Genomic DNA, 57,671 nt, shown 5'->3' on the forward strand with positions numbered 1-57,671 from the left:
TACCGCGCTTCCCATTCTATTCTTTTGTCTTTTAGAGTCATCGCATAACCTCCTGAATTCATTTCTAAGAAGATTATCGCATGGATGACTTTCTGATTCTATGTGTGTTTTATTTGACGCTTACTTTCATATTCAATTTTTTCACCCCAAAATCGTATCCTTTTCTTCCTATTTTCCGTTATAAGAAGTGAAAGGAGCGATTAAAAAGGAGTGTAAGTCATGAATCAAAAGTTTAATAAAGCGTGGGAAAGCTATGCTTCTTCAACATGGAAAGCTTGTTTGCGTTTTACCAATAATCATCATGATGCAGAGGATCTTATGCAAACAACCTGGCTAAAAGCTTACATGAGTTGGAAAAAGAAGCCTAAATCGCTGACGAAGGCATACTTTACTACCATTGCCAAAAATACATGGATTGACGAGATTCGTAAAAGAAAACCGTCAACTGTTCCGTATGAGGACAACTGTCAGCAATTCTGGGATTCTACTGAGTTAATGACTTCTTTAAACTTCACACATGTGTTAAGTACACTTGTCACCAGGTTAACCATAAACCAACAAATACTATTTCTTTTATCAGATGTATGCAGATATAGCCTGAAAGAAATAGCATTTTTGACAAATATGAGTGTAGGCGCTGTGAAGGCAACACTTTTTCGGGCAAGGCAAAAGATAATAAATGATGTTCGAGAAAATATGGAAGGAGTTCACCCTGTAGATGAGGAAGAAGCGCTTCGCGTACAGCTATATAGCCAAGCTTTGCAAGAAGGAGACATACAGCTGCTTACCAGCCTTCTTACCGACAATGCGTGTATTCCTACCTTATACGTTCAACAGCAGCAAGCCTATTCAACGTTAGATTGCAAAATGGTGGCTTAATTTTTCTTTTGAATCTAAAGTCATTATTGAAATTCAAATCTAAAGGGAGGTTTATTAGATGAGTGTTCCTATCCCTTATGTTATGGAACAAACCAATCATGGCGAAAGAAGCTATGATATTTATTCACGACTATTAAAAGACCGTATAGTTTTTATTGGATCTGAAATAAATGACACAATTGCAAATAGTGTGACAGCACAGCTTTTATTCTTATCATCACAGGATTCCGATAAAGATATTTCCATGTACATTAACAGCCCTGGAGGTTCTATTTCAGCTGGATTTGCGATTTTGGACACGATGAATCATATTAAGCCAGATGTGCAAACAATCTGTACTGGTTTAGCGGCTTCATTTGGTGCTGTACTGCTACTAGCTGGAACAAAAGGAAAACGGGTGGCTCTTCCTCATGCTGAAATTATGCTCCACCAACCGTTAGGCGGCATGAAAGGTCAAGCAACAGATATGGACATTTACGCCAAGAGAATTCTCAAGCAACGACAAGAATTAAATCAATTAATAGCGGATCGTTGTGGGCAATCGTATGAAAAAGTGGCATCTGATACCGAACGTGATTTCTTTATGTCAGCAAGGGAAGCGAAGGATTACGGGATTATTGACTCTATCTTAGTGGAGGGATCGGACTAATGAAAGTACTGTTGCTAGGTGGGACATTATTTTTAGGAAAACATATCGCAGAACAAGCTTTGAATAAGGGAATGGATATTACATTATTTAATCGCGGAAAAACAAATCCAGAATTCCTAAAAGAGGTAAAAGATGTCAAACATATTGTTGGTGATCGCAGTACAGTTGATATCGAAAAGCTTAAGGATAATTGGGATGTGGTGATAGATATTTCAGGTAGAGATCCAGATGATGTACAACGTTCTGTGGATCAATTAAAAGATCGTTGCAATACCTATGTGTTCATCTCAAGTATCAGTGCATATAAAGGACTGGATAAAGGTCCTGTGTTCGAATTAAATGCACTCAAAGAACTAGATAAAGGCGACTACGGAAGCAATAAAGCTACTTGTGAAGTCATAGTAAACAATGATTTTTATAATAACTCACTCATCATACGACCAGGTCTCATTGTTGGACCAGATGACCCAACAGACCGCTTTACCTATTGGCCATGGAGAATGAATCAGGGAGGAAGGATTCTCGTTCCAAAAATAAGCAAAAGTAAAAAAGTTCAGTTTATTGATGTGCGTGATTTAGCCTCGTGGATTATTGAGATAGTTGACAAAGGTGTGAAGGGTACATTTAATGCGGTTGGACCGAAAGAGACTCTGGGATTCAGAGACTTTCTTCTATCTTGTAATAAACTAGTGTCACCTGAAAACACAGAGCTTTACTGGGTAGAGGAACCCATTTTACAAGAAAATCAGATCCAACCCTGGTTAGAACTGCCATTTTGGCTCCCTGATTCCTTAAATATGAATGGGATGATGTGTGCGAACAGTGACAAAGCCATAGAAGCAGGATTAAGCTTTCGTCCAATGAAGGAAATTATAATGGATACACTTGAATGGAGCTTACATGAACGGAATGGGAGATGGGAAGCGGGGTTGGGAAGAGAGAAGGAATTTCGGGTGCTGGAAGTAGTGGGAAATGGTAAATAGCGCTTTTTGAGACATTGATCAAACGCTCTTCGAATTAGATGCTATGCTACATAAAGGAGATGATTCTTGTATCGACGGTATCATCTCCTTTTTAAGAGGTTATAGATCTAATGGAAAACCCTACTGCGGACAGATAATTGTACCGCGAGTCATTCACGCTTTTTAAATGTTATAAAAATTTTCGTCTTAATAACTCGGCTCTGCTCAATTCCTTTACTACTATGTCTTGATTTAACAAAACTAATTCCTTTAGTTTTAATAGACTCTAATGAGTCACTTGTCCATGATCCACTTGCATTGACAAGGTTCAAAAGTACCTGATTATAGTTCGTAAGCTAATCTTGTTCCGAAGGTAATGATAAAATAAGTGTTGATAAGGAACGATCTTCACGTTCTACCTCAATAATATTGAATCGTCTCCCATTCATCATATATACCTTAGAGCAATCACATAATTTCTTTTTGAAACACCGTCGCTAAGCTTTGTAAATTTTCTCTCTCCTAGTCCTTCTGGCAACACATCAGTATACGCCCGAATCGCTTTCACTTCCGGGTATTATTCCAAAATTTTTAGCACATTAATAAAGTCTTTTAATTCTCCTTGCGCTTGAATTTCGTGCAACATTTGATGTTCCAATCCTCGTGCTAGCTGCTGACCACCACTTTCTGCTGTAGAACGAATGAATTTATCGTCACCATAGTATCTTTTTGTATTTTCGTCCTCGTCCAAACGTTGTTTGGCAGACCCATTTTTGATCCGTTTGACCTTTGGAACTGAAGTATATTCATGTCTTAATTGATTCATCTGCACCAAATCAAAGTCTTCTGTGGATCCATCTACTTGTTCATTAATGTAAAACCTTCTTCATCATCGTTTTTGTTCAGAGAACGATATGTATATTTCTTTGCTTCTTTCAACTTCTCTTTATCTTGTATTTCTGGATGTGAAATCGAAATATTTTCATAAGGAATATGCTTATTTTTCACATTAACAATTTGTAAAACAGTCCATATATGGCCCTTTTGTTGAACAAACATCAATATTGACTCTTCCATTAACCTGTCCCTTTAACACAATAGAAGCTGCCATACCAACAAATCTTCCTTTTATTAAAGCACCCATTAACACAATAAGATTTAGTAAATATTTAATATTAATTAGGTGTTTTAAGCATCTTATTTAATGAGTCTTTCTTTCGAAAATAAGTTCATAATACGTAGGAGCCCCGTATGATCCCACTCCTGGAGCAAAAATTTGAACAAACCTCCATCCCTCTTTTGCATAATCCTTTATAACCTCTTGGTAATCTTCTTTTGCTTCTTTTCCCCATACCTTCAATTCGATACGTTCAAATTTATACTCGTACAAATTTCTCAACTCCAATTTTAAAAATCAATATATTCTCTCCTGTTTGCTTTTCTATTACCTCAATGTACTTCTCAAAAAACTTCTTAAAGAACTTTAATAATACTACGTTATCGTCTAGCAAAAAGTTTCCATTCTTGTTCAACTTTTCTGCCTCTTTAGTTTAAGTGCATTTCTTCACAAATTTCTATATAAGCTTTATTTTGTTTTACTAGTCCAGTTTACACTGAATTGCTTAATTAAGTAAGTCCTTTTAAAACAACATACCCCTTAGATAAAGAAATCCTAAGGGGTAAAACAGCGCAACTTTTTTATAAACGGTACGACTTTATTTTAAACTTACAGTAGATTGGTGTAACACCAAGCTACTACTGTTACCATAACTTTTGCTTAATAGCCACAATATTTGTCCAGTTACTTAAACTTTTAACAAGTTACTGTTATTTTTGTAACCCAACAGTTATTGTAGCTTTAGAATAAAGTTTGATCATAATAGGACTATAAAGCCTGATTCAATAAAAAGATCGAAGACTGCTTTTGAAAAAAGATTGAGCAAATCAGGCTCTGAAAATGATTCTTGCCGGAAGATTTTTATAAAAAAGTTTGAGCATTTTCTGCTATGTTATTTCATTATAGTCTCCGTTTCTGGAAGATCGTTACAATGAGCTTGAGTAAATCACCATTGAGACCTCAAACTACATTCTTCCACAAACGCCTCCATTTCTAATAATACTTTTCTAAAGATAATTCATTGAAAAGCCATTTTCATATCATTCAGCTTTAGCGATTGGTTTCCGATCTTGCAAACATGATTGATCCTACGATTGAAAATATCAAAAATAAACTTGCCATTACAGATAAATTCAGTAGCGGATGATGCACAACAATAGCATCGTATTCTGGTTCTCCCCAATAAAAAACAGCTCTGGCGAAATCAATACAATATGTCATCGGCATGATTTTCGCTAAAAAGCCAAGAATCCCCTCAGAATAAGTGATTGGGATAATAGCTCCTGAAAGAAGCAGCTGGGGCATAACAAGTAACATGGAACCAGCATCTGCTGTTTTGGCATCCCGCACAAATCCAATGAAAAAAATACCTAATGAAGCTCCAACCATGCCTATAATCGGTGTTATCAGTAAAAGCCACACCATATTCATACCACCGAGAGGGACTTTCATAACGATCGCTACGATAAGGATCCCTGCCAAACCAATTATGCTCATCACACCAGACCCCACCATTTTACCTAATATGATGGAATAACGAGAAATAGGTGAAACATACAGCTCTTGCGTCATGTTCTTATCACGCTCTTCAATTAATGAACTCATACCGCTAATCGTCTCCATAAACAAACTGTTGACCATCATACCAATCATGATAAATTGTAAATAATGAAATCCGACGCCTCCTCCTAAATTTTGAGACAAGCTCCCTCCCAATATCCCGAGAAAAAGGATTGGGAAAACGAGGCTCACAACGAATGGGACAGGGCTACGAAACGATCTAGAAAACTCCCTGAAAGCAATCGCTGTGATAGCATTAAGTTCTTTAGCGGCTACTGACATTGAAATCCTCCTTGTCCTTATGTTTCATCAGGTCCATATATGCTTCTTCCAACGTCGGTTGCATCACATTCAGCTTTTTTAGTGGGGTGTCTATTTTATATATTATATCCTGAGCAGTCGGTGCTTGATAGAAGACTTTAAAGCCATCTGCTGTCTCCAAAAAATCAACACCCAGAGCCAATAATTCAGACTTTAATTCATCTCGGTTACCCGCATCTATATTCATGCTTTTTTTAACCATAAGGCTACTTTTTATCTCATCTGGCGTACCAGACATCGCGATTTTCCCTCGATGAATCATACACACCTTATCTGCTGACTCAGCCTCAGCTAAATAATGAGTCGTTAAAAATATGGTTACATTCTTTTCTTTACGAACTTTTTGTATATGTTCCCAAAAGGAATGGCGACTGGCAGCGTCCAGCCCTTGTGTCGGTTCGTCCAAAAACAATATGTTGGGCTGATGCATCAGACTACGAATAATCTCAACTTTGCGCTTCATCCCACCGGAAAAAGTTTTCAGTTTCTTAAAAAGGGAGTCATCCATATCCATCATCTCAGCTAATTCTTGAAGATGTAGTTTATATTCGTTAGACATGAGTCGATAAAATGGACGATACCCATAAATGCCGTATAAACTTACATGGAGCCGAATGTTTTCTTCTAAAGTCAATTCTGGATCAACGCTCGGGTTTTGAAACAAAATGCCAATGTTACGTCGAACCTGTTTTGCTTCCTTATCTACATCAAAACCTGCTATTGTTACTTCCCCATTGGTTTTAGACAAGATTGTCGTCAGAATAGAAATAGTCGTTGTTTTCCCAGCACCATTTGGACCGAGAAAGGAGAAAAATTCTCCCTCATTTACCTCAAAACTGATATGGTCTACCGCATTCTCCGTAGATCCATAATACTTTTTCACTAATCTATCTACTTTTATTACAACTCCCATTCTATTTCCTCCAATCCCAAGCCTATTGTGCGTAATTTACAGAAGCGGCATATAAATAATAACTTAATCCAATTTGTTGCTCTTCCAGCATATTTTTGTGAAATTCATCGTTAATAAAAAACCAAGTGGATTCAACAAAACCTTTCGGATCTAACTCCATGACATGATCATTGATATAGCGGATATGATCAGAGATCAGTTGCTTCACTCTTTCATCATCAACAGCCCATCCTTGTTTTAACGCAAAAGCCATTTTATCCATAAACGCTTGTGACTCCCTTGCTGACTCATCTAATTCCTCACTGTTTACATCATCTGTAAGAATTTCATATTGATAGTTTTCTTTCAAATACTCATTTTGCTCTTTTAATTGATCCTGCCATTGTTCTTTGTTTAGTCCTTGGAACATACTTTGCTCATCCATTACTTCTCCACGTTCTTCAAAATGAATGGTTTCATTGATCGTAGTTAATATAAGACTGATTCGCTCTTCTTTCTTTTCCAGCAGTTCTTTCTGTTCAATTAAAACATGGTAACGATTCTTTCTTTCATACAATATTTTTTGAATAGCTTTCAATGAAAAATCTAATTCCCTATAAAACAAAATATGTTGTAATTTTTCTAATTCATTTTTCCCATACAACCGATATCCAGATTCAGTAATTTTGCTAGGCTCTAACAAACCAATCTTGTGATAATGATAGAGCGTTTTGACCGTTATTCCTGTCAAATCAGCCACTTGTTTCACTGTAAGCATGTTGAACTCACCTCCCAATATATAAACAATAGACCCTTACCTAAGGTAAGAGTCAACAATTATTTTGATATTAATTCAATGACTGTTTATTATAATTAAGCAATTCAATACTAAAGCAATAAAAATGAATTAGGTTCCAATTACCTAAAGCTAACCCTTCTGTTTAATTTATCGTGTTATTTATTCAATAAGTCTTGTTCAACAATCGCTCCTTTAACGGAAGAAAACCATTTAGCCTTTATATTTAGAAATAAAGAGGCAACGATCTCCCAGGTTCGATTACGGAAAAATCCTGCATATTAACACAATTGTATCAAACTTTTTTATAAATCATCGATCTTTATTTCAAATTATCAATCTTTATTATAAATCCACAGAAGGATTTTCCTTTTTTTGTTGAAGTATACATATAAGAAAATATTAGGGAGTGTTTAATCATGAAGTATTTACGTATTTCCTAATTACTATCTTTGAGTTTTTTAATTTTCTTACTAGTCGACCCTTTAGAGTCAGATGCTGCAAGTAGATCAGATTGTTCAGACTCTTATGTAAGGTGTCAATCTGTAACAATCCATCAAGGAGATATCTCACACAGTTCTAATAGTATATATGTTCCAAGTGGCGGTAGAATCATGCTAGATGTTATGACATACGATGATAGTTTATTTCAAGTAGGTGCATACCTGTACGACGATAATTTAAATCTTATTGATTCTATTGGCGCAGCAGGTAGAGGAGGGAGTGATTTTAAAACAGTTAATGCTCCTAGCAGTGGATACTATCATGTAGTTTTAAGAAGTGGAGATTCATCACAAGGTAGATCTCATGCTAGAGCATATTTGTCATATGCATATAGATAAAAAAAGGCATTACTAGCTCATTTAATTTGCTAGTAATGCCCTTTTTATTTTAATGATTCAGCAGTTTCCATCAAGTTTTCTTTTGTATATTTCTCATTGATTTTTATGCTCATAATATATTCAATGTCTTGATGTTTATATACTAATTCTAGAATCGAGTGTATTTTATTTGGTTTAACAGTGTCTATAAAAACTTCTTTTCCATTACTTAGTTTGTTGTTGTTTTCCACATCTCTAAGATTTTCTGTATTAACAGTATACTGAAATATATCTTTTCTGTCTTCACCTAGATAATGTATGGACAAATTACTTTCTTTTTCTATTTTGGCGAATCTTTTTGTGACTTCAAATGGTATTTTTTGTGGTATCGAAATTATCGAAATGTCTTTATCTATTTTCTTCTCAAATTCATTTATAACTTTGTCTACATTTTTAGTATAACCTTTTACCTGATATACTTCATCAACGCTCATTGGCTCTTTTGAATCGAAATCATATTTTTGTGCCACACTAATGCTTGCAGAAGTAGTGAATAATATAAATGTGACGATCATTAAAAAGAAAGTTTTTTTCATAATACGCCTCCTTTTGCTTATCTTTTGAAAGAAGACAAACTTTAAACTAAAATTTTTTGCCTTAAATTTAAGTTTGGTGAAAGTAAAGTCAAATTTGTACCTCAGCATAGAAAATATGGAGTTTCTTTATGGCGAAATTTGCTTATCAGATGAAATGTTCTAATTTTTTCACACTGACTATGGCGATGGTGGTGGATTTTTTTAACCCTCTTTCCACATTATTTTCCGATTCCCCTGTATATATACACAAAAAATTTAAGTTATGGCCAAACACTCACCGGCCATAACTTTCTTTTTTGCTTTCCTCTTTTTTTTAGGCATCGAAACCTCCAAAAAAAGACCATTACAGTGTGCGGTTTTCTGCGGGCATCGAACCCTTGCAAATCCGACGTTTGACCGTTAATGTAGTGGAAATGTAGCTTTAAAATAAAGTTTGATCAAAAATACCTCACAAACCCCGTATTGGACCGTAAACAGAGGAATCCATTTTGAAAAAAGATTGATCAAAAAGGATTCCTATTCAATATATTTAAATCAGTTTTTTATAAAAAAGTTTGATCATTTTCTTCTTCTTCTGCTAATCAAGTAAATCTGGTATTCAGGAATAGATCTTCTATGAGCTGATTTCTTTCCAAGCTTCTGCTACCTTAAGCATGTTGTAACCGAATTGTTCCTGACCACTTTTGATTAAAAATAACCCTGTAGAAATCGACTGAATGTAACCCCATTCCCATATCCCTTGCGTATCCACGCCAGTTAATTGTCCAAGCAAAGAACAACGTTTTTTGCCAACTTCTAAAGGTTCCTCTACTAAATCATCAAGCCATTCACGCATGAGGATTCCTAAGTCATAGGATGGTTCTCCTACCAAACCATTAGGGTCGATCAATTTAAATGACGGTTGAGGTTTAGTTGGATCTTGCAGAGCATTTCCATGATGAGCATCGCCATGAACCAAAACAGCTTTGGTGAAGTCTATATTTGCTAATCGAGATTCCAAAAAGGTGAGCGATTGATTGATAAGTGCCTTTGAACAGGGCTTTCCAAGCTCGCTCCAGAGTTCTGGGATGAAATTTTGAAACCATTTAATAAGATCAGGCATCGATTGTAAATGATGGGGTTGTTGTAAGGGCTTCCATGAATGTCTAAGCATCGAACAAATAATTTCGATTTCTTCTTTGGTGGAGTACCCCTGTTGATGCAAAGGTGAGCCCAAACGTTCCAATAAGATAGCTCTTTGACTCATATCTCTTTGATTAATCGCACAATATGACAAATAACTGAACACGCACGAACTATTATTGGACAAGGAATTGAACAGATATTGGACAAAACAAAAAGACTGAATCCGCATTGGATCCAGCCTTGATTCGTATTGATTCTACGATTGAATTAATGTTGAAAACACATGGTTTTCCTGCTCTTTTTCTTCTCTCTTCCTTCAGCTCCGGATACCAACTATTTAGCAGTAGGTACCGACTTTTTAGCAGAGGGAAGAAGAATGAAACAGGGAGATACAATTATAACACAAGAAATAACTCCCTACTCAACAGTAACCGACTTCGCCAAATTCCTCGGCTTATCAACATCACACCCACGATGAAGTGCAGCGTAATATGCTACCAACTGCAACGGTACTACACTAACAAGTGGTGTCAATAATTCATGGACTGCCGGGATAACAAAAGCATCCGTATCTCGCTCCATACCTTTCATGCTAATAATCAAATCATTTGCGCCTCTTGCGACAACTTCCTGCACGTTACTGCGAATGGCATAATTCACTTCCGCCTGTGTCGCAAGGGCAATCACTGGTGTTCCCTCTTCAATTAAAGCAATCGTTCCGTGCTTTAATTCACCGCCAGCAAAACCTTCTGCCTGAATATAGGAGATCTCCTTTAATTTCAATGCCCCTTCCAGGCATACATGATAATCCGTACCTCGGCCGATGAAAAATGCATTGCGGGAAATTGGTAAATAGTCTCTCACCAATTCTTCGATAGCACTTTTCTGATCTGTCAAAACCTCCATCGCATTCGCAACCATCGCCAATTCTTGCATTGGATCAAAGTTAAGCTCCAGCCCTTTGGCTTTCGCTGAATCCACAGCCAGAATTGCCAACACTGCGATCTGTGCTGTATAAGCTTTCGTTGATGCTACTGCAATTTCCGGTCCTGCATATAAATGCAGCGTGTAATTCGCTTCACGGGAAAGGGTGGATCCTGGCACGTTGGTAATTGTCAGTGCCGGATATCCCATTTCCTTTATTTTCACTAAAACAGCACGGCTATCTGCTGTTTCCCCACTTTGAGAAATAAATATAAATAACGGTCTTTCGGACAATAATGGCATATTATAAGAAAATTCACTGGCAATATGCACTTCTGTTGGGATATTTGCCATTTTTTCCAGAAAATCTTTACCAACGACCCCTGCATGATAGCTAGTGCCAGCTGCAATAATATAAATCCGGTCGGTGTCTTGCAGAACTTTTCGTATATCAGCATCCAATTTCAACGCATTGTTTTCTGTCTGATATTCTTCCATAATCTTGCGTATGACAAAAGGCTGCTCGTCAATTTCCTTTAACATGAAATGAGGGTATATCCCTTTCTCAGTATCTGCGGCATCGATCTGGGCAGTGAATGGTTTACGATCCACGACAACACCATTCAGCTTTTGAACCTCGACAAAATGGCGGTTTACCTTCACGATTTCCTCATCATAAATTTCCAGATACTGATCCGTTACTTTTAATGTTGCCATGGCATCACTTGCGACAACATTAAAGCCATCACCCAAACCAACTAACAGCGGACTTTTATTTTTTGCCACATATAAATGATCCCGGTCTTCCCGATCAATCAAAGCAATAGCATAGGAACCCTTCAGTAAACGCATTGTTTGCCTGAAAGCCTCAGCTGTATCCTGTGTTTTTTCCACAAGATTTTCCATAAGCTGCACGATTACTTCTGTATCTGTTTCGCTTTTCAGCTCTACATCATGGAGGTATTCCTCGCGTAGTTCCTGGTAATTTTCAATAACGCCATTATGAACCAAAGTGAACCTGCCAAACGCACTTTGATGCGGGTGTGCATTCTCTTCACTCGGCACACCATGCGTCGCCCAGCGGGTATGACCGATCCCCATTGTTGCACGAATGGAATGGTCAACATCTTCTCTAAGTGCTGCAATACGTCCTTTTATCTTGGAAAGGTGGATACCTTGATCATTCAGCATGGCAATTCCTGCTGAATCATAACCACGGTATTCCAGCTTTTCCAGTCCATTCAATAAGACTTCCTTTGTATCATTTTGTCCGATAAACCCTACAATTCCACACATAACGCTGTGGCCTCCTTTTTCCAATAAGGGGCAGTCAACGTCATTGATTATATTTTGGCAAGTGAAAAACCTGCCCGGGGCGTTGAACTGCCCCTTTCCCGTGATTTGTCTGCATTCTGCTGCATTCCTTTGTCCAACAAGTTGCCTCATTGATTTAAGAATGTGCGTCACGATTGGAATGTACAATCGGAAGGTATCCGCCGAAAATTTCGATCACCTTCACCTCGTCAACTATTTTCATTTATCGGTCAAAAATAGTTCTGGCGCTTTTATTGCTGCTCTTGCGATGCTCCTTTCTATTTTTGAATGAAAAGGCACAATACATTTTAACCGAAAAAAGCCATGTTCGTCAATTATTTTTCGTGTGCCATTAGTTATTTTATGTGAAATTGCTGTAAAAGTTCATAGTTGTTGCTTAGTGAAATAAACACCAAATCACCAAAACTGCTTATTCGTCTGATAAAGCTTCACCACGCCAAATGGCGCCAGCAGCCATATAATAAAACCGACCAGGAATGTACTTATCCAAAAAACATTCCCATTAAACGTTAGTGTTCCTCCAGCAAAAAATAAAGTGAACCCGCTGAGGATCAGAAACAGCAATGTCGTGAGTAATATATACATCGTCATACCCGTAAAAATATACATCATTCTGCGATTACGCTTAATTACACCATCCCGAACAGGAAAACACAGAATATCAGCCACCGTGTTCTCATTGTAAATCACATTCCAGCGTGCACTTTGATAAGCTGGTAACCATCCCGATTTTACCAGACCCATAGGTAAGGTGTCGTGTTTATCTTTACCATAATCCAGATGATACTGAATTTCCTTTATATCATCTGTCTCTTTAAAATAAAATATTCTTGTCACAACATCTAGCTTCACAAATTGATAGCCTTTCAAAGCCATTTTTTGCAGCCAGTCTTCCGTTTCCCTAATATCAAAACTCCAGAAAGGCCTGAACACTTTTTTCAAAACAACTCTCTCCCTTCCTGTTATATTCTACGTCCAAATACGAAAATCTATGACAAAATAGAAATAAGCGCACGGGATTCTTACCCATACGCCATGCAAACTTTCACTTTATTCCTGATGTTTTCCCATAAATCAAGCATCCAGCTGTACACTTTTATCTCATTCTCCTTCTTGGAAAATCCGTGCCCTTCATCATCCATCACATGATATTTCACTTCACGGCCCTTTTCCTTTAGCTTCTCACGATCTGATCAGATTCCTTTTTCACTACTCTCGGGCTATTAAACAGAGGCGGAGAGTTTTAATGGTATATCAAAGAACAAAAATAGACTGCTCATATATCATAACGGATTTTAATGATACATGAAAGAGCAAAAAATGCCAGTTCATATAACATAAAGAGTTTTAATGATATATGAAAGAGCAAAAGATGCCAGTTCATATATCATAAAGAGTTTTAATGATACATGAAAAAGTAAAAATCGACTGATCATGTATCATAAAGAGTTTTAATGATACATGAAAAAGTAAAAATCGACTGATCATGTATCATAAAGAGTTTTAATGATACATGAAAAAGTAAAAATTGACTGATCATGTATCATAAAGAGTTTTAATGGTATATCAAAGAACAAAAAGTGCTTGATCATGTAGCACAAAGAGCTTTAATGGTACTTACATAAAACGAACGACTTGCTTTCGAACGGGCTTAGGATGTATTAATTCCATTAAATGCGTATAGGAACTATTGCACAAGCCGGCAAGTTTTATGATTTCTTTTCTGCCAAACAAAAAACACAGCAGACGCTGTGTTTTTTTGAAACGCATATGTTATTTATTCTTTCATTCCCAATACCTTTTCAATCACTTTAACCACACGATCCACATTTGTTTCACAGTCTTCTTTCGTCGGTGCTTCTACCATCACGCGGACAAGTGGCTCGGTACCGGATGGGCGGACAAGCACGCGGCCTTTATCGCCAAGTTCTTTTTCCACTTCATTAATTTCATCCTGAATCCTTGTATCGTTAAACACTGCATGCTTATCAATGACTCTTACATTTTTTAGTACTTGTGGAAATACCGACATTTCTCCGGCCAGCTCGGATAATGCTTTTCCTGTTTCCTTCATGACGTTTACTAGCTGTAATGCTGACAGCATGCCATCTCCTGTTGTATTGTAATCAAGAAAAATAATATGACCGGATTGTTCCCCTCCGAGGTTATATCCATTTTTCAGCATTTCTTCCAGCACATAACGATCGCCAACTGCTGTTTTATTGCTAGTCATTCCGTTTTCTTCTAATGCTTTATAAAAACCGATATTGCTCATAACCGTAGACACGACCGTATTGTTGCGGAGATACCCTTTTTCATTCATATATTTTGCACAAATATACATGATCTGATCTCCATCCACAATAGTGCCCTTTTCGTCTACTGCAATTAATCTGTCTCCATCTCCATCAAAAGCCAGACCAATATCGGCATTATTTTCTTTCACCAAGTTCTGCAGTTTCTCTGGATTTGTTGAACCAACACCATCATTTATATTCAGCCCATCCGGGGAAGAGCCGGTAGAAACGATATCCGCTTCCAGGTCGGCAAATAAGTGGGTAGCCAGGCTGGAAGTAGAACCGTGTGCACAATCCAAGGCAATTTGCATTCCTTCAAAATCATTATCAATAGAATTCTTCAAGAATGAAAGGTATTTTTGACCGCCTTCAAAGTAATCGTTGACGATGCCAATCTCCCCGCCGGTAGGGCGCGGAAGATTGTCTTCCCCTTCCATTATTTTTTCAATTTCCTCCTCCTGTTGATCGGTTAATTTAAAACCGTCGGAGCCAAAAAATTTAATCCCGTTGTCCTCGACCGGGTTATGAGAGGCAGATATCATTACGCCTGCCTGGGAGCTTGTAGCTTTTGTTAAATAAGCAACACCGGGCGTAGTAATAATTCCGCTGCGCATGACTTCAACCCCAATGGACAGCAGTCCTGCTATCAGTGAACTTTCCAGCATAAATCCTGAAATCCTCGGATCTCTGCCGATAATAACTTTTGGATTTTCTGTATCTTTTGTTAAAACATATCCACCAACACGACCTAATCGAAAGGCTAATTCCGGTGTAAGTTCTTCATTTGCTACTCCTCTTACACCATCGGTACCAAAATATTTCGCCATCATATCACTCCTTGATATATCCCTTTTGTAACAAAGCAAGCGCATTTCATTCATTACTTATTTCCACTGTCGCCTCTTCATATTCTCCATCAACTGTAATATCATCGGGACCTTCAATCGTAATTGGCACAATATGCTCCCCAGTTTCAAGATCCGCCAGATTAATAAACAAGCGGAAGTCATCCCCATCAAGTTCACTTATGCTCCCTTGGTCTCCATTTGCCGTAATGCCCATTTCAGGCTCGTCCGGTTCAATAAAGGATACCTCTTGTCCATCACTAAGGTCTTCAACGTCAATCTGAATTTCTTCTATCGGCCTTGTTTCTTCAAGTTCAATCAGCACTTCCACTGTTTCCATTTCAGGTGCCAGGACACCATCAGGCAGTATAAGCGGGACATCGACTGTTCCTGATTCGGTAACCTCTGATAAATCTATTTCCTCTGTGGCAATGCTATCGATGCCGTCCAGCACCTCACTCGTTGCAAAAATTTCAACCTCATCAACATTAGCAGAAATGGAGGTTAATGAAAAGCCCTCCGGCAATTCTCCAGATGTTTCTACTTCTAGTGGTACCATTGCACTTGGATTATTCACATCCAAGGATACAGCTACATTTTCCGGTTCCATATTAACGCTCAATTCATTTCCCTGTTTATCATAAACGTTTACCGGCACTTCCCTGTTTTCGATGGATCGGTCAAGATTGGCTACATTTACATATGCTTTCACAATACCAATTTGGTCAATGACACTTCGGGAACTAGTAATAGTTACGGCTGTTGGATTCACTTCCGAACCAGTAATTTCAAACCCATTCGGGAGTTCATTTTCATTCATAAAATCAATTTCCACTTCAAATTCGGCTGTTGCCCTTTCTTCTATTGCTATATCTAAGGAAGACGGTTCTATTTGCACTGATAAATCTGAAGTTACATCGTGCTCAAGCTCTACCTGATGTTCACCTTCTCCCAAGCCTTCCAAATCCACATACACATTAAAATTACGTTGTCTGACAGTTGGGGTGAGTACACCGACAGATCCTTCCAAAGTGACAGAGACATGTTCAGGCACCCCACTCACCACATAGTTTTCATCATCCATCTGTATATCTACAGGCACATCATTTAATGTTTCTGTGTCAGAAGGACTCCCGGGAAAAAAGGTTAAATCTGTATTCGCTGTGTCATTTGACTCCACGGATACAAATACATATAGCAATATGGCAAAAACCAACGATAAGGCACGTACAAACCACTTACTTTTAAACCAATTATCCATTATCTTTCCCCCCTCCAACTTCTTGATTTTTATCAGGGGTTTTTACACTTAATGATAGGTTCTCCTGCAGTATTTCTCTTAAGCTGTCCTCGTTTAATTCCCTATGTAACTCACCATTCTTTGCAACGGAAATACCTCCTGTTTCCTCTGATACCGTGATGGTCAGGGAATCTGTAACTTCGCTTATTCCTACCGCGGCACGGTGCCGCGTGCCAAGCTCCTTTGCAATAAACGGACTCTCTGATAATGGAAGGTAGCATGCTGCTGCAATAACTCGATCTCTTTTTAAAATGACTGCCCCATCATGCAATGGCGTATTTGGTGTAAAAATATTGGTTAACAGCTGGTGAGTCAGTTTTCCATTAATCTCAGTACCCGTTTCTGCGTAATCTCCAAGACCTGTTTCACGTTCGATGGAAATAAGCGCACCAATTCTCCGCTTTGCCATATATTTACAGGAATGAATAATTGCTTCTATATTTTGCTTAATAATTTCCTCTTCAGAGCGGGCACTCCTGCCAAATATATTCCCTCGTCCAAGCTGTTCCAATGCTCTTCTTAATTCAGGCTGAAATAAAATGATAATAACGATAAGACCCCAATCAATCGCCTGACTTGTAATCCACTGGATTGTCTGTAAATTAAAGGCAATACTTAACAGCCAAACAGCCAAAACAACTGCTATCCCTTTAAGCAGCTGAATCGCTTTGGTGCCCCGAATTAACATAATTAATTTATATAGAACATACCAGACGATGCCTATATCAATGAAGACCCGAAGGATTTGTAAAAGGTCAAAATCCCAACCCATCATGGTGCTTACACGTCCTTTTACACATATAATCTATGTCAATTTGTTTTAATAATAGTCATGCTTATAATTATAACATATTTTAACGCTATCCAAGTAGTATAAACTCCAGGTTGTAAACGTTTTTTTGCTACGCTTATTTTGGATGTCTTTTGGACTAATTATGTAGCTTAATTTGTTGGAGGTAATTCTAAAGTGAGGTGATGTTACTTTATAAATTCAGTTGACTTTACTGAATTCTAAGTGACCATGAGCTCCCAAAGTCTTTTAAAAGGTCACATGCTTCTAATCGACCAAACGTGATGGGATCGTTTCCATTCAGTCACTTTTAGGTCTTTTAAGTGACCGAACGGCAAGGTGGTCCTCCCATTCGGTCACTTATACAGCTTTCAAACTGCTGCATAGAAAAACCCGGGAATCCCCGGATTTTTTTATCACATTATTTAAAATGAAAACAGGTTGTTAAAAAAATTTTTTATTTTATACCACATCCACTCAAAAGCCTGATCTACTTGTTTTATTTCGCCATTAATTTCTCCAACAGACGCCATTAAGGACTCATTTTCAAATGGATCCTCAATCAGTTCTCCATTGATTAGTGTTACATTACCTTCTATGGTTCCGCTAATAATCAAATCTCCATTTCTCACAACAAGATCGCCCTCAACGACCACGTCCGGCGGTACGATCACCGTGCCCCCATCAATGACGAGATCTTCCTCTTTGGACACAACCAGCTCCGTGTTCTGATTCCACATCGAAAGCATACCGCTTATCATAAAAATAAAAAAAATAGCAGCTGCGGTGATGACTGGATGTTTTTTAAACCAGCGCATGTATCTCATTCGACTTTTCTCTGCAGGCAAATTATTCATGACATTTGCGGTAAAACCTTCTGGAGCGGTGACAGATTCAGCACTTTGGATGAATGTTATCGTTCGTTTTAATTCATGGAAATGCTGCTGACAATCTTCACAGTCCTCCAAATGAAGGCGCAGTTTATTTTCTTCTTCTGTTGTCAGCCCGCCATCCAAATAGCGATGCATCAACCCAACTACTTCTTTATTGTTACAACTCATATATGTCACACTCCTTTACACATGGCGCAGCTTTTTCCGTAAAGCTTCTCTTCCCCGATGTATCCGGGTCTTTACTGTGCCCATCGGGATGTTCAGGATTTCACTGATTTCCTTTAGTGAAAAATCTTCCAAATATCGTAAAATGATAATGCTACGATATTTAGGCGGGAGTTCTGAAATTTCTTTATGTATATAACGCTGAAGCTCCATGTTCTCCACTTCTTCCCCAGGCAGTCGCTGTTCATACGGCAATTGTGAATACATATTCAAACCTTCTGTTCCTTTAATTTCCGCGTCCAGATAGTAATCCGGTTTTCGCTTACGAATCCGGTCTATCGTTAGATTCGTCGCGATTCGGTATAACCAGGTTGAAAACTTTCTCCGTTCATCAAAGGAATCGATATTCACATAGGCACGAATAAAGGCTTCTTGTGCAATATCCTCCGCCTCTTGCCGGTTGCCAAGCATGCGGAAACAATGCTGGTAAATCTTGTTCTGAAACAGGAAGACAACATCTTCAAATGCTGATTGGTCTCCTTTTTTAACATGCTTTATTTTTTCTCTAACTATTTCGTCCATACGTATACCTCCGCTATCATGCGGTATTCATATTACGGATACTGCATATAAAAGGTTTCAAAAAAAGTGTAACATGTTTAGTAATGCAAAGTTCTGGGTAATTCTATAACTAAATATCTTGAATCGATAGGAGGATATGTTAGTGAATAAACCCCTATTGCTCGAAAAAATAGAACAGTGCCGGAAAGAAATGATATCACTAAGTAAATCCCATGCGCTAACTTCTGAAAAGATCATCTCATCTAGTACCAAACTCGATAAGTTAATAAATGAATGTCACGGTCTGAAAAACAAATAATAGGAATGCTTAAAAAAGACATAAAATTTCTGCTGTCGAAATTAAATGTCTTTTTTAGTATACACTAGAATCTTTTATTTGTGGTAAAGATTGTCTATTTTAGTTTTTCTCCAAATAATGAACCCATTAAAGCTACGGCTACTGTTGCTGTTTTATTTTTTTCATCTAGTATAGGGTTTACTTCAACAAATTCTGCGGAAGTCAGGATATCTGCTTCCTCCAGCATCTCCATTGCCAGATGACTTTCCCTGTACGTAATTCCTCCTAAAACAGGGGTGCCAACGCCCGGCGCTTCAGAAGGATCAATGCCATCCAGATCCAGACTGAGGTGAACACCATCTGTACGTGATTTTAAGTAGTTAATGGTTTCTTCCATTACTTGTTGCATCCCCACCCGGTCAATTTCATGCATTGTATATACTTTCATTCCTTTTTCGCGAATGAGTTCTTTTTCACCCGGATCAAGACAGCGGGCACCAATAATTACAATGTTTTCCGGCTTAATTTTCGGTGCATATCCGAAAAGCTTTGTCAGCTTTTCATGGCCAATTCCCAGACTTGCTGCCAGTGGCATGCCGTGAATATTCCCGGATGGTGAGGTCTCACTGGAATTTAAATCGCCATGCGCATCATACCAAATTACCCCAAGGTTATCATAATACTTTGAAATCCCTGCCAGTGAACCGATGGAGATGCTATGATCTCCCCCAAATACCAACGGAAAATGTTTTTTTGCCATTTCCTGATCCACCATTTCAGCAAGCTTCTCACTTGCCTCAATTACCTCCTGTAAATTTTTCAAGTTAGTTCCATCATCTAAATCACTTGCAGCCGGACGGTTAATCGCTACATCCCCTAAATCATGTATACTGTAATTTAAAGCCTGCAGCCTCTCAATGGCTCCTGCATACCGGATCGCACTCGGTCCCATGTCCACCCCGCGGCGACTTTGACCTAAATCCATCGGTACGCCAATTACGGATAAATTTTTCATATTAACGGCTCCTTTCACCATTATTTTAGACAAAAAGGATGAAATGACTCAACTCGACATAAATATGTATATATATACAGTGGAAAAAGATAAGTAAATTTCGTCAAAATTCGGGGAGTGACATATCTTTACGCTGAGACAAGCAATTAGCGCAATCCCAGGCACCAAGGTTGGGCCTCAGGAGCCGTAGGGTTTTAAGGCCAATGGTTTGATGCCAACTTTTCCCCAGGCTTTCATCAGGTTTTCAGCTGATTCTCTGGAAGGCATGAAAGCAATCCCGCAGTCCCCGCCTCCTGCTCCGGATGGCTTTCCGGCACCGCCAAATTCCTCAGCTAAATCGCATAGCGTACATAATAAAGGTGTTTCAATTTCCACTTTGGCCTGCTCTCCAACTGTTCTTAGTGCATATCTGTTTTCCATCACACCTTGAAGCAGCAGTGGAATATTGACGGTTTTCATTCCGTTCATAAATTTCTCTACCGCTTCTTCACTATCCTTTAAAAACGCATTAAATTGACCTGGGTTGGCATCTTTCAATTTTAAAACTTCATGCACAAGCTTCCCCGTTGAGGCAGGCTTTCCTGTCCAGCCAATACAAACATGTACCCCGCTCGGAAGCCGGGTAGATGTGGAAGAATAGTATACCCATTCTGCTTGCAGTAGTTCCGCAATCGTATCGGTGTTTTCATATAATTCGATGAGCCATTTCGCCTGAAAGGAAGTATACTGCAAAAAACCACCAAACGAGGAAGCCGCGATATCCGCGCCGGATCCATTTCCCTGTACAGTGACATGGGCGATGGAGGCCAGCTTAAAGAGCGTTTCCTTATTCATTTCACCATGATCAAATTTTTTTAAAACGGCAGCAATTACTGCAGTAACTACTGCCGCACTCGAGCCAAGTCCGTATTTCGCTCCCGATTCATCATCCAATTCACTATTAATTTCCAGCGTAAAAGGCGCCGGTGTAATCGACCGCTCCTCTAAATATGTAAGAACAATTTTCATTGCACGCCGAACAAACTTCAGGCGATCATCTCCTGAAGCTATGTTTACCTCATTATTGCTGAATTCCCAGGCCAAGTTGTTAAGCTGGAAATCATGTAAAGTAAGTTTATTTCTATCGCTTTGCTCAATAGTTGCATAAACAAAACGATCCACTGCCATCACTACTAATTGATGATGTGGCACTAGTACAGCAAATTCCCCGGCAACCATGAGTTTGCCAGGGACTTTTATGGTGGTGGGTGAATTGGACAACATCATTGCCCCCTTATAAAAGTTGTTCAAAAAGTCCGGTAAAAATGACACATAATAAAAAGAGAATCTTCGACTAAAACCGACACGCCCTGTGTCAACCGTCGAAGTCACCACATCCTGTGGCTTGCTTTTCCGTTGCTCATGTATTAAAAGCCATACACTCCGCTACTCAAAGCTACGCTGGAGGTGCTAGTGTCGACGCTGCCACAGGACGTTGCGAACTTAGCCGACCGGTCCTTTTTATCCTCCTTTTTGAACCCGAACTTATAAATAACTTATGCCTTGACCAGCTTTACTCAATCTTACGTCTGAAACACCATTTATATTTTGAAGTGTCTCCTGGATCTGTTTTTCATTTTCAGGTAAATATAGTACTTTAACATTTGGTCCTGCATCAATCGTAAAATAAGCAGGAACCCCGTTCTCTCTCAGTTCCTGCACTGTATGCATCACTGCGATTGTTGTATCAATCCAATATGTAAACGGCGGGTTTGCCCCCAATGTGGTTGCATGCATTTTCAAACAATTGGCTTCTGCAATACTGCCCACTTTTTCAAAATCCCGAGCCTTTATCCCAGCTTTCATTTCCTGCAAATCAACAGGATTACTGTCAAGCCAGCCGGCAAAAAAAGGAGACGTTTCGACAGTACGCCTCATTCCGTCACGGCTCGAGACTTTTTTCATTTTTGAAGATAAAACGACAGCTGCTACTCTTAAATCCCAATGATCGACAGGGGCGACAGGAACCGCATAGGAATCAGAGCCGTCATCCATAGAGCCCATCTGCCATTCCGCAAATCCTCCGTAAATGGAGCGGCAGGCTGAGCCTGATCCCTGTCTTGTCAGACGTGAAAGTTCTTGTTCATCTAACTCCAGTCTCATCGCTTTCGCTCCGGCAGCAGCAAGCGCGGCAAATCCAGAAGCTGAGGAAGCGAATCCGGCAGCAGTCGGCACTTCATTAACAGATTCTACGGAAGCATAAACCTTTTTCTCCGCCAAATCACGGATTAAATCAAGAAAACCACTTACGCGATCATACTGCACCCCGGTAACTTTTTCCCCGTCCAAAATAAAATCATCTTTCGTGAAATCTTCATTAAATCTAACAGTCGTTGTCGTATAAAAACCGTCCAAAGTAAGCGAAAGGCTGTTATTCGTCGGTAAAATAATCGAATCATTTCGCTTTCCCCAGTATTTTATTAACGCAATATTCGTATGTGCTTTTGCTGTAGCCTTCATGCTGATTCCCCTTTAATAATCTTTGCTTTTATTTAACACAAATGGCCATACAGCTGTTGCACCAATTTTCCTTAATTTTTCTGCAAGCTGTTTGGAATGAACCTCATTCTGCGCGAGTGCAATAATGCAACCGCCATTCCCGCCGCCAGTTAATTTTGCACCTAAAGCCCCTTCTTTCTTGGCAAAATAAACCAGTTTATTAAGACCTGAATCACTGACACCTAATGCCTCCAGTTCTTTTTGGGCTTCATCAAGCATTTGACCTAGAATATGCTTACCTTTCCGTTCTAAAGCATGTTTAGCCTGATGGGTCAGCTCTCCGATTCTGTCAAGCTTACGCTGAATACGGCGAGGGGCTGATTTTAATAATTTAGTTACTGATTCCACGGCCAGCCGGGTATCTCCGACTCTTCCGGAATCCGCTACAACAAAATGGAAATCATCACTTAAATTAATAAAATCAATCGGTTGTTCTTTTTCATACCAAACCGGACATTCAGTCGTGATCGTCAGCGTATCAATTCCGCTTGGCGAACCATGTGCAAATGTCTCTGCAATATTTGCAAGGTTTAATAATTCTTTTTCCGTATAATCCCTGCTTGCATAAGCAAATAAGGACCTGACGATAGAAATCGCTACAGACGCACTGGACCCCAATCCTTTGCCTGGAGGTATGGAGGAATTAATGCGAATCAGCATATCTTTGCATGGCAAATCGAGATACGCTGAAGTACCTTTGATACAACTCACAATACCTTCCAATGATTCCGGCGTATGGTTTAGTGGTCCATGATAAAAACTACTGTCAATTTGCACATTTCCCGGCACATATTCTACTACGGATTCAACACCAACTAATGGAAATGGAATAGCAATAGCAGGCTGTCCGTGTACAACTGCATGCTCTCCAATTAAAATTAATTTACTATGAGCTATACCGATAGCTGTTTTTTCTGTAATTGTTGCTTTTTCTGCGCTCATTTTGAATACTGTTCCACCAATTCTTTAGCTTTGCCAACACGGATTTCTTTGGTTTCCACTAATTTTTCTGCAATGATATCAATCATCTCCCCTGAAGCCCCTGCTGCAATTGCAACAGAGCGAGAATGTAATGCCATATGGCCTTTTTGAATGCCTTCCGTTGCCAATGCTTTCAATGCTCCAAGATTTTGTGCCAGTCCTACAGCTACAATGATTTGTGCCAGATCATCCGCTGATTCGATATCAAGCATTTTATAAGCAAGTTTCGCGATAGGATGAACCCGAATCGATCCACCAACTGTACCTACCGCCATCGGCAGTTCAATTTCGCCAACCAGATTTCCTTCCTCATCGACAGACCATGTAGTCATTGAACTGTATTGGCCGCTTCTGGAAGCATAAGCATGCGCACCTGCCTCCACTGCCCGCCAGTCATTACCGGTTGCAATAACTACCGGGTCTATTCCGTTCATAATTCCTTTATTATGCGTAACAGCACGATATGGATCCGATGCAGCAAATTCAAATGCATGGATCACCCCATCACGCACCTCTTCCCCGGTGTAACTACCGGTTTTTAAAAGTTCCGGCGGAATGACACATTTTGCCCTCGCCAGACATTTATCTGCATAATTAGATAAAATTCGCAAGTATACCCTGCCTTCTGTTAATGCTTCTACATTTGGCGCCAAGGATTCAAGCATGGTATTAATAATGTTTGCCCCCATGGCATCACATGTATTAATGTACAGATGCAAAATCAGCATCTGGCCATAGGTGGATGTTGCTCCTTCATTCAATATACGTACTTCCAGGTCCTCTGCTCCGCCGCCCCTTGCAACAATACTCGGGCAAGCGGCATTAGCAGCTTCCAGTAAAGCTTCTTTTTCATTTAGCAGTGCCTTTTTGGCTTTTTGGAAATCATCACAGCCGACGACCTGAATTTGGCCGATCATCAGCCGTTCGGTTGCTTCTGTTTGAAATCCGCCGGCATCCCGGATGATTTTAGCGATGTGGCTAGCTGAAGCAACAATAGATGGCTCCTCAACTGCCATTGGTACTACATATTCTTTCCCGTTTATTAAAAAATTCAATCCTAAGCCTAAAGGAAGTGAAAAGGTACTAATGACATTTTCAATCATTTTATCTGCTGTTTCTGTGGATAGTGAGCCATCTGAAGATAGAGCATGCTGCTCGTCTTCCGTGAAGGCATACATTTCATTCAGTATATCCCTTCGCTCTTGAATGCTCATTTTGTAAAAGCCCGGGATTCTGGAAGTGTTCATATAGTATCATCCTTTTGTACATCAATATTATACTATAAACTGCGTATCATTGTGATATTTTAGGTCTTTTGTTTTATTTTTTTATTATAACATGTTTGAACATGTTATATTTCATAAAATTTTTCTTTAACTATTATGTTAAAAATCAGCTTAAAATGCAAATAAACAAGGCGCGTTTTTTTCCGGTCAGCCTTGTTTTTGTGGTCCGTATTTTTCAAATGTATTTAGAAGATGAAGTGGTGAGCCATGGAGGATTCGAACCTCCGACCCTCTGATTAAAAGTCAGATGCTCTGCCAGCTGAGCTAATGGCTCGTATGTAAAAAAGTATTTCTACTTTAATTAGTGCTTGTTATTTCCTGAGTTGTGCTCGTCGTGTTGAAAGATTATTCGGTGAAGCGGCACTCCTCGCAGGCCTGCACATGGCAGTATTTCGATGATGATAGCGGCCAGCTAATGGCTCATTTTTATGAGTTCAGTATAATAATGAAAGTGTTCAACTTATGTATTTCATATCTTATATAGTATCCTTATTACCTAAATGGATTAGTTTAAAACTTAAATTTAATTTTTTGATAGTAGAATGAAAGGTGTATATATGGAAGTTTTCAGATGGAAAAAGTCCTGAAAATAAAAAAATGGCTGGGCTACTAGGATTCGAACCTAGGTTACACGGGATCAAAACCCGATGCCTTACCGCTTGGCTATAGCCCAACAATATGAGTGGTGGAGGGGGAGAGATTCGAACTCCCGAACCCTGAGGGAGCGGATTTACAGTCCGCCGCGTTTAGCCACTTCGCTACCCCTCCATATTGTTAACTATATGTTGAGTTTTATTCATAAAAATTTAAAATGGTGCCGGCCAGAGGACTTGAACCCCCAACCTACTGATTACAAGTCAGTTGCTCTACCAATTGAGCTAGGCCGGCTTAATGATGTGTAAATTTATTTTGGAAAAGTAATATACTTTTGGTGACCCCTACATCTGATAGCTTATTCATAGATGTTTGGTGCTTCGGGGTTACTCGTAGCTTACTCGACTGAAGTTTTGCTCGTTGCTCTACCAATTGAGCTAGGCCGGCTTAATGAGTGTAAATTTATTTTGGAAAAGTAATACACTTTTGGTGACCCCTACATCTGATAGCTTATTCATGGATGTTTAGTGCTTTGGGGTTACTCGTAGCTTACTCAGCTGAAGTTTTGCTCGTTGCTCTACCAATTGAGCTAGGCCGGCTTAATGAGTGTAAATTTATTTTGGAAAAGTAATATACTTTTGGTGACCCCTACATCTGATAGCTTATTCATAGATGTTTGGTGCTTCGGGGTTACTCGTAGCTTACTCGGCTGAAGTTTTGCTCGTTGCTCTACCAATTGAGCTAGGCCGGCATATTAATCGCAAATGGTAGTTTAACACACCAATATCTAGAATGTCCATTATATGGTGGAGGATGCAGGGCTCGAACCTGCGACCCCTTGCTTGTAAGGCAAGTGCTCTCCCAGCTGAGCTAATCCTCCATATTGGTGACCCGTACGGGATTCGAACCCGTGTTACCGCCGTGAAAGGGCGGTGTCTTAACCGCTTGACCAACGGGCCGTAAAATATCGGCTACAAACCCAAAACACGCGTTTCAAGCCTTTTTGCATACCTTGTCTCAAACCAACGAATTTTATTATACCTAGTTCCTATAGTTTTGTAAAGAGGAATTTTCTTTTTTTATAACACAATTTGTCAACCCTCAAAAAATCCTGTCAACACCTTGTCTGTTTCTTTAAAAGATACCCACCCCGCCAAAATAAAGTATGTATATTTCAAGTAATCCTCTTTTTCCATAACTAGAGTTTTGTGAAACTGCATGTTAGGTTATAATGGACAGAAGACTTAGCTTGGCAGTTAAGAAGTATAAAAACTTTCTTACTGCATAAGTGTAACTAAGGCTGTCACCTAAAGTCTTGGTGACAGCCAAGTTTTCTAATAAAGGGGATTGATATAATGGATAGTTTATTGAAAGAAAAAAATATTGTTGTTATGGGTGTGGCCAGCGACCGGAGTATTGCATGGGGCGTAACTAAATCCTTACATAAAGCAGGAGCGAACCTAATTTTCACTAATAGACAGGAACGTTCTTATCAGAAATTAACGAAACTGCTGGAAAAAAATAATATTGAAGCGGAACTAATTGTTTCCTGTGACGTGGCCAATGATGAGAGTATTCAAAGTGCTTTTTCTAAAATTAAGGAAAAAGTCGGTGTCATTCATGGGGTTGTACATTCCGTTGCATTTGCCAACCGGGAAGAATTAAAAGGAGAATATGCGGATACCTCGCGCGATGGTTTCCTGCTCGCACATGAAATTAGTGCTTTTTCACTCGTCGCAGTTACCAAGGCTGCTAAAGAGCTGATGACAGAAGGCGGCAGCATTATCACACAAACATATCTTGGCTCTGAGCGCGTGGTGCCGAACTACAATATAATGGGTGTGGCAAAAGCATCTCTGGAAGCCAGCATGAGATACCTGGCAGATGATATGGGCAAATACAATATTCGGGTAAATGCTATCTCAGCTGGCCCGATTCGCACGCTTTCCGCAAAAGGCGTCTCCGGTTTTAATGAAAAAACAAAAATGATAGAAGAAAAAGCACCACTCCGCCGGAACATTGACCAGGATGAGGTAGGAGATGCATCTTTATTTTTTATTAGCGATCTTTCCCGCGGGGTTACAGGAGAAGTACTCCACGTAGATGCAGGATATCACATTATCGGCGGGTAATAAATCTTTACGTTTAAGTGTGTATGCAACCCTTATGCCAGCATAAAGTAATATACTTTATGCTGGCATATTTTATTTTATTAAACCTGTATAATTCCCAAGAAAATACAGAAAAATAAGGCACACTATTATATAAGGAGAACTCTCAATGCAGGAAGAACAAATCGAGAAATTTGGAAATATCCGATTAAAGAATGAACAATTAGCAAAATTGGAAATAGACTACTGGCAAAACTTTTCAAGCCTGGGAACTTGGCAGTTTTGGGTTGTTGTCGTCATGATTATCGTTCCATTAGTTATATTATTTTTTGCTATAGACAGACAAAGAGCCCTCCTACTCGGCTTCTTCGGCTTTAATTATCATACCTGGTTTTCGTATACAAATACAGTTGGAATTAAGTTTGGGTTATGGGAGTATCCATACCAGATCGTTCCCTTCTTGCCAAGCTTTGCATTGGATGCTGCATTAGTCCCAATTATTTTTATGCTATTTTATCAATGGACGATAAACCATCATAAAAATGTGTATCTTTATGCTATCCTTTTGTCAGCTATACTAGCATTCATTATGAAACCCATCCTGGTATTTTTTGATTTTTTCCATATGTTTTACTGGGTAAATTACTTCTATCTATTCCTTTTCTATTATTTATTCTTCCTTGTATCGATAATGATTACAAATTTATTTCTTTGGCTGCAAACAAAAGCTTAACCATCCAATATATCTTCCAAACACCATGTAACAATGGTGTTTTTTTGTGATTCCATGCTATTATGGAGGAAGAAATTCATTTCATTTGCAGAGGTGAATAGCTATGGAAAACTGGTTTGGCGGTACAGCGCATGAGGGTTTTACACTTTTTAGCACAGGTCATATTTTCATGATTATTCTTTATTTTGTTGTGCTAATCGCTCTCCTTTACAGTTATAAAAAAGCTACAGCGAACCCTTCATTTAGGCGTACCTTAAGATGGTCATTTGCCGGGTTTCTATTATTCTTGGAAATAACTTACCAAACCTGGATGGTTGCAAATGATATGTGGCATCCTTCACACAGTCTCCCGCTCCAGATCTGCAGTCTTGCGTTCATTCTCGCCGCCATTGCTTTAGTTACGCTTAATAAAAGTATGATTGTACTCACTTTTTTCCTTGGCTTCATTCCGGCAGGTTTAACCATTATAACGCCTGAGCTGAATTTTGATTTTCCACATTACCGGTATTGGCATTTTTTCCTGCAACATATCGTTTTATCCCTTGTCAGTCTGTATTTAGTATTAGCTCATAAAGTTAAAATCACGTTTAAAACTACTATGGCAGCATTTGGTGCATTGCTGCTATACGCACTCGTGATCGGTGTATTTATTAACCCGATGTTTGGCGGAAATTACTTATTTCTATCTGATTCCCCCGAAAATGAAACACTGATTAACTTTCTTGGAACTGGCGTAATCTACATTGTGAATTTGGTCATCGCTGGATTTGTGGTGTTTCTGATTTCTTTTGGCATTTATAAAATGGTAATTCGCAGAAGCGAGGGGTAAACTTACACTAGAACGTATATTTGAAGCTAATTTTGAAACAAAGGGTGCTATTTTAAACAATAATCAATTATGAAAACCAAGTAAGGCCTTAAGGTAAAGCTAAAAGGAAGTTCATAATATTTGTAATAAAAACTCCCTTTCAGACAACCCTGCAATCGCTATAGATATCTTCTACAATCCCCTTAAAACATTACACATCTCAATAGCTGCAGCTGCTGCCTCCGCCCCTTTGTTTCCTGCTTTTGTCCCGGCTCGTTCCACCGCTTGCTCGATCGTTTCTGTCGTCAGTACGCCAAAAATAACCGGTTTTTCACTTTTCAAGGATGCACTCGTTACTCCTTTGGCAACTTCACTGCACACATAGTCAAAATGGGGCGTTGATCCCCTGATTACAGTACCCAGCGTAATAACCGCATTATATTCATTCTTCGTTGCGAGCTTTTGGGCAGCTACCGGAATTTCAAATGCCCCCGGCACCCATACGACATCGACATTAGCATCTTCCACCCCATGCCGTTTTAGTGTATCAAGCGCACCTGTCAATAAGTTTTTCGTAATGAATTCATTAAATCGGCTTACTACAACCGCTATTTTCAGATCTGTGCCTACTAAATTTCCTTGAATTACTTTTCCCATTTCTACCTGCTCCTTTATCATTTCATCACATTTTACTATACATACTGCCCATGCTTTTTACGGTATTCAATTAAATCTGCAATACTAATTATTTTCAAATCAAACGCTTCAGCCATTTTTATTAAATCAGGAACTCTTGCCATTGTCCCGTCATCCTTGATAATTTCGCATATCACCCCTGAAGGGAAGGATCCGCAAAGTTTAGCGAGGTCTACTGCTGCTTCCGTGTGGCCTGGTCGAGTGAGTACACCGTCACCCTCTGCAATAAGCGGGAAAATATGACCCGGTCTTTTAAAATCTTCCGGCTTTGCATCCGCATTTGTTAACGCCTTTATGGTTTGGGCTCTCTCCAGCGCGCTAATTCCTGTGGTAGTATTTTTATGGTCCACACTTACCGTAAAAGCTGTACCCAATGGATCTGTATTTTCCTTTTCCATCATGGACAGGTTCATTTTTACAGCCAGTGCTTTAGTAATTGGCATACAAACAAGCCCTTTTCCATGCGTGATCATAAAATTAATCACTTGCATGGACACGTTTTCCGATAATGCTACGAAATCACCTTCATTTTCTCTGTTTTCATCATCCACCACAATAATTGGTTTTCCTTCTTTTAAATCAGTGATTGCCTCCGGTATTGTATGCATCATTGCTATTTGCCTCCTTCCTCGATATTGCATTATTTCTTACCTATCTGATTTCACTCTCTGGATGACCGGACATCAAGGATGTTCTGAACATATTTTCCAAGCATGTCATATTCGAGGTTTACGATATCCCCAACCGTTTTATCTCCGAGCGTAGTAACGGAGGAAGTATGAGGGATGAGTGATATGGTAAGTACATTTTCGTGAACATTAAATATAGTCAGGCTGATGCCATCTACGGTGATCGAGCCTTTCTTCAGCAGCAGTTCAAGAGCATCACCTGCTGTTTCAATATCATAATACACCGCATTTTCGGCATTCTCTTTTCTGATAATCGTGCCGACCCCATCGATATGACCGGATACAAAATGACCACCAAACCTGTCTTCTGCACGCATGGCACGTTCCAAATTAACCCCTGATCCCACTTGTAAGCTGTTTAGGGAAGTTGCTTTTACAGTCTCTGGCATCACATCCATCTGGAATTCTTCCGGAGTAAAGTTTGTTACTGTCAGACAAATGCCGTTTACCGAGATACTGTCCCCAACTTTTACATCTTCCAGAACTGTTGTTGCACTGATTGTCATTCTTATCGATTGTTCATTTATTTTCTGTATTTCTTTTATTATGCCCTTTTCTTCTATTATTCCCGTAAACATGGCTATCCCTTCCTTTTTATGTGTTTCGTTGCTTTCTTACTGGATTCTCGACCTCCTCACTGTTTTAGCAATTAAAAAAGCCTCTGAATTCGCTTCAGAGGCTGTTAGGTTAGAATTTAAGATAATAAGCAAAGTAAATAGACGTACAGAAAATAGACATGGGTTCAAGTATCCATCAAATGGAACATGAAAATACCACATACCACTTACTATAAGGTACGTTAAATAACCGCCTACCTTACCCATTTAATCATGCTTTCTCATCAAAAATTCCTTCTCCCATCCAGACTTTAACTGTCGGTCCCGGATTTTCACCAGGTCCACCGCTTGGTTGATCAACCTCACGGGTCACGGACTAAGAAGCAGCATTTGCTTCATCACCGTCGGTTCGGAATTTCACCCGACCCCGAAGGAATAATTTAAACGTATTTAATTGTCATTATTAATATAGCATTTATTTTTTTAAGGCACAAGGAGAGTGTAATATTGAAAAAAAGAACTTGCTTAAAGAATTACATAATTTTTTACCTAACTGTTTTCAATATCTGAATATAATCCCTTACCCCATGTAATAATCGATAAATAAAAACAGTGTTTTCAATAATTCGATAAAAGCAATATAACGTTCAGAAACAATCATTCTAAAGTCATAATAATTTAGTGATTCTTCTATCAGCCTAATACTAGCGTATGGGAAGTTCCCAAGATGTCTTAGTGAAGTAATAATGTGTTCTAATACTTCACTAGCAGTTTCTGGATTATCGAATAAAATAAAAAATGTCATCTAAGTCATTGCCCGCAGCAGGCAATAATTCCACTTTATAACTTCCCATTAATTCTCTCCTTAATTCTTTGGTAAGCTGAATCAAGGGATGTGGTCTTTTCACCATTTAATCGCTGTTCTTCTGCATATAACAGTTTTTCTTTTAGTTCAAGAAGTAGCTTCTCTTATTTCAAATGCATCAATGCTCATGAGAACAAGGTCACCTTCTCCGTCTTCGTAATATAAACAGGCTTCGCTTTCTCATTAGCTAATTTTGAAATGGAATTATAATCATTCCTTAAAGAAGTGGATGATTTTATAATCATTGGCAAGCTCCTCCATTTATTATTCACTTATTGTAGTGTTATAATACCGTAATTCTAGTATTATATACACATGTCAAGCAACTATTTTTCATATAATACACTATTTTATTCACCGCTTACATACTTGTCTATACTCGTCACTCCTCCGTAAAAGAGCTGAAGTTAGTGGAAAAAAGATGCTCCACCGGATCTTCCGGGTCAACGAGTTTTTTCGCGTGATTAACTGCTATAGGTCCTTCATTAAAACCGCCGGCAATTAACCCTAATTTATTTGGATAATGCGCAATATCTCCAATGGCAAAAATCCCTTCGATCGATGTTTGCATACTAGAGTCCACAGCAATCATTCCATCGACCATTTCCAGACCCCACTTCGTAATCGGCTCCAAATTAATTTGAAAACCGTGATTCACAACTACCCGGTCTATCGTAATATCCTGACGATCGTTTTCCGCCTCTGAATGTTGTATTGTTACCTTTTTCAGCTGCCCATCAGAGCCATGCAACTGCAGGATTTCATAAGGTGTCATTACCCGTACCCTAGAATTCCTGAGCTTCGTTACATTGCTTTCCAGCCCTTTAAATTGATTTCTTCGGTGAACTAAAGTGACGCTTTTTGCGATGTTTTCCAGCTCCAATGCCCAATCGAGGGCACTATCCCCTCCGCCGGAAATGATCACATCTTTTCCATGATAATCAGCTAGCTTGCGGACCGTATAATGCAGGCTTTTTTCTTCAAAATAGGCAGCTTCGGGATGCGCTAGTTTCACTGAATGCAGCGTTCCAAATCCAGTTGCCAAGATTATGGTTTTGGAAAAATGGACATTGCCATTGCTGCTGACGAGCTTAAATGTGTCATCCTCCAGCTGCTCCATCTCCACCACCTGTTCACCCAACACAATTGCTGGATCAAAGGTCATCGCCTGCTGCACGAGCTGATCTGTCACTTCATCACCGGTAGCCTGCGCAATTCCTCCAATATCCCGAATGACTTTTTCCGGATAAAAATATGGCACTTTTCCACCGAGATACGGCAAATATTCAATGATTTTCGTCTTCATTTCCCGCATCCCACTATAAAAGGCGGCAAAAAGCCCCGCGGGCCCTCCGCCTATGATTGTTACATCGAAAGTCTCTTCCTTGGTTCCCATGGTATCCCTCCATAGATGCTAGTTCGTTTTCATCAATAAGTAAATAAAATATGGCGTGCTGACGATCGATACAATAATGCCCACAGGTATGGTGGCAGGTGCCAGCAAATTCCCTGCAATAATGTCTGCAAGCATTAAAATAAACGCCCCCAGCAATGCTGAAATCGGAATGACATATTGGTGGAGCGGACCGACTAGCTTTCTTACAATATGCGGTACAACCAGTCCTAAAAATGCAATCGCCCCGCCAGCTGCCACAGCTGCTCCTGCCAGCGCTACCGCAATCAATAGTAATAATCCTCTTTCCAGCTCAACCCTGGTTCCAAGCCCGGATGCCACGTCATCACCAAGATGGAAGACATTTAGGGACTTTGCTTTTTTCATCGCAATAGGAATTAAGATAAGTATCCAAGGGAGCAGCGAGATCACAAAGCTCCAGTTCGCATTCCAAATATCTCCTGTTAGCCATATGGTCACTTGCCGGTAATCTTGAGGATCCATTCTCAGCTGAACAATAGTCAGCAAGGCACTAAATGCTGCATTAACCCCGATACCGACAAGCACAAGCCGGATGGGGGAAACACCTTTTTTCCAGGCAATCACATAAATGAGCAGGGCGGCAGAGAATGCACCAATTAAAGCAGCAAATGGCAAAATAAATGCGGAAAGCTGACTCGTTGCCGGGATGACTCCTTGAAAGAAAAACAAGAATAAAACAATCGCAAAACCGGCTCCTGTATTAATTCCCAGTATTCCCGGATCTGCAAGTCCATTTTGGGTAATGCCCTGCAAAATAGCTCCGGAAACCGCCAGGCCGGCACCAATTAATAATGCCAATATAATCCCTGGCATACGGAAATCAAACAGGATCAGCTCCTGCCGTTCTGTCCCATTTTGCATTAACGTCTGTATCACTTCCATCGGTGATATAGAAATGACGCCAGTACTAAGACTCACAAAAAAGAACCCAATGATCGCAATGATTAATACACCAAAAATCAGCCAAAATCGCTGCTGTTTTTGCTTTTCTACTTCGTTCATTTGCTGTCACCCCCACTGCCTCTAGCCAGATAGAGGAAAAATGGGACACCGATAATCGAAGTAAGCGCCCCTACAGGTGTTTCAAATGGCGCATTAATCATGCGAGCGACCAGATCTGCATTGACGAGAAGCAATGCGCCAAATACGGCGGAAGCAGGGATAATCCAACGGTAGTCTGTACCGATAATAAAACGGCTAATATGTGGAATAATTAACCCAATAAACCCAACCGCACCAGCCACAGATACCGCCGCCCCGGTTAAAATTAAAACGACCACAATGCCCGCTATTTTAATCAATGTGTTATTTTGCCCTAACCCGGTCGATAAATCATCTCCCAGACTAAGCACGGTAATCGATTTGGAAATGGTTATAGCAAGAAACATTCCAATCAGCCCAGCAACAAAAAGCATTTGCACAGAGCCCCATCCAGCTCCATCCAATCCGCCTGCAAGCCAAAAACCAATATCTTTTTCCAGCTGAAAGTGTAAAGCAAGTACGGAGGATAATGAACGCAAAAGGGTGCCAATTGCCACGCCAGCCAATGCAAGCTTCACGGGAGTTAATCCCCCGCTGGAAAAGGAACCTACTAAAAATACAAGCGTTACCGCAATCCCCGCTCCGATGAATGAAGCGAAGGTGGACCCTATATTAGGAACAGCCGGAAAGAATGCCAGCATAATCACAAGCATAAAAGCCGCCCCGTCCGTGACACCCATGATCGACGGAGAAGCGAGCGGATTACGGGTCATTCCCTGCATAATAGCCCCGGACACAGCTAAAAAGGCTCCCGCCAACACAGCAGCCAATGCCCGTGGAATCCTCAGCTCACGTATGACGTTATGCGATTGATTATCTGCATCAAATTGAAAAATAGATTGCCATACCGTATGTAAATCAATATTGGTAGCACCATATGAAATAGATACTCCTATTGATAATAGAACAAAAATAATGCCAATAATATTTATAGCAACCTTTGATAATTGAGAAGTTTTCATAAATAAGCTCCTATGTTTACTAAGAGACAATTGTCTTACTCATTTTATATACAAAATTCTTTCATTGACTTTGCAATTGAAAGTGATTATCATTATCATGAGATGTTGATTATAACATACATAAAGGAGAACGAACATGAACAAAATCAGACAAAAGAAGTACTTGTTTATCCCGCTACTTATAACTTTATTACTTCTGGCTGCATGTGGCAATAATAATGATGATAATGAAACAACGGATAACGATGACACCGAAGAAAACACAGAAATAACTGTGGATTCAGAGGTGGGTGAAGTGACGCTCCCCGCGAATGCAGAACGTGTTATTGCTCCATTCCACGAAGATTCCCTGCTTGCCCTTGGTGTAACTCCCATTGCAAAATGGGCCATAGGCGAAACTTTACAAGGTTATTTAGAAGATGATCTACAAGACATCGATAGTATCGAATGGTCCATGCCTTTGGAACAGGTGCTAAATCACGACCCTGAACTTATTATTTTGGAAAATGGATTGGACAGCTACGAAGGTTCTTATGATGAATATGCCGCAATTTCTCCAACCTATGTCATGACAGAGGAAGAAACAAGAGACTGGCAAACTCAACTTACGAAGTTTGGAGAAATTCTTGGAAAAGAAGCAGAAGCGGAACAAGCATTAGCCGATTATGAAACAAAGGTACAAGAAACAAAGGAAACACTTCAAGACATACTTGGAGATGAAACACTCGCCATGATGTGGGTGACAGGCGGTAACTACTTCCTGTTTGAAGAAGAACGCCACAGCGCCGACATGATTTATTCAGAGCTTGATGTGAACACCCCGGCACTCGTGGAAGAACTAGGGGAAACAGAAGCATCCTGGGATCCTATTTCTTTGGAAAAACTATCTGAGCTCGATGCGGATCATGTCATCATCCTTGGATACGAAACGGATGAAGGAATTGAAACGCTGGAGAACAGCAATGTTTGGAATAACACAACAGCTGTACAAAATGATCAAGTTTATTATATTGAAGATGAAAGCAATTGGACTGGCGGCGGCTTGATTGCTGTGGAACAAACGATGGATATGCTAGTTGAGATATTAGAATAAATTTTATTGGGAAGCCTTTGCAAAACGATGTGATGCAGGGCTTCTTTTTTATTTTCCGCCTCTTTTCTGACAGTTTTCCCTAATTGATAATTATTTTCATTGACTAATTGGTATGAAACCAATAAAATGAGAGTAGTATCCTATTAGTTCGTGTTTATGAACAGGGGGCGTTATTATTGGAATCATTAGCTGCGAAAAACCTGACACTCGGTTTCGGTAACCGCACTATTATAGATGAATTAGATATTTCCATCCCAAAAGGGGAAGTCACCGTATTAATCGGACCAAATGGCTGTGGCAAATCAACATTACTGCGCTCATTGGCGCGTTTATTAAAGCCAAAAGAAGGCTCCGTTGTTTTAAATGGCAAAAATATTGCGAAGATGCGCACAAAAGAAGTGGCACAAAACATGGCTATTCTTCCACAATCACCTGCAACACCAGAAGGATTGACGGTGTATGAGCTGGTAAAGCAAGGCAGACATCCATACCGCAAGATGATGAATCAATGGTCCAAAGAAGATGAGGATGCTGTTCAAAAGGCCTTAGATGATACGAATATGACTGAATTAATGCATCAATCCGTAGATTCCTTATCAGGAGGACAGCGCCAGCGCGCATGGATTGCATTAACCCTGGCACAGGAAACAGATATTATTTTATTGGATGAACCTACCACCTATTTGGATTTAATGCATCAAATTGATGTCCTTGATCTTCTGTTTGAACTAAACGAAAAAGACGGCCGCACGATTGTCATGGTATTGCACGATCTAAACCTGGCCAGCCGCTACGCAGATCATATCATTGCCATCAAAGACAAAATAGTATATGCACAAGGCAAACCGGAGGAAACCATAACAGCTGATTTAGTTGCTCAAGTTTTCCGCATGCGATGCAACATTGCATGTGATCCCATTTTTGGAACGCCAATGTGTATACCGCATGGGAAAGGGAATTGTTTGTTTAAGGAAGTAGAGAATAATAATCCGGTGCCTAAAGCGCTGTAGGGGAATATTAAACCACTGTACATACTTTGTATTCGGTGGTTTTTTTGTATGAATAGATTACAAAAAAGCGTAGTAAAAGCCAACTCTACCCAAGGTTGGCCTTCAATCCTTCAACACACCAACTCTTCATAATATCATCAACAATTCCCCTCGCTTCATGCATATTAGCCCTGAATAAATCGGAAACACTTCCCTAAAAATATTGTATTTGGGAAATTGGTATCGGGTAGTGACACAACACCGATATAATTATGTTAAAAGCATCATCAAAGACTTGATACCATGATCCAAAGCTTAATATCCAAATTAGGAAGTATGAACGCTAATCCCAGATCATTTTAATATGTAAAGCGGTTTATTATAGCTCTATTCGTATTTCAATATTGTGGGATATATTGGGTTAAAGATCCTTAACTTCATCAATATATTCGTTAAGTTCATTTTTCTTTTGAGTTGATGATCCTTTAAATCCATCAATTAATACAATGTTATAGTAATCTAACATTCGTCCAACATTTCTTTTTTATCATCTTCCTTTCTAGAGATAAGAATTCCACCCAGCGGATCTGGAACAGGAGCAGCCGCACAGCATTCTCAAAGTTTGGAAGCATGTGTTGCCCATATCCCTGGATTAAAAGTCGTCCAGCCTCCCCCCTATGATGTGAAAGGATTAATGAAAGCAGCCATAGACGATGATAATCCTGTTATTTTTTATGAGCATAAACTTTTAAGAACACTTGTTACTTCAGTGATGAGATGATATTGATGTTAAAGGCAGTGCCGTAAACTAGATTTTTGATGACATAGCATTTCTGCCAGCTATAGTGAATTAGCTGGATTTTTATCATTTGCTCGTTACCGTAGATGAAATTTAAAAGGTGTTTCCTGCTCTATAAATGATGACTTACTTTTCCCCCACTACCGCTTCAAATGATTTTACTTGTTGTTTCGTACCGAACGAAGACTCACTCCATTCGTCTGTGATCGTTTTATCTTCATTTTCAACCAATAATCGGATACCGTTTGGATCAGCTTTCACATCCTCTAACAGCTTTATATCGATAGGCTCATTATTTTCATCATAAAGCAGCAAATAAATATCTCCTTCATAGGATGTATTTCCGTTATTTTTTATATAAAAATAATTAGTATATGTAATCGAACGGAATGGCGGCCTTATCAGTGGGTCATATTCTGACTTCACCAGCCCGATCATAATGTCCCCATCTGTACTTACACTTCCCGTTTCCCTGGCTGCAAATATTTCTTCCACTAAATCCACTCTTTGTACATAATAATATTTTTGCCCCAGCGGTAATAACCAAGTAAAAAATACGACAAAAAATATAAATAAAACAAAATAACCCTTCATGGACAATCTGCTTTCTTTATTCTTTCTGTGAAAGAGGAAGTCAAAAAAGGCAATGATGAGCAGACCTACTATGGGGACCCAAAAAAACATCATCATATATTCTCCATTAGGAAAAACATTCATATCATAGGTTCTATAATAATAGAAATGGCCAGCAGCAGTTAAAAGTAAAACAATGAGTCCCTCAATTAAATAGTAGTATCTGAGTTTTAATTTTATCCTCCCTCCAAATACTGCGTAGAATATAATTGGCAATAGAATCAGAAGGAAAATAATAAAATAAACCAATCAGCAATCACCTCAATTCATCTTCAAACCATTTTCATGTTTTTTACTCTATTCTTCATCCAAAAGCTATCCTGTTGTAGTTAGGATTTTATGAAAGATTCCTTTCAATTCATATTAAACGTCAATTCACTTGGCAAAAATACATAGTAAGGATTATTCTGTTTATAAAAAATTGTTAAGCTGCTTCCCTCTCTGTATGTATCAAACACTTCTTTGGTTACTTTTACATTAGCCTGAAGCCATTCCTCTCCCACTTCATAATTCAAAGTAAAACTATGCGTTGGTCCATTAAACCTTCCGTATCCAGGCTTACGCTCGACTGCAGCTATTTCCGCCTTCACTTCCTCTTGCTGACTGAAATGGATCTGGAAAAAATGAAGAATATATCCGCCAAAAATAAAAATCACACAAGCGGTTAATAAGAGGTATTTCACCGACTTCAATGTATTTGCAGGCATACGTCTGCGTACAGTACCGGCCCATAGTCTTAGATCATACATCCAATCTGCATTTCTGAAAATTATCATTAAACCTAACATAATCAACAATATTCCCGCTGCACTAAACAAGATTAAGTGAATGACATCAAGCAGAATTTGTCGATTTGTTACAAATCCCCCATTTACCTCATATCCTGAAATTGTATCCCCGACAGGTGTCGACACGATATCATTTTTACTCACTCGTTGTCGAATTACATCGCCATCTATTTCGTTCAGCGTATATGCGTAATATTCAGGAAAAAAACTTAACCTGATTTCACTTTCCTTAGCTCCTATTACGGCTTCGGATTTTTCAAATGAAAATGGATAATAGCTGCTAAAAAATGAAGTTATAAAGATACCAATTAAGAAAATACCTAAAAGTAAAAAGACGGCAGAAACTATCCCTAAGATCCCCTTCTTCAACTTCCTCCCCCTCCCTTACGGCCCGTTTACGGAATAACCTTAAGTTATATTTTATAGGGTCCGATGATTCAGTGAGGCTACATCCTCCACTACAATGTGTTGAGAATGCCGTGGCAATTCTTTGATCCCTTTCTTTAAAAATCCTGGATATAAGGAAACTTCATTCAGCCTTGATATGGGAATCCATTTATAAATCAATCGATTACCCTCCATCCCGAAAAAGGCTTCTTGATTGAATTTGTAATCCGTAATTGAAGTGACCAGGTAATATAAACCGATTTCATGAAAGTTTTTGCCATCATAATTAAAGAAGTTTTCAGAAGACCAAAGGAATCTTTCCACTTTAACATCTATACCTAACTCTTCTTGGAACTCCCTTTGTAGTGCCATATTTGACTCTTCCATGATACCAACCCGGCCACCAGGAAGAGTCCAATGATTATCATTTACATTTTTATGTAAAAGCACATAACCCTTTTGTACCCAAATCCCCGCTACCCGATAATTAAATACTCCTTCATCCGTTTTAAACACCGCGTCCATTATACGCTTCCCCCTGACTAAATTACTCGATTACTGCGCTCGATCATATTGTATAAGGAGCCATCATACTTTTTCCAGGAAATTTTGCATTTTTTTGGGGTCCTTAAGGTGATAATTTGCTTGTCCTCGGACAACTGTTCCAGTCTCTTAAAAATTACTGACTTTTTAGTTTTTGGGTAATTCCATATCCATTTTATAAAATCTAGGTTAACTCTTTCCTTGCAATCAGCTCCCATATCTGGTCTTGTTTTATTTCTGTATTTAATCATTCTTTTAAAAGCCTGGTAAACACATATTGTTCTATGGAGATCAAGAAATATTATTGTATCTGCTACATTAAGCCTTATGTCCATTGTTCCACCATAATTTCCATCAATAATCCATTCTTATTTTTCACTAATTCATTTTGTGTTTTTCTCTGCTCATCCTTTGGAACCCCGGCCCAATTTGGTTTCCAAAATAAAGCATCAAGGTGATAAACGTTTAGTTTGAGTTTGTGTCCCAACTGCCTTGCAACGTTGATTTACCAGAACCACCTGAACCAATAAGGACAACCCTTTTCATATAACCCCACCCTTATTCAACAAAATGGCCCTTATATACACCGCAGAAAAACCAAGTCTTATTCCTGATTAGCGCCCGATTGTGGCAATAAAACACATATTATTAAGTCCATTTCACAGCATAGTTCGGAGTATAACAATCCATTTTTTCTAATAATTCTTTGGGATCCGAGGATACCATTATCATTTCTCGATAATTTTTATTCATAAACCCTTGTTCAATTGTATGATCTAACATGTTGATTAGAGGGTCAAAAAAATTATTAACGTTTAGCAATCCGCAGGGTTTTGCATGATAACCAAGTTGTGACCAAGTAAATACTTCAAACCATTCCTCTAATGTTCCTGACCCTCCAGGCAAAGCAACAAATCCATCAACTAATTCTGCCATTTTTGATTTACGCTCATGCATTGTATTAACTACATGCAAATCCGTTAATTTGTCATGAGCAATTTCTACAGCCTTTAGTTTTTCGGGAATCACTCCTATTACATTACCACCACTGTGTAAAGAAGCATCGGCTAATGCACCCATACATCCGACTTGTGCGCCACCATAAATTAAAGTCTTATTATTGTTGGCTAACTCTTTACCGAACTTTTCTGCATGCTCTATGTAAACGCTGTTTAATCCCGTACTTGACCCACAAAACACAGCAAGATTTTTAATTTCCATTCCAGTCACACCTTCGTTCTTTTTTATCGTTCTAGATATCTATTTGACAGTTTTAATTTATGTTCTAGAAAGATTTCTTCCAAATCGATATCGTATTTATTCGCAATGACGGCTACATTACCTAGGACATCCCCTAACTCTTCTGTTAAATCGCTCTTATTTTCAGCGAATGAACTAGCTTGTTCATCTGGACGATCTCGTCCTATTTCAAGTGCTCTTATTGCTTTAGCGACTTCCCCTGTCTCTTCTGATAGGAAGCCAATACGTACAAAAATATCTAAATCAGCCCAACCTCTTGATTTATAATATTCGGCAATCCACTTTTGAAATTCCTTTGCTTCCATTTAATATTCCTCCCAACTCATACAAAATAAAACGCAAATTATTATTCAAGGCATCTTCAACTAAATGGCCCAATTCTGGCATAACACTGTTCGATTAAAGCGCTCTTTAATTAAACAAGATCATTTAAATGGCATTTTAAATATCCATCAATATCTGGAGAGCCATTTGGATTGTTCAATACTTGTCCTACCCAACTATCTCTTTCAAAACTAAGTACCTTTAAGTCCCAACAACAAGCTATAAGCCCTGTAGGAGTTACATATTCAAAATCAGCAAGATTTTCTTCATGTGAAGCTACATACACATGATGTATTAATTCGTTTTCATTTGTCCACCAATCAACAAAAATAAAGCTTGCACCTTCCCCTTCATGAATGCCGACAAATCCTACTCCGTAGCGATTTTCGGTTATAGCAGGGATCGGTAATATATCCATTGCTATTTCCTTCGCCTTTTCGACGAGCTTTCCTCTAGGACTATCTCCTGCAGACGAAATACCATATACTTTCATTTTCCAATCTTCGTAATTCCATAATTCCAGGAATCTTATTGGTCTAGTATTATATTTACCACTCAAATTAATCAAATCAGTTACCCCCTTTTATAAACCAGAACCTACGTAATAAATTCTTATTTTCATCAATACGATAACTATCCTCTAAACCACCACATGAAATTAATGTTTTCCACGAAGCAATATTATTATCATGACAAACAGCTAAAACTTTATCTATTCCAAGATCATTTGCCTTTTTGAGAGATAAATTAAAAACTTTGTTTGATAAACCTTTTCCCCTTTGCGATGGGCAAACACCATATCCAATATGCCCTCCAAAATCGAATAATTTCTGTGTTAACTTATGACGGATATTCACAACACTTATAATTTTATTATTTTCATCTACAGCCCAATAAGTACTGTTACTTGGAAGCCACTCAATCGGGATATTTAGCCCATTTTCGTAATCGTTTAGTGTTTGGATCATGCATTTAAAGTCATGAGGAGGTACAGATTCAACAAGCCATGGAATACTCTCTTCACCACTATTTTTCCATTCATTATAGTAGTCAATGTATTCTTTTCTAAGATCAATTGTAGGTTTTACAAGTAGCATTTATATCCCACCCCAAAAACAAGTTACAACATAAACTACACAATAAATTTATTCTTATCAATGACTAATGAGTTCCTTTTGAGAAAGATACTGTCTATGACACTTATCCCAGATAATGGCTCTTTTCTTCAACATTGGGGGCTAATCCTTATTAGAGAATTGCGCCCGATTGCTTAAGACTATATTTTTAAATTCATACCTTGGTATGTGAGCCACTTGAACTGTTGATTTCCCCTAATTCAATACGGTTACCATCTGGATCATTAAAAACTGCAATGGTACCCCAATCAAACTTTAAACTCTTTTTTGAAAATTGAACACCACGTTCTTCTAACCTTTCAACAATAGAAGATAGGGATTCAACGTCAAAACGAAGTACAGTAGGATTTTGTTTTCTGGATTTTTCTTGTACTGATCCCACACCCCCTTGCTCAACCATTAAATAGCCGTTTGGAAGTTCAAATGCAACCAATGTTTTTTTTTCGTTTCTCACTTCCAGTTGTAAGACATCCCTATAAAAGGCAATACATTCTTCATAATTTTCAACAAATAATATCATACCAAACTCGTGAAATTGCATATTTCCACTCCCTAAATCAATTCATTAATTTCCCCATTATTACTTGTAAATTACCGTCTGAAATGACAGGGGCAACACTTTTAATAAGTTTCCATCCCTTTTTTCTATACAGATTAATTGCAGGACTATTATCAACTCCAGTTGTTAATATAGAAGTTTTATGACTATTCTTTTCTAAAAGAGAGTCGTGTAATTCGCTTGCAATTCCAAGACGTTTATAAGAAGGACTTACAGCTAATTCAACAAACTCAAAACAGTTATTCAGCCAAGTGTTGATTTCTACTTCCGATAACTGTTCAGCAACTTTTTGCCGATAAAACTGTTTTGGTAAACTTGTGTAACCATATGTAAAACCAACAATATTTCCTTCTCTATCTTTTGCTTTCAGACCTTTAAAGCCTTTATAATTTGTGTGTTTATTTATGTTTTTTATAGCGTTTTCTTTATCTTCACGTGAAAAACCTTTTTCTAAAAATGTCCTACAATATAGTCCCCCAATATCATCTAAATCAGAGTCATTATAGTAAAACTGAATAATTTCTATATTTTCATCCACTAAATATCCCCCAAAATTTTCAAATTTCTATAAACCCACTTTTTTTAACTAAATGTTTTTTAATGCAAGTCTTATTCAATTCTTACGCCCGATTGGTGAATAGTATATATCACCTTTAGAAAAACACGCTTTTAACTATTTGATAAATAGCAACTCCAAGGACAACCCCTGATGTAGTAACCAACCACTTTGGCATTTTACGATTTTGGTAAGTTTTCATTTCGCTCACTCCTTTTGGCAATAAAGCAATGCCCAATTAAATGGCCCGATTGTGGAACAAAGCTCCATCTGGACTCTTTTACTAAACTGCCCGTTAGTTGAACAGGCTTTGAAAAGCTTACTGAATAAAAACAGCTCAATATGCTATGAATCCATACTTTTATTATACATTAATTCTAACAGCCACTGCCAAAACTCACATTTAATAGTAGAAAAAACAAATATATCTTGAAGAAAAAGGGAGTTGTTTCTCCCTTTTCAATATAGCCTCTTTCTTTCAGGCTACTAAAACTGTTATCATTATTTACTACTAAGTGATCAAGCACTTCGATGCCTAGTAACTTTCCAGCCTCGACTAATCTTCTCGCTACATTAATGTCTTCCATCGATGGTGTAATGTCACCACTTGGATGTTGATTCGCAACAACGACATATATAACTATGAAGTCGTAATTGTTTCGTCACTGAAAATGGAGAACAGTTACATACAATCAATAACAAGAATTTCAAATATTGACGATTGTGGAATATAATACATGAACAGAAAAGGTCTAACCAAGCGGCAGGGGGAAAATAAGTTTAAGGGGTTGCTGTCATTAAAGCAACCCCTTAAACTTATTTATTAAACAATTTATAACTATTGAAAAGAGATAAAAATTGTTTAAAATTAACGTTATTTAAGTCATATATTTTTGCATGCTTCAAGGCTTGTCTGAACTGATTTTTAGTAAAAAGAGCGTGATATTCTTTGTTTACCCATCTATAAACAAACGATTGATATTTTTTGTAGTCTTTCTTTAAAATCAATGGCTCGCGGCGTTCAAGAATAATCAATACAGAATCCACACTCGGCTTAGGGTGGAAATACGTTCGTGGCACTTTTGTAAGAATTTTGATATCCATTTCCACCATCAATAGCAAGCCTAAAGTACGTTGCAGGTTTTGCAGCCTTTTCGAAAAACCTTTCTCCACGATAAGATAACTGTATTTTGCCTGGCTTTCAAAAGTAATCTTTTTAACAATTTCGGTACTGATATTAAAGGGGATATTGCCAAATATTTTATAGCTTATTTTTTTTGGGAAGGCAAATTTTAGAATATCCGTATGGATCACTTTTACATTCTCGAAAGGCTCCACCGCTTTTTGAGTGGTTGGACATAAGTTTTCATCAATTTCTATGGCAGTCAACGACCGACTCATTTTGACTATCTCTTTGGTAAAATGCCCTCTTCCTGAACCGATTTCTATTACGTTATCTTGTTTATTGATATCCGTATGATTCAATATTTCTTTTACATGCTTTTTAGAAGTAATAAAATTCTGCGTGTCTTTTGGGTTTTTCTGGTTCATTATAACCTTCTCCTTGCTGGTTATAATGAACTGACTGTAAGCGTTCATTATAACCAATTATTTTTGGTCTGGTTGATAATGAACACTTTTAATTACAAATATAGAAAATAAACCCATACTTTATCTCCTTTCCATTCTTTTCATTATAAAAGAGATAAAGTAAAATCGACTACTGCAATGCTAGCACACATATTTGAGCCCTCCATGACTTGCCTTTTATGCAACTGATTATATCATATTCGTAAACTAATGCTCAAATGCAGGAGGTTCCTAGATTGCATAAATACAATATCTAAATACACCCATTATTCGATTTCTCCAAATTATTTACAAAATAATATTCACAACTCTTGAAACTATACACTCATGTCGTTATAATGTATGCTATAAAACGACATGAGTGTATAGTTTGTTATGTGTCTCTTATCAAGTATTATGGAGGTGGCTTTATGGCACCAAAAGTGAGCGAAGAATATAAAAAAGAGAGAAAAAAAGAATTAGTAGAAACAGCGAAGATGGTGTTTGTCGAGAAAGGGTTTGTTCACACATCTATGCAAGATATTATGGACAAGGCCGGAATCTCAAGAGGTGCATTGTATAGTTACTTTGATAATATTGAAAACGTTTTTCTTGAAGTCTTAAAATACGATGACCAAAAAGACATTCAATATTTTATGCCATCTGATGAAGGTTCAATATGGATGCAATTAAAAAAATGGGTTGAAGAACAGCGTTTATACATTGAGAGAATTGACCAGACATTGCTCTATGCAAGGGCGGAATTCTTTTTGTCATCTAATTACGCAAATGATAAAGGTAATTCTCCTTATATTTTTGAACGCTATAATCAAATTATTAAAGCTATAGAAGAAAAATTAAATGAAGGCAAGCGTAAAGGCGAATTCAGACCCCAACAATCTACTCGTTCTATTGCACGTTATCTTATATCATTTATAAACGGCTTAATGTTGGATACGTTTCAACTGGGACATGAACATACAAAAATAGAGGAACAATTATCCGTCTTGCTTTTCACTTTAGAAGTATTAATTAATCCAAAACCTGTAAATAAGGAGTGATTGTTATGTTGTTTGAATCATCAAGGGTGAGATTAAGAAAAATGACAAAGGAAGATACAGAATTCTATAATAAGTGGAGAAATGATTTGGAAGTGATGCATTCCACCAATCCATCTTTAGATGTTTATCCAATGGAAGAAACGAAAGAATTTGTAAACAATGTAATTTTAGATTCTCCTACAGCCAAAAGCTATATCATGGTTGAAAAAGGAAATGAAATACCAATTGGCATTGTATCATTAATCAATATAGATTATAAAAATAGAAATGCTGAATGTATTATTGACATCGGTGAAAAGGAATATTGGGGGAAAGGCTATGGCTTAGAAGGGTTAAAATTACTGTTGGATTACGTTTTTTACGAAATGAATCTTCATCGAGTATCCCTTAAAGTATTTTCATTTAATGATAGAGCTATTCGTTTGTATACTAAGATCGGTTTTCAACAAGAAGGAAACAGTAGACAAAGCCTGTTTAGAAATGGTGAATGGAGTGACATCATTCATATGGGAATTCTGCAAAATGAATACTTTGAGAAACAAGTAAAAAACGTATAAAAATTGTCCCGTCATAATAATGAGGAACAGTAATGGAATAAGTATTGGAGGACAACAAATTTAAATGTAATAGATTGAATACTTAACAAATATATACTGAAGAAAAAGGGAGGACTATTTCTCCCTTTTAGATATAACCTCTTTCTTTCAGGCTAGTAAAACTGTTATCACTATTTACTACTAAGTGCTCAAGCACCTCAATGCCTAGTAAATTTCCAGCTTCGACTAATCTTCTTGTAATGTTAATGTCTTCCATCAATGGTTTAATGTCACTACTTGGATGCTGATGTGCAACTATTACACTTGCTGCGTTATTAAGTGTCACTGAAAATGGAGAACAGTTACATACATTTTAAGAAGTTTCTCCTGATTTCAACTTAAAATATATCAGGCATTTAAATTCATGTATAGAATGATGACAGTATGTTTTCTGTATATCAAAAGACCATCAACATACTGCCGTGTATAAAATGGTGTATATTTTAGGTCTTTTGATCATGGAACTTATTTAAGTAAAGCAAGAAACAGAGACTGTTATGAAACAGTAGAGCTCTATTACAGAAAATTATGTTCTATCAGTATCGATATTTATTAATCCCATATATTCGGTATTTCAATTCCTGCTGTACGTAAATAATCAAGTAGTTGTCCAGTATGAACCGACTCATGATAAGCAATTCGTAATAACATGTCTCCAAGTGTTCTCACATAACCTACGTCTGAACGATCTATGTACATATTCTCTAAATCACTTTTGCTTATTGTCTTAATGTAGTTCAAGAAACTTTCTCGATAAGGTTGAGAAAATGCAAGTTCATCATCCACCGTTGTAAATTTCTTCCTTTCAAAAGGATTAGCTAAATTAGATATTCCTTCACTACCCCCTCCTACAAGAACTTGATGATAAAGATATTCCCCTTCAATGACATGCCTTATCATTTCACTACACGTCATTGCTTCTGAATCTGGACGCCAGGACAGTGTTTCATTGGGAATTGATGTCCATACCTTTATACTTCGACGGCGAACCTCTTCAAAATTTAGAACAAGTAAATCAGTTACATTCATTTTTCTATCTCCTTTCAAATTGAATTAATATTATTGTATCACGTAAAAACTTCGGCTATAATCGAACTATGAATGTTTATGGGGGGATGACAATGGGAAATAGACCAGATTTTTCATATGTCGCAAAACTAATGGCTGATTCATCAAGAGCCGCCATGTTGGATGCTCTTCTTGGACTTGACGGTCTTCCAGCAACTGAATTAGCAAGGAAAGCAAATGTTTCATTGCAAACAGCAAGCGGTCATTTATCTAAATTGGTTGAAGGTGAACTGGTTTGTGTAGAACAACACGGTAGGCATCGCTACTTTCGTCTGGCAAGTACTGATGTTGCCCAAGCAATAGAAACGTTGACAGTCATCGCACCCCCTGCACGTATTAGTTCTTTGAAGGATTCTTCACGAGCAGAGAAAATTAAAATTGCTCGCACTTGTTATGATCATTTGGCGGGGAAACTCGGAGTAGCTTTAACTGGAGCTTTCATTGAAAAAGGATATCTAGTTGAGGCTCAGGATGATTATATTGTAACGGATAAGGGAGAAACTTTTTTTCATGAATTCGAAATCGACCTTTATTCTTCACGTAAAAAAAGAAGGCATTTTGCTAGAAAGTGCCTGGATTGGAGCGAAAGGCGTTATCACCTTGCAGGTTCATTGGGACATGCTGTTTTAATGCGGTTGTTTGATTTAAACTGGATTGAAAACCTCCCTGATCGAGCTGTAAAGATTACAAAAGTGGGTGAAAAGGGATTTGAATCTTTGGGTATTACGAAGAAGCAGTTGTAATATAGGATAAATCGGGTGCTTCCCTTCTTTAAGAATAGCACCAGTTATTGAAATAAGAACTATACTTGGATTAGTCTATATTTCTTTTAAAGATATATCTTGAAAAAAAGGAGTTATTTCTCCCTTTTAAGTATAACCTCTTTCTTTTAGGCTAGTAAAATTGTTATCACTATTTACTACTAAGTGGTCAAGCACTTCGATGCCTAGTAGTTTTCCAGCCTCGACTAATCTTCTTGTAACATTAATGTCTTCCATCGATGGTTTAATGTCACCACTTGGATGCTGATGCGCAACAATGACACTTGCCGCATTATTAAGTATTGCTGACTTAAACACTTCACGTGGATGAACGAGCGAGGAATTTAACGAACCAACATGACAACGATGAACTGCGACAACATTATTTTTCGTATTTAAACAAATTACACAAAAAACACTTCACGATCATCACGACCAATGAAGCGAGACGCTATCTTTGCACCATCGTCTGGGCTATGAATAATGTAATTAACGTTTCGTCATTGAAAACAAAAAAGCTTTTGTCCTAATGCGAACAAAGCCTTTAATATCAAGAGCTTCCAAGCGGACTTGAACCGCTGACCCCCACCTTACCATTTACAGGCTAATAGCTTTATCGGGCTTTAATTGGTCACACGCCACAATAACAAAAGCCATAAAAACAAATTAAATGTTAGCCAATATTATGGGATTATAACTCTTTCGTTAGAACGCTGTTAGAAATAATTAGATGGGGTTTGATAAATATGAAACTAAAATGGATAATAGACTGCCGTATATTCAAAAAGCATAGATACAGCTTTTATGATGATCGTTGTATTGTATGCGGTAGATTGAGCACAAAAAATAAGTATTTTAAATAAGCCTGAGAGGGCTTTTTCTTTTTGCGAAAATAAATTTAAAAGAAATCAATAAAAGTACTTGCATTATTGTAAGTAGTGTTATATAATATAATTAACAAAGAAAACAAGGGAGGGAACAAAAATAAAAGAAAACATCATGAAGCTGCTAGAATCAGACATGACCGCTTACCGAATAAGTAAAGAAACTGGAGTTTCGGAAAGTCAGTTGTCGCGAATGAAAAACGGTGAAATTGAAGTAGGAAGAATCACGCTGGACAATGCAATAAAATTAAACAATCTATGGGAGGAATTGAAAATGAATTTTTTAGTGACTGGGTACAAGGTAGAAACTTTTGAAAATGTGGCGGGAATGGAAATGCAGGAAGAAAATCTTATTAGTGAAGCAAAGTACAACACAGCTACACAAGCAGAGGAAGCTGCTAAAGAACTTTACGAGAAAGGCGCTGATCACATCGAGATTGTCCATTTGGGCGGCAAAGATCACGCTGTAAGGTACTGGAATCCACGAGAAGGCGTTGCCGCTACAGGTGTAAACTGGACTAAAGAATTTGAAGCGGGCTATCAAGTATAAAAAGAGGGCAGGCGCAAGCCTCCCTCCCACTTAAAACATTTGATATTTTAATTATAACATATTGGGAGGAAATAAAATGAACAAAACAAGAGGGTTTTTATATACATTAGCTAAAATTCTTGGGGATATAAACGCTGTTAAAAAAGGAAGAGTTGGCAGGCGTATCGGTAGGCGTGTAGCTGGGAAGATTACAGGCAGAGGGTTAGGTAAATTATTTAAATAGAATAAAAAAGCCCAGGTTTTCTACGCCTGGGCTTTAAACATTCAAAAACATGAAAGAAGCATTTAACTTTAACTTATCGTAGCACTTGTACCTTTAACAAAAATATTACGCTTGCCTCGTCCGGTATTGATCGTAACCACTCCCGGATAAGGCTCATCTAAAATGTCATACGTGAGACCTCCGAACGCCGCCGGAGTTAATGACCAATCAGAATTCTTTTTAACCGGCTGGACGTTTAACTTATACGTTCTCCAGGTATTGGCCGTAGATGGTAAATGTACCTGCTTTTTGCCGCTTGAACTAACCTCCCTTAACTTTTTAATCGTAGCAGGTCCCGGCCTACCATAAAAATTACCGCTTGGAGAGCTTAATTCATGTGTACGCTGGAAAGCCTTTGTGGCTGTTAGTGTCTCACCTCCAAAATGACCATCAGCACCAAAACGTGGCAGGTTATGGCCAGCATTAATTAATCTTTGCTGATATTGTTTAACAGTTAATCCAGCATCACTAATTGCTTTTGTAGCATCAGCATACTTTTGCGAGTTACTCATATTGTTCCAGGAAGATGTGCTGCTGCTGGATCCTGAAGAACTGCCGCCTGACGATCCGCTCAGTTTATTTCGAACCGCATTCATACTTATTCCTGGGCAGGTATTTGTAGAGTGTTTATACCTTGATGTGTCAGCAAATTCATTGTGGCCAAGCACATCACTTACTTTTAAATTAAACCTTTCCATTGCAGCCTTTGCACGTTCTTCAAAAGCTTTTTCCTGCTTTGAAGTAAAATTACTATTACCTACCACACAAATATGGTACGTGCCTGTATTATGATCGCCCACGCCGTTTGTAATTACGTTATCAGCATATGCTTTTTGGACAGTTCCATCACGCAGAATAACCTCATGATAACCGGATGTAGACCATCCTAGTGTATTGGTGTGGTAGCTTGCAAACGACTCTGCATTACCGCTGTTTGTTGCGCTGTGGTGCCTTGCTATTTTAGTTATTTGCGATACGTTGCGTTTGCTGGAACCACCTGGCATTTTATTTCTGACATCTTGTACCATTATTTATCCTCCTTCTTAGGTTTTTGATAAGATAAAGCTTGACGGCTGTCTGACCACCCTGAAACAGTCGGATCAGTCAATGAGTTATAGACACTGACGATCACAAGCACCAACACGTAAGGATTGCTTACAGCTTCAAACAATACATTTCCAACCATGCCCCAATTTGTTAAATCCTCCACCGTGATACCCATATAAGCTAAAATGGGCACAAAAATAGCCAGCACCAGCTGACTTATAAACACGGGATTGCTAAATCTTACTTTCCAGTTAATTTTCATATTTCATCCCTCCTAAAATATATTAGCAATGGCAATACCGACAATGCCGGCAACCACTGCAGTAATTAAAGCTGTAATAAAAGCACCTGTGATCTTACGCCTTATCCAATTTGTATCGTCTTGTATCGCTCGCAAGGTGTCTTGCAGGGATATGATTTTTCCGTCCTGCTTGACGTCGTTTAATTTCAAGTTATCGACATCTGTCTTCAACTGGGATTGACCCTGCTTAAGATCGTTTATGTCCTGCTGCACTTTCTCCTTCCAGACATCCACAGTGTCCACATCCTCTTTTTGATTTGGCATAGCGACCCCCTACATTTCTGACATTAAAAAAGGAAGCCTGTAAGCTTCCTGTATTTCCCCATATAAAAAAGCATCTCGTGTGAGATGCCTACAAATAACGTTTGTGATGGTTTATTTTTTTAATTAACTTGTTTCTCATGCTAATATCAATGCAATCTTTATATAGTGCATTTAGATAAGAAATTCTGCACTTGCGAAACAACCTAACCATTGACTTCCCCTCATTTAAACTTTTTCAATATTATATCATATAAAAGGACATCAACATCCGTCTTTTACATATTTATTTACAACAATATAACAAATAAGTTAAAAACATATTTCAAACCTCTCTTTTAAATGGTATAATCTTCCTAGATTTATTATTTAGAAGGGAAAAGAAACTAATGATATTACTGTACTTAGCCACATTTATTATAATTGTGTTTACCGCTGCCTTTAAACAAAACACGATTATAAACAATAAATACAACAATAATGCGTTATTATTTTTCTTATTTATATTATTTTCTGTCTCCATATACCACTTAGAAATACAAGCGACCCCTGACCTTAGTAATTACTTTAATAGGTTCTGGCGGTTAGAAGGGATTCAATTTACAGAACTTAATTTTAATTTTGGAGAAGAACCTTTGTTTGATTTATTGCAATGGCTTATCGTAAACACTACCGGTTCTTTCAATTTTTTCTTAGTTACTGCATGGCTAATTATCTTTTTAAATATAACTTTCTCTGTTAAAAGGATGTTCCCGGCTAATTATATCTTGTTCGTCTTATTCTCTTTTTCATGCTATTTTATATTTTTTTCCTATATCCTTAACACAATGAGACAAGGATTAGCCATCAGTTTTATTATTTTAGCAATTTCGTTGCTAATCACAAATAGAGATAAAATGCTGTTTTATCTGTCCATAGTAGCTGCCCCTTTGTTTCACATTTCTGCTTTACCAATTTCTGTTGTACTCTTAATCACAAGATTTTTTGATGTGAAACTAAAGTATATATTAACAGCTTGGGTAGGTGCAATTTTTCTTTTTGTGACTAATTTAAATTCATTATTGTTTTCAAGATTCAATCACACTTTAATGGATTCTTACACCTCAGAAGGTGTATTATCAAGCTATTCTTCAACAAATAGATTGGATTTTCTTTTGTTCAGCGTTTTTTTCGGTGTGCTTTTTTTGCTGGCTTCTAAATTCTTTTTCAATCACCAAAATAAAGAGTACAGCGAATTAATAAAATATTACTTGATTCTGAACACCTACTTTCTCTGCCTTGGTTTCATCGGTTTTAGCGATAGGGTTGCCTCTTTCTCGTGGATGCTAATACCTATACTTATTTGGAAAGTAGTTCCAGAAACCACAAACGCGAGACTAAAATCTCTTGTCATAATCACTTCATTTTTGATTAGTTCTTTTTTGATAGGAAGTATGGACATTATCTTAGGGGCTTTATAGCCTCTAAGCACACCTTTTTATCTATAATATTCACTATCAACATAGTATTCCCGTAAGAATAATAATCCATTGTAACCACCGCCTGAACGGGATATAACATTCCCTTGTCCGATTAAAGTTAAGTCCTCTACTATATCAGTTGGAGAGGGTACACCGTCGAACTCACTATTATAAATTTTCATTGGATTACCACCCCTAAAAGGACCGTTTATAAGGGAGTTTCTGAACGTTACAACGCCGGCATCTTTATTCATTTCTCCTTGACTTTCAAACCTAATAATGTGTGATCCTATTATCTTCCCGCTATCGACAAGGGTAGGGTGCATAATAATATCTACACCCGTGCAATTAATGACTTCAAAACTTATTGAGTCTTCTTCACTTTCCAACTCCGTTTCATCTAAACCGTATAAAAGTACATTTTCAATACTTTCAAGCTGCAAGTTTAGTTTATCGGTATAACTATCTCTTTTAGATAGAAAAGTAGTGACATTAATTGTCGCATTATCTACACTTTTTACATTTTTTATTAAAACGTTTTTGAATCGTTCCATCGGAATGCTTGGAACCGGATAAGCGTTTCGTATTACGTGAATAGGCTGTCCAGCACTATCCATTTTGATGTTATCAATTAATACACTTTCCGGACTGCTAATTACTTCTTCCCAATCAAAACCGTCCTGGATATGTCTATATATAATGTCAAATCTATTAAAACCTGACGTTAAATAAGCTTCGACATTCTTTATTACCACGACCCCTCGTAAAGACGGTGTGTCGTGTCTTATAGATAGAATTGCCGATCCAGTGTAGGATTTTATATTATCGATTTTTATATCTTTTCCAGCGAATTGAATTAATCCGATTACCGTTAGATTTTTAATTATATAATTATTACCCCAATGCGAATCAATGTCCGAATAAATGCCACCGTCAATAATGACGTTTTTAGCATGTCTGCCAGTAATAGCATGCCTACAATCGGTTATTTCACAATTGTTAAACCTAATATTACAAGACCTACCAACACTAATTCCGTAGCCGAGATCATCGGGATTTGCCCCGCTTCCTTTGACGTTTTCAAAAAAAACATTTGCAGCATCGACAGTTCTAATCATTGTTGCTATACCTAGATTTGTTTTGTTGATAATATTAATATCTCTTAATAAAACATCACTTCTATTAATAAGCATAGCCCGTCTGTCTGCTTTCTCTTCACCATTATAAATAAAATTAAAACCTTCTATTGTCAGTACATGATCTTCTTTTTCTATAAAATAGCACTCAAAAATTCCACTTTTATCTGAATAAGTGGTGTCAAGCGGAGGGTAAATCCCTCCCTCATTATCAATTAAGACAGATGCTTCAGCCTTTTGATATTCCGGATTAGTTGGATTATTTCTTTTAATAAGTCTTTCGTTGGATCGAATAATCCATGTCGCTCCGCGTTCAGCAGGTAAACCTTCTACCTTTGTGCTACCTTCGTATAGCCCGGTCAAGCTATCAGCATCAATATCAACTTTCGGTTTATTTGACATAAACTCAAAAGCATATCCATTATCATTCGTGTTTAAAATAATATTTCCCGAGCAAGTTATAGAGGTATAGCACTTTACTGTTCCGTTTATTTTATAATCATAATTTGGCATATATAGTGATAAGCCGTTGTCTCGCGCATAGTCTGATATAGTTTGTAGTGCGTTCGTGTCATCGGTCACGCCGTCTGCTGCAGGTTGGGATAATGGCACTGGTGGTTGCATCACATTAATACTTCTTTCGTTTAAGTTAGTTTCTGCTTGCATCAACTGCGAAGTAACATCATCTTTAAATCCAGTCCATTCCGGCTGCAAATTCCTTATTGTTTCATCCAACCTCTGTTCAAAATTCTCATTAATTAAACTGCTGTCAAAGGCTTCATCAAGTAAATTTTGAGTAATTTCATATGCAGCTTCAGCGCTTATTTTAGCTTCCCTGGAAACAATGCTTGATATTTCTTCTGCTCTTGCCATTGCCTCCCGGGTAGCTATGCCATGCTGCTTTTCACGTACTTGTTTTGTATAATTTGCAACTCTGGGATCTATCTTGCTTTTATCATATTCAGGATTTGTTGGGGTTATCGGACTCGGATCCCTGTACATTAATACCACTCCTTGCTGTCCATTTTTCTTTCAGTATTTGCGCTCGTTTGCGTAATCCTGCCGACTGTTCAACTAATAACCTAGCCCTCGTTTCCTTCATTTTCCAACGCCTCCACACGGCTTTTTAGATCGTCAAGATTAATAGTATCCGTGATTGTGATTAAGCCTAGTTTAGCCTTTAAATCATCTAAATTAATGCTGTTTGTAAGTGCGATTAGATTTAATTTTGTCTTGTCCGCAGCGCTCATAAGTCCGTCTTCTGACTCCGTAGCTGGGTCATAGTCCGGTATGGCATCTACGGCATCTATTAAATCGCTGACAGCGCTGTTTAAATTGTTGATTGATTCTTCCAGCGCAGGGATGTCTGCATCTCCAATATTTTCATTAATTTCCTCTAAAATATCGTCCACGTTGTCCATTTCCTGCCGGATCGTTGCCATCCGTTCTGATTGCCTACTGACAATTTGTTCTAAATCATTTACTTTACGAGCAGACCGGTTGGCATCACGCTGATATTCATTTAAAGTTTTAAATTTGTCACCGATTTTTAAAGATGCATCTTGCGGGCTGTTTATATTTGTTGTTTTTCCAATAATCCTGAGACTTTCGTCTATCCCCATCACAGGATTATTGACAGGGTGACTGTTGCCAACGCCGAAATAATCAATGTCAAGACCAATTAAAAACAAGTCAAGTGCGGTTATTTCGTATTGAGCGTGTATTACTTTTTGTTCATCTAGCCAGTTTTGCCCGGCATTATAAAGCCTGTCTGGCAGCGTTATATCGTTCCAAGTGACCGATCCGCCTTGTATGCCGAACTCTGAGATTAAATCCGGTCTGTCGATATAAGGAATGCCGTTGTTCACTTCCTTGATTGTCAGCCTAGCCTCTGATGCATCTGTCGCTTCTTCATCTTCTGATTCGATCCGTTCTCCCAACGGTGTTAATCTGGTTATTATTTCAGTAGGATCAACGCTCCAAGTCATGCTTTTAAGATTCTTTGCTATTCTGATTTCTGTCGAGCTGTCACCGCCGATGCGCTCCAAGACATCCAAATAACGGATGCCGTTTTCTTTTCTTATTTGCAGTTCTCCGCCAACGCGATCAAGTATTTTGTCCTCTATTTCCTCAAAGGTATCTGATTCAGCAGATAGATAGACATACAAATTGTCTGTAGAAGTGGTTACTTCCATCACACCCGGTTCAAAT

At 38.2% G+C, this 57,671-nt stretch carries 60 protein-coding genes, 6 tRNA genes, 5 pseudogenes and 1 riboswitch (1 of these 72 running past the window's edge); of the genes and pseudogenes, 17 read left to right on the plus strand and 54 right to left on the minus strand.

What is annotated here, in order from left to right; all coding sequences use genetic code 11:
* The first annotated feature begins 219 nt into the window (after window positions 1–219).
* Genes ACDX78_RS13090 through ACDX78_RS13100 form a run of 3 tightly spaced genes read left to right on the plus strand, consistent with a single transcriptional unit; the run spans window position 220 to window position 2,511 of the window.
* Window positions 220–879 (plus strand): RNA polymerase sigma factor, encoded by a 660-nt coding sequence (locus ACDX78_RS13090; RefSeq protein WP_486028550.1) that lies wholly within the window; start codon window positions 220–222, stop codon window positions 877–879.
* A gap of 58 nt (window positions 880–937) precedes the next feature.
* Window positions 938–1,528, plus strand: a complete 591-nt coding sequence (locus ACDX78_RS13095) for an ATP-dependent Clp protease proteolytic subunit (protein WP_486028552.1) — start codon at window positions 938–940, stop codon at window positions 1,526–1,528.
* Window positions 1,528–2,511, plus strand: coding sequence for an NAD-dependent epimerase/dehydratase family protein (locus ACDX78_RS13100; RefSeq protein WP_486028554.1), 984 nt, complete (start codon window positions 1,528–1,530; stop codon window positions 2,509–2,511). The genes ACDX78_RS13095 and ACDX78_RS13100 overlap by 1 nt, the downstream gene beginning before the upstream one ends.
* Window positions 2,512–3,067: 556 nt before the next feature.
* Here ACDX78_RS13100 and ACDX78_RS13105 read toward each other — a convergent pair.
* The 6 genes from ACDX78_RS13105 to ACDX78_RS13130 form a co-directional block, all read right to left on the minus strand.
* Window positions 3,068–3,325: a hypothetical protein gene (locus ACDX78_RS13105; protein WP_486028555.1), complete on the minus strand. Its 258-nt coding sequence runs from the start codon at window positions 3,323–3,325 to the stop codon at window positions 3,068–3,070.
* Window positions 3,326–3,348: 23 nt separating this feature from the next.
* Window positions 3,349–3,567 (minus strand): hypothetical protein, encoded by a 219-nt coding sequence (locus tag ACDX78_RS13110; RefSeq protein ID WP_486028557.1) that lies wholly within the window; start codon window positions 3,565–3,567, stop codon window positions 3,349–3,351.
* A 124-nt stretch (window positions 3,568–3,691) separates the two neighbouring features.
* A complete protein-coding gene (locus ACDX78_RS13115; RefSeq protein WP_486028559.1) occupies window positions 3,692–3,880 on the minus strand; it encodes a DUF4177 domain-containing protein in 189 nt (62 codons plus the stop codon).
* Window positions 3,881–4,657: 777 nt separating this feature from the next.
* Window positions 4,658–5,449 (minus strand): ABC transporter permease, encoded by a 792-nt coding sequence (locus ACDX78_RS13120; protein WP_486028561.1) that lies wholly within the window; start codon window positions 5,447–5,449, stop codon window positions 4,658–4,660.
* Window positions 5,433–6,401 (minus strand): ATP-binding cassette domain-containing protein, encoded by a 969-nt coding sequence (locus ACDX78_RS13125; RefSeq protein ID WP_486028563.1) that lies wholly within the window; start codon window positions 6,399–6,401, stop codon window positions 5,433–5,435. The genes ACDX78_RS13120 and ACDX78_RS13125 overlap by 17 nt, the downstream gene beginning before the upstream one ends.
* 22 nt (window positions 6,402–6,423) lie before the next feature.
* A complete protein-coding gene (locus ACDX78_RS13130; protein ID WP_486028565.1) occupies window positions 6,424–7,158 on the minus strand; it encodes a MerR family transcriptional regulator in 735 nt (244 codons plus the stop codon).
* Window positions 7,159–7,790: 632 nt separating this feature from the next.
* On the opposite strand from ACDX78_RS13130, the gene ACDX78_RS13135 reads away from it, so the two are divergent.
* On the plus strand, window positions 7,791–8,018 hold the full coding sequence (locus tag ACDX78_RS13135; RefSeq protein WP_486028567.1) for a hypothetical protein: 228 nt from the start codon (window positions 7,791–7,793) through the stop codon (window positions 8,016–8,018).
* Between the two features lie 44 nt (window positions 8,019–8,062).
* Here the strand turns inward: ACDX78_RS13135 and ACDX78_RS13140 are convergent, their stop codons facing one another.
* The 10 genes and pseudogenes from ACDX78_RS13140 to sigW form a co-directional block, all read right to left on the minus strand.
* Window positions 8,063–8,593 (minus strand): hypothetical protein, encoded by a 531-nt coding sequence (locus ACDX78_RS13140; protein WP_486028569.1) that lies wholly within the window; start codon window positions 8,591–8,593, stop codon window positions 8,063–8,065.
* 613 nt (window positions 8,594–9,206) lie between these two features.
* Window positions 9,207–9,947, minus strand: coding sequence for an aminoglycoside phosphotransferase family protein (locus ACDX78_RS13145; RefSeq protein WP_486028571.1), 741 nt, complete (start codon window positions 9,945–9,947; stop codon window positions 9,207–9,209).
* 188 nt (window positions 9,948–10,135) lie between these two features.
* A complete protein-coding gene (gene glmS / locus ACDX78_RS13150) occupies window positions 10,136–11,938 on the minus strand; it encodes a glutamine--fructose-6-phosphate transaminase (isomerizing) (protein WP_486028573.1) in 1,803 nt (600 codons plus the stop codon).
* A gap of 435 nt (window positions 11,939–12,373) precedes the next feature.
* Complete coding sequence (locus ACDX78_RS13155; protein WP_486028725.1) at window positions 12,374–12,910, minus strand: DUF2812 domain-containing protein; 537 nt, start codon at window positions 12,908–12,910, stop codon at window positions 12,374–12,376.
* 89 nt (window positions 12,911–12,999) lie between these two features.
* A pseudogene (locus ACDX78_RS13160) lies at window positions 13,000–13,196 on the minus strand (alpha/beta hydrolase family protein); the annotation flags it as partial.
* A 558-nt stretch (window positions 13,197–13,754) separates the two neighbouring features.
* Window positions 13,755–15,101, minus strand: coding sequence for a phosphoglucosamine mutase (gene glmM / locus ACDX78_RS13165; protein WP_486028575.1), 1,347 nt, complete (start codon window positions 15,099–15,101; stop codon window positions 13,755–13,757).
* 46 nt (window positions 15,102–15,147) lie between these two features.
* Complete coding sequence (locus ACDX78_RS13170) at window positions 15,148–16,380, minus strand: CdaR family protein (RefSeq protein WP_486028577.1); 1,233 nt, start codon at window positions 16,378–16,380, stop codon at window positions 15,148–15,150.
* A complete protein-coding gene (gene cdaA / locus ACDX78_RS13175) occupies window positions 16,373–17,194 on the minus strand; it encodes a diadenylate cyclase CdaA (protein WP_486028579.1) in 822 nt (273 codons plus the stop codon). The genes ACDX78_RS13170 and cdaA overlap by 8 nt, the downstream gene beginning before the upstream one ends.
* Window positions 17,195–17,634: 440 nt before the next feature.
* On the minus strand, window positions 17,635–18,270 hold the full coding sequence (locus tag ACDX78_RS13180; protein ID WP_486028581.1) for a zf-HC2 domain-containing protein: 636 nt from the start codon (window positions 18,268–18,270) through the stop codon (window positions 17,635–17,637).
* A 15-nt stretch (window positions 18,271–18,285) separates the two neighbouring features.
* Window positions 18,286–18,849, minus strand: coding sequence for an RNA polymerase sigma factor SigW (sigW, locus tag ACDX78_RS13185; protein WP_486028583.1), 564 nt, complete (start codon window positions 18,847–18,849; stop codon window positions 18,286–18,288).
* A gap of 142 nt (window positions 18,850–18,991) precedes the next feature.
* Between sigW and ACDX78_RS13190 the strand changes: the two genes are divergently transcribed.
* Entirely contained in the window at window positions 18,992–19,147 is a 156-nt protein-coding gene (locus tag ACDX78_RS13190; protein ID WP_486028585.1) for a Spo0E family sporulation regulatory protein-aspartic acid phosphatase, read from the plus strand.
* 94 nt (window positions 19,148–19,241) lie between these two features.
* Here the strand turns inward: ACDX78_RS13190 and rocF are convergent, their stop codons facing one another.
* From rocF to ACDX78_RS13245, 11 genes are all read right to left on the minus strand, one after another.
* Window positions 19,242–20,141, minus strand: a complete 900-nt coding sequence (gene rocF, locus ACDX78_RS13195) for an arginase (protein WP_486028587.1) — start codon at window positions 20,139–20,141, stop codon at window positions 19,242–19,244.
* 177 nt (window positions 20,142–20,318) lie between these two features.
* Window positions 20,319–21,404: a phosphomevalonate kinase gene (locus tag ACDX78_RS13200; protein ID WP_486028589.1), complete on the minus strand. Its 1,086-nt coding sequence runs from the start codon at window positions 21,402–21,404 to the stop codon at window positions 20,319–20,321.
* A gap of 261 nt (window positions 21,405–21,665) precedes the next feature.
* The gene (gene mvaD / locus ACDX78_RS13205) at window positions 21,666–22,640 is read right to left on the minus strand and encodes a diphosphomevalonate decarboxylase (protein ID WP_486028591.1); all 975 of its coding nucleotides are present in this window, start codon (window positions 22,638–22,640) and stop codon (window positions 21,666–21,668) included.
* Between the two features lie 12 nt (window positions 22,641–22,652).
* Window positions 22,653–23,621, minus strand: a complete 969-nt coding sequence (gene mvk, locus ACDX78_RS13210; RefSeq protein WP_486028593.1) for a mevalonate kinase — start codon at window positions 23,619–23,621, stop codon at window positions 22,653–22,655.
* Entirely contained in the window at window positions 23,618–24,907 is a 1,290-nt protein-coding gene (locus ACDX78_RS13215) for a hydroxymethylglutaryl-CoA reductase, degradative (RefSeq protein WP_486028595.1), read from the minus strand. The genes mvk and ACDX78_RS13215 overlap by 4 nt, the downstream gene beginning before the upstream one ends.
* Before the next feature lie 237 nt (window positions 24,908–25,144).
* Window positions 25,145–25,220, minus strand: a tRNA-Lys gene (locus ACDX78_RS13220).
* A gap of 324 nt (window positions 25,221–25,544) precedes the next feature.
* A tRNA-Gln gene (locus ACDX78_RS13225) sits at window positions 25,545–25,619 on the minus strand.
* Window positions 25,620–25,629: 10 nt separating this feature from the next.
* Window positions 25,630–25,714: transfer RNA gene (locus ACDX78_RS13230), tRNA-Tyr, on the minus strand.
* Window positions 25,715–25,758: 44 nt separating this feature from the next.
* Window positions 25,759–25,834 (minus strand) — tRNA-Thr (locus ACDX78_RS13235).
* 510 nt (window positions 25,835–26,344) lie between these two features.
* Window positions 26,345–26,420 (minus strand) — tRNA-Val (locus ACDX78_RS13240).
* A gap of 4 nt (window positions 26,421–26,424) precedes the next feature.
* A tRNA-Glu gene (locus ACDX78_RS13245) sits at window positions 26,425–26,499 on the minus strand.
* A 396-nt stretch (window positions 26,500–26,895) separates the two neighbouring features.
* Here ACDX78_RS13245 and fabI point away from each other — a divergent pair.
* The 3 genes from fabI to ACDX78_RS13260 all read left to right on the plus strand — a co-directional run bounded on the left by fabI (window position 26,896) and on the right by ACDX78_RS13260 (window position 29,213).
* The gene (gene fabI, locus ACDX78_RS13250; RefSeq protein WP_486028596.1) at window positions 26,896–27,672 is read left to right on the plus strand and encodes an enoyl-ACP reductase FabI; all 777 of its coding nucleotides are present in this window, start codon (window positions 26,896–26,898) and stop codon (window positions 27,670–27,672) included.
* Window positions 27,673–27,820: 148 nt separating this feature from the next.
* Entirely contained in the window at window positions 27,821–28,384 is a 564-nt protein-coding gene (locus tag ACDX78_RS13255) for a hypothetical protein (protein ID WP_486028598.1), read from the plus strand.
* Between the two features lie 103 nt (window positions 28,385–28,487).
* Window positions 28,488–29,213 carry a YwaF family protein gene (locus tag ACDX78_RS13260; RefSeq protein ID WP_486028600.1) on the plus strand — a complete coding sequence of 242 codons (726 nt, stop codon included), beginning with the start codon at window positions 28,488–28,490 and terminating at the stop codon, window positions 29,211–29,213.
* A gap of 171 nt (window positions 29,214–29,384) precedes the next feature.
* Here ACDX78_RS13260 and ribH read toward each other — a convergent pair whose 3' ends face one another.
* The 6 genes and pseudogenes from ribH to ACDX78_RS13290 all read right to left on the minus strand — a co-directional run bounded on the left by ribH (window position 29,385) and on the right by ACDX78_RS13290 (window position 35,437).
* On the minus strand, window positions 29,385–29,849 hold the full coding sequence (gene ribH / locus ACDX78_RS13265) for a 6,7-dimethyl-8-ribityllumazine synthase (RefSeq protein ID WP_486028601.1): 465 nt from the start codon (window positions 29,847–29,849) through the stop codon (window positions 29,385–29,387).
* A gap of 53 nt (window positions 29,850–29,902) precedes the next feature.
* Window positions 29,903–30,499 (minus strand): annotated as a pseudogene (ribB, locus tag ACDX78_RS13270) (3,4-dihydroxy-2-butanone-4-phosphate synthase); the annotation flags it as partial.
* A gap of 50 nt (window positions 30,500–30,549) precedes the next feature.
* Window positions 30,550–31,155 carry a riboflavin synthase gene (gene ribE / locus ACDX78_RS13275; RefSeq protein ID WP_486028603.1) on the minus strand — a complete coding sequence of 202 codons (606 nt, stop codon included), beginning with the start codon at window positions 31,153–31,155 and terminating at the stop codon, window positions 30,550–30,552.
* A 267-nt stretch (window positions 31,156–31,422) separates the two neighbouring features.
* A riboswitch (FMN riboswitch) is annotated at window positions 31,423–31,573 on the minus strand.
* A gap of 808 nt (window positions 31,574–32,381) precedes the next feature.
* Complete coding sequence (locus ACDX78_RS13280; RefSeq protein WP_486028605.1) at window positions 32,382–33,395, minus strand: NAD(P)/FAD-dependent oxidoreductase; 1,014 nt, start codon at window positions 33,393–33,395, stop codon at window positions 32,382–32,384.
* Window positions 33,396–33,413: 18 nt separating this feature from the next.
* Complete coding sequence (locus ACDX78_RS13285; protein ID WP_486028607.1) at window positions 33,414–34,436, minus strand: FecCD family ABC transporter permease; 1,023 nt, start codon at window positions 34,434–34,436, stop codon at window positions 33,414–33,416.
* Window positions 34,433–35,437: a FecCD family ABC transporter permease gene (locus tag ACDX78_RS13290; RefSeq protein WP_486028609.1), complete on the minus strand. Its 1,005-nt coding sequence runs from the start codon at window positions 35,435–35,437 to the stop codon at window positions 34,433–34,435. Before ACDX78_RS13290 ends, ACDX78_RS13285 begins: the two co-directional genes overlap by 4 nt.
* A gap of 136 nt (window positions 35,438–35,573) precedes the next feature.
* On the opposite strand from ACDX78_RS13290, the gene ACDX78_RS13295 reads away from it, so the two are divergent.
* The 3 genes and pseudogenes from ACDX78_RS13295 to ACDX78_RS13305 form a co-directional block, all read left to right on the plus strand.
* A complete protein-coding gene (locus ACDX78_RS13295; RefSeq protein WP_486028611.1) occupies window positions 35,574–36,530 on the plus strand; it encodes an ABC transporter substrate-binding protein in 957 nt (318 codons plus the stop codon).
* Between the two features lie 176 nt (window positions 36,531–36,706).
* Window positions 36,707–37,540, plus strand: a complete 834-nt coding sequence (locus tag ACDX78_RS13300; protein ID WP_486028613.1) for an ABC transporter ATP-binding protein — start codon at window positions 36,707–36,709, stop codon at window positions 37,538–37,540.
* Window positions 37,541–38,096: 556 nt separating this feature from the next.
* Window positions 38,097–38,270: pseudogene (locus tag ACDX78_RS13305) on the plus strand (alpha-ketoacid dehydrogenase subunit beta); the annotation flags it as partial.
* Between the two features lie 174 nt (window positions 38,271–38,444).
* Here the strand turns inward: ACDX78_RS13305 and ACDX78_RS13310 are convergent.
* The 13 genes and pseudogenes from ACDX78_RS13310 to ACDX78_RS13370 form a co-directional block, all read right to left on the minus strand.
* The gene (locus ACDX78_RS13310; RefSeq protein ID WP_486028615.1) at window positions 38,445–39,005 is read right to left on the minus strand and encodes a hypothetical protein; all 561 of its coding nucleotides are present in this window, start codon (window positions 39,003–39,005) and stop codon (window positions 38,445–38,447) included.
* Window positions 39,006–39,304: 299 nt separating this feature from the next.
* Window positions 39,305–40,108, minus strand: coding sequence for a hypothetical protein (locus ACDX78_RS13315; RefSeq protein ID WP_486028617.1), 804 nt, complete (start codon window positions 40,106–40,108; stop codon window positions 39,305–39,307).
* Between the two features lie 51 nt (window positions 40,109–40,159).
* Window positions 40,160–40,651, minus strand: a complete 492-nt coding sequence (locus tag ACDX78_RS13320; RefSeq protein WP_486028619.1) for an NUDIX hydrolase — start codon at window positions 40,649–40,651, stop codon at window positions 40,160–40,162.
* A gap of 17 nt (window positions 40,652–40,668) precedes the next feature.
* Window positions 40,669–41,215: pseudogene (locus tag ACDX78_RS13325) on the minus strand (DNA topology modulation protein).
* 102 nt (window positions 41,216–41,317) lie between these two features.
* Complete coding sequence (locus tag ACDX78_RS13330) at window positions 41,318–41,890, minus strand: LOG family protein (protein ID WP_486028621.1); 573 nt, start codon at window positions 41,888–41,890, stop codon at window positions 41,318–41,320.
* A gap of 23 nt (window positions 41,891–41,913) precedes the next feature.
* Window positions 41,914–42,234 carry a MazG nucleotide pyrophosphohydrolase domain-containing protein gene (locus ACDX78_RS13335; RefSeq protein WP_486028623.1) on the minus strand — a complete coding sequence of 107 codons (321 nt, stop codon included), beginning with the start codon at window positions 42,232–42,234 and terminating at the stop codon, window positions 41,914–41,916.
* Window positions 42,235–42,344: 110 nt separating this feature from the next.
* Window positions 42,345–42,821, minus strand: coding sequence for an isochorismatase (locus tag ACDX78_RS13340; protein ID WP_486028625.1), 477 nt, complete (start codon window positions 42,819–42,821; stop codon window positions 42,345–42,347).
* A gap of 1 nt (window position 42,822) precedes the next feature.
* The gene (locus tag ACDX78_RS13345; protein ID WP_486028626.1) at window positions 42,823–43,350 is read right to left on the minus strand and encodes a GNAT family N-acetyltransferase; all 528 of its coding nucleotides are present in this window, start codon (window positions 43,348–43,350) and stop codon (window positions 42,823–42,825) included.
* A 193-nt stretch (window positions 43,351–43,543) separates the two neighbouring features.
* Complete coding sequence (locus ACDX78_RS13350; protein ID WP_486028628.1) at window positions 43,544–43,930, minus strand: VOC family protein; 387 nt, start codon at window positions 43,928–43,930, stop codon at window positions 43,544–43,546.
* Between the two features lie 16 nt (window positions 43,931–43,946).
* The gene (locus ACDX78_RS13355; RefSeq protein WP_486028630.1) at window positions 43,947–44,486 is read right to left on the minus strand and encodes a GNAT family N-acetyltransferase; all 540 of its coding nucleotides are present in this window, start codon (window positions 44,484–44,486) and stop codon (window positions 43,947–43,949) included.
* A 395-nt stretch (window positions 44,487–44,881) separates the two neighbouring features.
* Window positions 44,882–45,148 carry a JAB domain-containing protein gene (locus ACDX78_RS13360; protein WP_486028726.1) on the minus strand — a complete coding sequence of 89 codons (267 nt, stop codon included), beginning with the start codon at window positions 45,146–45,148 and terminating at the stop codon, window positions 44,882–44,884.
* Window positions 45,149–45,320: 172 nt separating this feature from the next.
* On the minus strand, window positions 45,321–46,055 hold the full coding sequence (gene erm(A) / locus ACDX78_RS13365; protein WP_486028632.1) for a 23S rRNA (adenine(2058)-N(6))-methyltransferase Erm(A): 735 nt from the start codon (window positions 46,053–46,055) through the stop codon (window positions 45,321–45,323).
* Between the two features lie 57 nt (window positions 46,056–46,112).
* Window positions 46,113–46,172 carry an erythromycin resistance leader peptide gene (locus ACDX78_RS13370; protein WP_486028727.1) on the minus strand — a complete coding sequence of 20 codons (60 nt, stop codon included), beginning with the start codon at window positions 46,170–46,172 and terminating at the stop codon, window positions 46,113–46,115.
* Window positions 46,173–46,504: 332 nt separating this feature from the next.
* On the opposite strand from ACDX78_RS13370, the gene ACDX78_RS13375 reads away from it, so the two are divergent.
* A complete protein-coding gene (locus tag ACDX78_RS13375; protein ID WP_486028633.1) occupies window positions 46,505–47,134 on the plus strand; it encodes a TetR/AcrR family transcriptional regulator in 630 nt (209 codons plus the stop codon).
* 5 nt (window positions 47,135–47,139) lie between these two features.
* Window positions 47,140–47,691: a GNAT family N-acetyltransferase gene (locus tag ACDX78_RS13380; RefSeq protein ID WP_486028635.1), complete on the plus strand. Its 552-nt coding sequence runs from the start codon at window positions 47,140–47,142 to the stop codon at window positions 47,689–47,691.
* Between the two features lie 127 nt (window positions 47,692–47,818).
* Here the strand turns inward: ACDX78_RS13380 and ACDX78_RS13385 are convergent, their stop codons facing one another.
* Together ACDX78_RS13385 and ACDX78_RS13390 are read right to left on the minus strand one after the other, a co-directional pair.
* Entirely contained in the window at window positions 47,819–48,016 is a 198-nt protein-coding gene (locus ACDX78_RS13385; protein WP_486028637.1) for a JAB domain-containing protein, read from the minus strand.
* A gap of 266 nt (window positions 48,017–48,282) precedes the next feature.
* Window positions 48,283–48,759 (minus strand): DinB family protein, encoded by a 477-nt coding sequence (locus ACDX78_RS13390; protein ID WP_486028639.1) that lies wholly within the window; start codon window positions 48,757–48,759, stop codon window positions 48,283–48,285.
* Between the two features lie 68 nt (window positions 48,760–48,827).
* On the opposite strand from ACDX78_RS13390, the gene ACDX78_RS13395 reads away from it, so the two are divergent.
* Window positions 48,828–49,541 (plus strand): ArsR/SmtB family transcription factor, encoded by a 714-nt coding sequence (locus ACDX78_RS13395; RefSeq protein WP_486028641.1) that lies wholly within the window; start codon window positions 48,828–48,830, stop codon window positions 49,539–49,541.
* Between the two features lie 126 nt (window positions 49,542–49,667).
* Here the strand turns inward: ACDX78_RS13395 and ACDX78_RS13400 are convergent.
* Window positions 49,668–50,014 (minus strand): annotated as a pseudogene (locus tag ACDX78_RS13400) (JAB domain-containing protein).
* A 544-nt stretch (window positions 50,015–50,558) separates the two neighbouring features.
* On the opposite strand from ACDX78_RS13400, the gene ACDX78_RS13405 reads away from it, so the two are divergent.
* Both ACDX78_RS13405 and ACDX78_RS13410 read left to right on the plus strand, forming a co-directional pair.
* Entirely contained in the window at window positions 50,559–50,993 is a 435-nt protein-coding gene (locus tag ACDX78_RS13405; protein ID WP_486028643.1) for a helix-turn-helix domain-containing protein, read from the plus strand.
* A gap of 76 nt (window positions 50,994–51,069) precedes the next feature.
* Window positions 51,070–51,216, plus strand: coding sequence for a hypothetical protein (locus tag ACDX78_RS13410; RefSeq protein WP_486028645.1), 147 nt, complete (start codon window positions 51,070–51,072; stop codon window positions 51,214–51,216).
* 68 nt (window positions 51,217–51,284) lie between these two features.
* On the opposite strand, the gene ACDX78_RS13415 is transcribed toward ACDX78_RS13410, so the two are convergent.
* From ACDX78_RS13415 to ACDX78_RS13425, 3 genes are read right to left on the minus strand one after another with little or no spacing between them, the layout of a single operon-like run.
* Window positions 51,285–52,283, minus strand: a complete 999-nt coding sequence (locus tag ACDX78_RS13415; RefSeq protein ID WP_486028646.1) for a peptidoglycan recognition protein family protein — start codon at window positions 52,281–52,283, stop codon at window positions 51,285–51,287.
* Window positions 52,283–52,564, minus strand: a complete 282-nt coding sequence (locus ACDX78_RS13420) for a phage holin (protein ID WP_486028648.1) — start codon at window positions 52,562–52,564, stop codon at window positions 52,283–52,285. The genes ACDX78_RS13415 and ACDX78_RS13420 overlap by 1 nt, the downstream gene beginning before the upstream one ends.
* 12 nt (window positions 52,565–52,576) lie before the next feature.
* Window positions 52,577–52,867: a hemolysin XhlA family protein gene (locus ACDX78_RS13425; RefSeq protein WP_486028650.1), complete on the minus strand. Its 291-nt coding sequence runs from the start codon at window positions 52,865–52,867 to the stop codon at window positions 52,577–52,579.
* Window positions 52,868–53,253: 386 nt separating this feature from the next.
* On the opposite strand from ACDX78_RS13425, the gene ACDX78_RS13430 reads away from it, so the two are divergent.
* Window positions 53,254–54,324, plus strand: a complete 1,071-nt coding sequence (locus ACDX78_RS13430; protein WP_486028652.1) for an EpsG family protein — start codon at window positions 53,254–53,256, stop codon at window positions 54,322–54,324.
* 17 nt (window positions 54,325–54,341) lie between these two features.
* Here ACDX78_RS13430 and ACDX78_RS13435 read toward each other — a convergent pair whose 3' ends face one another.
* Window positions 54,342–56,462, minus strand: coding sequence for a hypothetical protein (locus ACDX78_RS13435; RefSeq protein ID WP_486028654.1), 2,121 nt, complete (start codon window positions 56,460–56,462; stop codon window positions 54,342–54,344).
* Window positions 56,463–56,542: 80 nt separating this feature from the next.
* A protein-coding gene (locus ACDX78_RS13440) for a phage tail spike protein (protein ID WP_486028656.1) crosses the window boundary here: on the minus strand, window positions 56,543–57,671 show its 3' portion. It continues 410 nt past the right edge of the window; the window shows 1,129 of its 1,539 coding nt (coding positions 411–1,539); its start codon lies beyond the right edge, outside the window; its stop codon occupies window positions 56,543–56,545.

It is taken from the genome of Virgibacillus oceani, assembly GCF_041521345.1.
GTDB classification, from domain to species: Bacteria; Bacillota; Bacilli; order Bacillales; family Amphibacillaceae; genus Virgibacillus_N; species Virgibacillus_N oceani_A.

Bases quoted from the DNA above. Each gene is read 5' to 3' on its own strand.
- ACDX78_RS13090 (WP_486028550.1), top strand. From the start codon at position 220: ATGAATCAAAAGTTTAATAAAGCGTGGGAAAGCTATGCTTCTTCAACA.
- ACDX78_RS13095 (WP_486028552.1), top strand. From the start codon at position 938: ATGAGTGTTCCTATCCCTTATGTTATGGAACAAACCAATCATGGCGAA.
- ACDX78_RS13100 (WP_486028554.1), top strand. From the start codon at position 1,528: ATGAAAGTACTGTTGCTAGGTGGGACATTATTTTTAGGAAAACATATC.
- ACDX78_RS13110 (WP_486028557.1), bottom strand. From the start codon at position 3,567: ATGGAAGAGTCAATATTGATGTTTGTTCAACAAAAGGGCCATATATGG.
- ACDX78_RS13120 (WP_486028561.1), bottom strand. From the start codon at position 5,449: ATGTCAGTAGCCGCTAAAGAACTTAATGCTATCACAGCGATTGCTTTC.
- ACDX78_RS13125 (WP_486028563.1), bottom strand. From the start codon at position 6,401: ATGGGAGTTGTAATAAAAGTAGATAGATTAGTGAAAAAGTATTATGGA.
- ACDX78_RS13130 (WP_486028565.1), bottom strand. From the start codon at position 7,158: ATGCTTACAGTGAAACAAGTGGCTGATTTGACAGGAATAACGGTCAAA.
- ACDX78_RS13135 (WP_486028567.1), top strand. From the start codon at position 7,791: ATGCTAGATGTTATGACATACGATGATAGTTTATTTCAAGTAGGTGCA.
- ACDX78_RS13140 (WP_486028569.1), bottom strand. From the start codon at position 8,593: ATGAAAAAAACTTTCTTTTTAATGATCGTCACATTTATATTATTCACT.
- ACDX78_RS13145 (WP_486028571.1), bottom strand. From the start codon at position 9,947: ATGCGGATTCAGTCTTTTTGTTTTGTCCAATATCTGTTCAATTCCTTG.
- glmS (WP_486028573.1), bottom strand. From the start codon at position 11,938: ATGTGTGGAATTGTAGGGTTTATCGGACAAAATGATACAAAGGAAGTC.
- glmM (WP_486028575.1), bottom strand. From the start codon at position 15,101: ATGGCGAAATATTTTGGTACCGATGGTGTAAGAGGAGTAGCAAATGAA.
- ACDX78_RS13170 (WP_486028577.1), bottom strand. From the start codon at position 16,380: ATGGATAATTGGTTTAAAAGTAAGTGGTTTGTACGTGCCTTATCGTTG.
- cdaA (WP_486028579.1), bottom strand. From the start codon at position 17,194: ATGATGGGTTGGGATTTTGACCTTTTACAAATCCTTCGGGTCTTCATT.
- ACDX78_RS13180 (WP_486028581.1), bottom strand. From the start codon at position 18,270: ATGAGTTGTAACAATAAAGAAGTAGTTGGGTTGATGCATCGCTATTTG.
- sigW (WP_486028583.1), bottom strand. From the start codon at position 18,849: ATGGACGAAATAGTTAGAGAAAAAATAAAGCATGTTAAAAAAGGAGAC.
- rocF (WP_486028587.1), bottom strand. From the start codon at position 20,141: ATGAAAAATTTATCCGTAATTGGCGTACCGATGGATTTAGGTCAAAGT.
- ACDX78_RS13200 (WP_486028589.1), bottom strand. From the start codon at position 21,404: ATGTTGTCCAATTCACCCACCACCATAAAAGTCCCTGGCAAACTCATG.
- mvaD (WP_486028591.1), bottom strand. From the start codon at position 22,640: ATGAAGGCTACAGCAAAAGCACATACGAATATTGCGTTAATAAAATAC.
- mvk (WP_486028593.1), bottom strand. From the start codon at position 23,621: ATGAGCGCAGAAAAAGCAACAATTACAGAAAAAACAGCTATCGGTATA.
- ACDX78_RS13215 (WP_486028595.1), bottom strand. From the start codon at position 24,907: ATGAACACTTCCAGAATCCCGGGCTTTTACAAAATGAGCATTCAAGAG.
- fabI (WP_486028596.1), top strand. From the start codon at position 26,896: ATGGATAGTTTATTGAAAGAAAAAAATATTGTTGTTATGGGTGTGGCC.
- ACDX78_RS13255 (WP_486028598.1), top strand. From the start codon at position 27,821: ATGCAGGAAGAACAAATCGAGAAATTTGGAAATATCCGATTAAAGAAT.
- ACDX78_RS13260 (WP_486028600.1), top strand. From the start codon at position 28,488: ATGGAAAACTGGTTTGGCGGTACAGCGCATGAGGGTTTTACACTTTTT.
- ribH (WP_486028601.1), bottom strand. From the start codon at position 29,849: ATGGGAAAAGTAATTCAAGGAAATTTAGTAGGCACAGATCTGAAAATA.
- ribE (WP_486028603.1), bottom strand. From the start codon at position 31,155: ATGTTTACGGGAATAATAGAAGAAAAGGGCATAATAAAAGAAATACAG.
- ACDX78_RS13280 (WP_486028605.1), bottom strand. From the start codon at position 33,395: ATGGGAACCAAGGAAGAGACTTTCGATGTAACAATCATAGGCGGAGGG.
- ACDX78_RS13285 (WP_486028607.1), bottom strand. From the start codon at position 34,436: ATGAACGAAGTAGAAAAGCAAAAACAGCAGCGATTTTGGCTGATTTTT.
- ACDX78_RS13290 (WP_486028609.1), bottom strand. From the start codon at position 35,437: ATGAAAACTTCTCAATTATCAAAGGTTGCTATAAATATTATTGGCATT.
- ACDX78_RS13295 (WP_486028611.1), top strand. From the start codon at position 35,574: ATGAACAAAATCAGACAAAAGAAGTACTTGTTTATCCCGCTACTTATA.
- ACDX78_RS13310 (WP_486028615.1), bottom strand. From the start codon at position 39,005: ATGATGTTTTTTTGGGTCCCCATAGTAGGTCTGCTCATCATTGCCTTT.
- ACDX78_RS13320 (WP_486028619.1), bottom strand. From the start codon at position 40,651: ATGGACGCGGTGTTTAAAACGGATGAAGGAGTATTTAATTATCGGGTA.
- ACDX78_RS13330 (WP_486028621.1), bottom strand. From the start codon at position 41,890: ATGGAAATTAAAAATCTTGCTGTGTTTTGTGGGTCAAGTACGGGATTA.
- ACDX78_RS13335 (WP_486028623.1), bottom strand. From the start codon at position 42,234: ATGGAAGCAAAGGAATTTCAAAAGTGGATTGCCGAATATTATAAATCA.
- ACDX78_RS13345 (WP_486028626.1), bottom strand. From the start codon at position 43,350: ATGCTACTTGTAAAACCTACAATTGATCTTAGAAAAGAATACATTGAC.
- ACDX78_RS13350 (WP_486028628.1), bottom strand. From the start codon at position 43,930: ATGCAATTTCACGAGTTTGGTATGATATTATTTGTTGAAAATTATGAA.
- ACDX78_RS13375 (WP_486028633.1), top strand. From the start codon at position 46,505: ATGGCACCAAAAGTGAGCGAAGAATATAAAAAAGAGAGAAAAAAAGAA.
- ACDX78_RS13380 (WP_486028635.1), top strand. From the start codon at position 47,140: ATGTTGTTTGAATCATCAAGGGTGAGATTAAGAAAAATGACAAAGGAA.
- ACDX78_RS13390 (WP_486028639.1), bottom strand. From the start codon at position 48,759: ATGAATGTAACTGATTTACTTGTTCTAAATTTTGAAGAGGTTCGCCGT.
- ACDX78_RS13395 (WP_486028641.1), top strand. From the start codon at position 48,828: ATGAATGTTTATGGGGGGATGACAATGGGAAATAGACCAGATTTTTCA.
- ACDX78_RS13405 (WP_486028643.1), top strand. From the start codon at position 50,559: ATGAAGCTGCTAGAATCAGACATGACCGCTTACCGAATAAGTAAAGAA.
- ACDX78_RS13410 (WP_486028645.1), top strand. From the start codon at position 51,070: ATGAACAAAACAAGAGGGTTTTTATATACATTAGCTAAAATTCTTGGG.
- ACDX78_RS13415 (WP_486028646.1), bottom strand. From the start codon at position 52,283: ATGGTACAAGATGTCAGAAATAAAATGCCAGGTGGTTCCAGCAAACGC.
- ACDX78_RS13420 (WP_486028648.1), bottom strand. From the start codon at position 52,564: ATGAAAATTAACTGGAAAGTAAGATTTAGCAATCCCGTGTTTATAAGT.
- ACDX78_RS13425 (WP_486028650.1), bottom strand. From the start codon at position 52,867: ATGCCAAATCAAAAAGAGGATGTGGACACTGTGGATGTCTGGAAGGAG.
- ACDX78_RS13430 (WP_486028652.1), top strand. From the start codon at position 53,254: ATGATATTACTGTACTTAGCCACATTTATTATAATTGTGTTTACCGCT.
- ACDX78_RS13435 (WP_486028654.1), bottom strand. From the start codon at position 56,462: ATGTACAGGGATCCGAGTCCGATAACCCCAACAAATCCTGAATATGAT.